This window comes from Aquamicrobium defluvii (genome assembly GCF_004363725.1).
In the GTDB taxonomy this organism is placed as follows: Bacteria; Pseudomonadota; Alphaproteobacteria; order Rhizobiales; family Rhizobiaceae; genus Mesorhizobium; species Mesorhizobium defluvii.
This window is the reverse complement of the sequence record NZ_SNZF01000013.1, coordinates 54,042-110,458: the sequence shown is the minus strand read 5'-3', so window position 1 is coordinate 110,458 and position 56,417 is coordinate 54,042. Positions and strand designations below refer to the sequence as shown.

Sequence of the window (56,417 nt, the reverse complement as noted above, 5' to 3'; positions counted from 1 at the left end):
CGACATCGAGGACGACGAGGACCGGACCTACGCGGTCGATATCCGCAAGGCGTTGGGTGACGATTTCTCGACCCTGCCTCTAGGTGCGGCGGCCGTCGAAGCTGCGGACAAACCGAAAAAGAAAAAGGGTCCCGATCCGGCGGCGAAGGCCGCGGCGGATGCATGGGGCAAGGAAGATGCGGCTGTGGCCGCGAAGCACTGAATCCCAGAGCGAAACCGGGGAGGTGAGGCGGGCAAGGCCGGCCGATCCGATGAACCGGGAGTAGGCCGCACGGGGCGGACCGTGCAGGGGGAACGCCACCTCCTATCAGGCGTGACAGCACGGAGAGACGGCACCTTGTAGGAGCCTGGAATGTTGATCCTCGGATTGGACATCGCGACCAGCACCGGTGCGTGCTGGATGGATACCGCATTGCCGCCATCGCTGTGGCGCTGCCTTGCCGTCGGCGCCGAAGGTGAGTTTGCCGAGGCCAAGACCGGCGACCTCGCCATCTACCTCAACGAGGAGTTCTTCCGGACCCGCCCGGATTTCGTGGCCATCGAGATGCCGCGTCGCGACGTAGCGGCATATCCGAAGCAGGTCTTCGACCCGAAGCTGGGCCGGATGAAGACGATTTACACCGTCAACGCCGACCAGCTTCTGTTGCCGGCCCTCGCGGCCTCGGCCTCTGCTGCTTGCGACCTCGCCGGCATCCCGTGGGGCATGGTGCATCAGAAGACGTGGCGTGCCGCCTACTACGGCAAAGGCTTCAAGCCTTCAGGCGATGACTGGAAGGCTCCAGCCGTCGAGCGCGCCGAGCTTCAGGGCATACGGCTTCCCCGAGAAAAGAAGGCGCAGCGTGATGCGGCCGAAGCCGTCGGCATCGCCAGTGCCTGGATGAAGTGCAGCCAGATACCGGAGCGTCATCACGAGGCGTTCAAGCAGCTTCGGCTCGGCAGCGGGAGGGTCGCGGCATGAAACCTCGACCATCCATTTCCCGACCACGTGGCGTGCATTCTCTCACCGGCGCATTGGCCGTCGGCATTCTCATCGCAGCCTGCGCGTTCGTCTTTTTCATCGTGGCGACGGGAGGTCGACCATGATGGTGATCTTCTATGGCACGGGCGACAAGCTTCGTCGTGACATACTGAACGATGCGTGGATCGGCATCGGTTTTCAGTATGCCGATGCAGTGCAGGATTTCAGCAGCCTGCTTTATCGCGATCCCGACGCACTCGGGATCCTGCATTGCCATTTGCCGGACATGGCCGCCCAGATTGTGCGCGGCATCCGCCTCGGGAACGTACACAACCGCCTTTTGGTGACGCTCCCCGAAATTGCCGACATTGAGACAGCATCCAGGTTTCGCGGCGATATCCTGTTCGCCGGAGCCGACGACGTGCAGCCTTCGACTATGGATGAGCGCGAGGTCGTTGCGCGCCTGAAAGCCTTGGCCCGCCGAGGCGATTACATCGATCACACCCGGGTAGCGCTTCCGGGCGGCGTGTTCGTTGCCACCGCGAACTGCATCAACACCGCCGATGGGCGCAGTGTCCGAATTTCTCCGAAAGAAAGCGCCATCCTAGTTGAGTTGGTTCGCCGCCCGGGAGAGACGCGCTCCAAGCAACAGATCATGGACGCGATCTACGGCGGAGAGCACGAGCCGGAAATAAAGATCATCGACGTCCTTGTCTGCAAGCTTCGGCAAAAAATCCTGAAAGCCACCGGAGGTCTCGACGTCATCCAGACCGTCTGGGGCCAAGGCTACCAGTTCGTTGCCGATGGATTTGTTCCGGAGTTGCAACCGGGCCGTTGGAGGTGCGCAAGATGAGCACCGAACGGCCGATTCGCGACATTCTCGCGGAAATGATGCGTCGCGAGAGGCTGGGGCTTATCCGCCCGCTCTGGCAGGACTGGAGCCGATTTGCCCCCGACGAATGCGAGCATGTCCGCCGCCGCGCTGATCACCTGATCCGGCTTCTGGAAGGCGAGGGCGTCCGTCTGGTGCGTGCGGGTGATCCTGACCATGAGCCTGCACCGACATCTCCGATCATCTATCAGTACGGCATGGTGGGCCGTCCGGTCACCCGCGTCGTTCGCAAGGGGCGCGAAGACCTCTGGGATGTCGTCGCCGTCGATGATGCGGGCGGTAAGGAGACCGTCGAGCAGTCTTTCACGGTCGAGCAAGCCCTGCTGAATGGCGGCCTTGTGCTCACCGGCCATCCCGAGGCGAGGGCAATTCCCGGCCTGGGAACCCAGCTTGCCGCGCTCAATGAAATCTACCGGCTCGATGCCGTGGCGATGGAGCCGGTTCGATGACCGGCCCTCTTGCAGAAATCGGCCCAAGCTGGGCCGCGATGATCGACGGCTTGGCGGATTTTCAAGCTGATCTCCTTCGCCAAACCCATGCTCGGATGGCCGATGCGCTCGACCGCGATGCGCAGCGCGACGTCGAAGGCGCGCGGGACTGGCGCAACCTCCAGCACACAGGTGACAGATATGCGGACTGATCTGCCGTTGCGGGTACTAATCGCCTGCGAAACCTCAGGTGTCGCGCGTCGCGCCTTCTCTGATCTCGGCCACGACGTCTGGTCATGCGACATTCTCCCGGCCGAGGACGGCAGCAACCGCCACATCATCTGCGATGTGCGCGACGGCATCCTGAACGAAGGATGGGATCTGCTCGCGGTCTTGCACCCGCCGTGCACACGTCTCTGCCGATCCGGCCGGAGGTGGATGAGCGGGCCGGGCAACTGGACGCCGCCGAAACGTCTTCCAGACGGCCGCACATGGGAGAGCATGCGCGAAGAGTTCGAGGAGGGCGTCTCTATCTTCACGGCATGCTGGAATGCGCCGATCGAGCGCGTCGCCATTGAAAACCCGGAAATGAACGATCTAGCGCGGGCTCGGATGCCGGCCGATCTTCCCCGGCCGAAGATGGTTCAGCCATTCTGGTTCGGCCACCCCGAATACAAGGCGACAGGTTGGTATCTGCGCGGGCTTCGACCTTTGGTCGCAACCGATATGCTGACCGAGCCGGAGCGCGGCAGCGATGAGTGGAAACGTTGGAGCAAGGTCCATCGCATGACGCCGGGGCCTGAGCGCTCTCGTCTTCGCAGCCGATCCTTTCCCGGAATGATGGCCGCTGCTGCTGAGCAGTGGGGCGGTTTCGCACTCGAAAAGGTGAAGGCTGCGGCATGACTTCTCACGCGTATCTCGACTTCCTCCGCGCCAAGATGAAGGTCGCGCCGGCGACCGGCTTCGACGTCGATGACGCTGACATCAACCCCGACCTAGCGCCCCACTGCCGCGCCATCGTGAAATGGGCGCTACAAGGCGGGCGGCGCGGCATCTTCGCCGCCTTCGGCCTGCACAAGACATCGATCCAGCTAGAATTGATGCGCCTGATCGGCAAGTATGTGGGTGGCCGCCGTCTGATCGTGCTTCCGCTTGGCGTCCGGCATGAGTTCTTCGATGAGGCGAGGGAGAGGTTCCGCGGCGAGTTCGCCATCGAGCTTCGCTTCGTCCGCCGCGATGACGAGGTGACCGACGACGATGTGATCCACATCGCCAACTACGAGAGCGTGCGCGACGGCAAGATCGATCCTCGCCAGTTCGTGGCGGCGTCGCTCGACGAGGCGGCCATCCTGCGCGGATATGGCACCAAGACGTACCAGACGTTCCTACCTCTCTTCGAGGGTGTCCGTTTCAAATTCGTCGCCACCGCCACGCCGTCGCCGAACCGGACCAAGGAACTGATCCACTATGCCGGCTTCCTGCAGGTCATGGACACCGGGCAGGCGCTGACACGGTTCTTCCAGCGCAACAGCGAGAAGGCGAACGAACTCACGCTCTATCCTCACAAGGAAGACGAGTTCTGGCTGTGGGTGAACTCCTGGGCGGTGTTCCTGCAATCACCGGCCGATCTCGGCTTTCCCGATGACGGCTACGTCCTGCCGAAGATGACCGTCAACTGGCATGAGGTGCCGACCGATCATGGCGCGGCCGGCGTGGACCGGGACGGGCAGGGGCTGCTGATCAACGATCCTGGGGCCAGCGTCGTGCATGCCGCGCGCGAGAAGCGCATCAGCCTCGATGCTAGAATCGGCAAGATGGTCGAACTGTTGGCCGAGGCCCCCGACGACCATTGCGTTCTTTGGCACCATCTCGAAGACGAGCGGCGCGCCATCGAGGCCGCCGTGCCGGGTGTCCGGTCGATCTTCGGTTCGCAGGATCTGGAGAAGAACGAGGCGAACGCTGTCGGCTTCAAAAATGGCGAGTTCCAGCATCTGGCTACGAAACCTGAAATGTCGGGCGCGGGCTCGAATTTCCAGAAGCATTGCGCATGGGAAATCTTCGCCGGCATCGACGCCAAATTCCACGACTTCATTCAGGCCATCTACCGCGTCGTGCGCTTCGGGCAGAAGCGGGAATGCCGGATCGACATCATCTATTCCGAAGCTGAGCGGGGCACGCGACGCATCCTCGAAGAGAAATGGGCCGAACACGACCGGATGATGGAGCGGATGACCGAGATCATCCGCAAATACGGTCTCGGCAAGCTGCCGCTGGAATCGGTCCTGAAGCGCTCGATCGGCGTCGAGCGCACGGTGGAGCAGGGCGAGTATTTCTGCATCGCCCACAATGATTGCGTTGATGAGGCGATCCGCACCGAGGCGGGCAGCGTCGGGCTGATCGTCACATCGATCCCCTTCAGCAATCACTACGAGTACACGGCCAGCTACAACGACTTCGGCCATACCGACGACAACGAGCATTTCTGGCGGCAGATGGATTTCCTGACGCCAGAGCTTTTCCGGATCCTGAAGCCCGGTCGCATCTACGCCTGCCACGTCAAGGATCGCATCCTGTTCGGCAATGTCACCGGCGCAGGCCTGCCGACCGTCTCGCCATTCCATGCTGAGGCGATCTTCCACGGCCTGAAACACGGCTTCGACTATTGCGGCATGATCACCGTCGATACCGACGTCGTCACCGAGAACAACGGCAACTACCGGCTCGGCTACACCGAGATGCTGAAGGACGGCAGCAAGATGGGCGTCGGCTCGCCTGAATACGTGCTGCTCTTCCACAAACCACAGACTGACCGAACGAAGGGCTATGCCGACGAGCGCGTTGCCAAGGATCGGGAAGAATACAGCCTGGCGCGCTGGCAACTCGATGCCCATGCACATTGGCGTTCAAGCGGCAACCGGCTCCTGACCCGCGAGGAATGGGCGCAGATACCGCCGCGCTCCGTTCCCAAGGCATTCCGCGCCTACAGCGATGCCACGGTCTACGATCACGAGGAAGTCGTGGCGATTGGCGAGGTCCTGCAATCGAAGGACCGTCTGCCGACCGAATACATGGCGCTGGCACCGGTCTCGCACTCGCCATGGATATGGTCGGACGTGGTGCGCATGCTCACATTGAACGGCAGCCAGTCCAGCCGGAACGTCGAAAAGCATATCTGCCCGCTCCAGTTCGACATCGTCGATCGCCTGATCGACCGATATTCCAACCCCGGCGATGTCGTCTACGACCCGTTCGGCGGGCTGATGACGGTTCCCTACCGCGCGATCGCCAAGGGCCGCTACGGGATGGCCTCGGAACTCAACGAGGTGTCGTTCAAGGATGGTCTCTACTACTGCCGGGAGGCAGAGGCGAAGCGGAACGTGCCAAGCCTATTCGACCTGATGGAAGCGCCTTCTATCGAGCCAAGTATCGATGATCTGACGTCGGAGGCAGTGCGATGAACGAAGCACGCGTCCGCGCCGTCCAGGTCTTCAACGGCTGGGAAGGCCACTTCAAGAAGATGCACAAGGCCGGCTGGTTCCCGGTCGAGGTCAACGGCATCGCGCAGCTGTTCCCCAGCGAAGCCGACGCGAAGGTCGCAGCCTACGAGGCGATGACGAAGCACCACTTCGGAGACGGCATCCTCAGCGATGGCGAGCGCACGAGCGCGACAAGGTCGAAGGCCGAAGAACTCTTCGGCGCGATCTTCAGGCGCGGGCGCAAGATCGAGGTGGTGCGGCGATAATGGTTGCTCCCATTGACATGGTCGGAAAGCGGTTCGGCAATCTTGTGGTTCTGCAGCTGGCGGACGAGCGGCGAGACAACAAGCGTTGCTGGGTATGCCTTTGCGACTGCGGAAACGAGAAGGTGATCATCGGCAAGAACCTGCGTAATGGTCAGGTGAAAGGTTGTGGCTGCCTCGCCGGTCGTCCGGCATCTTTCGGTAGCTTCCATCATGGGCTTTCGCGTTCACCGACGCACACAAGCTGGCGCGGTATGATCGACCGATGCACCAACCCGAAGCACGGCTATTACGAATACTATGGTGCGCGCGGCATCACTGTTTGCGATCGCTGGCGAAACTACGAAAATTTTCTTGCCGACATGGGCGAGCGGCCAGATGGAACGACGCTCGATCGCGTCGATAACGACGGCAATTACGAGCCCGGCAATTGTCGATGGGCAACATGGGATGAGCAGGGCGCGAACAAGCGCAAGCCGAAGGATCGGCGTGCAGCATGAGTTCGGACCAGTTTGCACGCTGTATGGAAGCGGTCGCCTTGGCCGTGCTGCCCGAGTTCTTGGGGGAGCCTAACCGCGCGCTTTCGTCGCCCGGCAGGGAATGGCGATGGGGCAAAAACGGCAGCGTATCTGTCGATTGCGTCAAGGGCGTCTATCAAGATCATGAGGACGGCACCGGTGGCGGCGTGTTGGACCTTCTCCAATCGTATCGCGGGTATACCAAGATCGAAGCCGTCGAATGGCTGCAAGAGCAGGGCCACATTGAACGTCGAGAGCGGCAGAATGAACATGCCAATGGCCAAGACGCTGGATCGCCACAAGGGAAGTTTGCGGGCTTCATGGACACATGGCCCGTCGCCACATTCCAGTATTTCGATGACAAGGGGCGGCTGGCCTATGAGGTCCTGAAATTCGCGAAGACCGCTCCGCGCCGCTACATGCAGCGCCGCAAGCATCCGGCCGGGAAGGGTTGGATATGGGGATTGCAGGGCGGCACCTACGGGCAGGTGAAGTCGGGCGACTGGTTCAAGGCCAAGGAAGGCAAGCATTATCAGGCGGAAGAGACGTTCGATGATGCGGTCCGCTGGCTCTACCACCGCGACGAGGTCCTGAAAGCCAAGGCCGATGGGCGGCCGGTCTATCTCTGCGAGGGCGAAAAGGACGTCGAGACCCTGCGGGCATGGGGATTCACGGCCACCACCAACGCCGGAGGCGCAAAGTATTGGAGCGAGCAGTTCGACGACGACCTCGCCGGCGCCGATGTCGTCATCCTGCCCGACAATGACGATGCCGGCCGGCAGCGCGGGCTGATTCGCGGCGGCGGGCTATCCGGCCGGGCGAAGTCCGTTCGTGTTCTCGACATCTCGCTCCACTGGCCCGATGCGCCGGTCAAGGCGGACATCACCGACTGGAAGGATCAGGCTGGCGGGACCGCTGATGGTTTCAGCGAATTGGTGGAGAAGGCGACCAAATGGACGCCGGTGCGGCCGCGCGAGTTCGGTGCCTACTATCATGACGAGATCGACGGTCCTTCTCTCGCCTATGACTATCTGATCGACGGGCTGCTCACGACGCGCGGGCGATCAGTCATCGGCGGCCCCTCGGGATCGGGCAAGTCGTTCCTGGCCCTGCATGCAGCCTACTGCATCGCCCGCGGGCAGGAGTTCTTCGGTCGGCATGTCGAGCGTGGCGGCGTGATCTATCAGGCTGGTGAGGGCGGGCTCGGAATGAAGAAGCGCCAGAAGGCCTACCGCAAGCATTTTCAGGTGTCGGATGACGAGGATGTTCCGTTGGTCGTTCTGCCGGCGAAGGTCGACCTCTTCGCCCGCGACGGCGACACCGACAGGCTTATTTCGACCATCAAGGCGATCAAGCTGACGATGGAGCATCCATTGCGCGTCGTGTTCATCGATACGCTCGCCACGGCCACCATCGGCGCCGACGAAAACAGCGGCAAGGATATGTCGGTGGTACTCGCCAACATCGCCCGCATCGAAGAGGAGTGCGGCATCCACGTCTGCCTCGTCCACCATATGAACGCCGACGGCAAGAAGCTGCGCGGTCACACCTCAATCCACGCGAATGTCGACACGGTCATTGTGGTGACGGCCGACGAGACGACGAAGATCCGGACCGCGCGCCTCGCCAAGCAGAAGGACGACGAGGACGGCATCAAGATACCGTTCACGCTGGCGTCTGTCGTCGTGGGCACCAATCCGAAGACCGATCGGGAGGTCACGAGCTGTGTCGTGCTCACGGTCTCCGAAAAGGATGCACTCAAGAAGGAGCAGCAGCAGTTTGGCTATTCGGTCCGGCCGAGCGAGGAAGCGCTGCTTATCCCGATGTTCCGGGCCATCAAGCGCTACGGCAAGTTTATCGCTGACGCGAAGGAGGGCCCCGCCGAGGCGGTCGGTAAGCACGTCGTCGACTTCAGTCATTTCCTCGACGTTGCCGTCGAGATGGACGCCAGCGAGAGCGACAAGGCTGCGGCGCGTGTCAAGATCCGAAAGGCGTTCGAGCGCAACACCAACTACCTTATTAAGCACCAGGTGATCGCCTTCAAGCGCGTGAGCGAAAAGACCGGGCTCCTTTGGTGGACCGGAAAGCCAATCCGAGGTTTCCCAGAAACATTCCCGGATAGGACATTCCCGGGACAAACCCGGGACATTTCCGAGACAAATCAGGTCGCGCCCCTGTCGCTGGGCGAGCGCGACCTGCTTGACGAGAGCATCCAGCTATGACCGTCCGTGTCTCGACTATGCCCTTCGGTGACCGCTACTGCGCGGTATTCCATGCGCCCGGCCGGCCGGACGAATTCCTTGTCGACGAAGCCGGCAAGCCGAAGAAATTCGCCACAGCTACCGAAGCCCTGCGGCAGGGACGCAAGGCTCTGTCGCCGGCCAACCAGCCAGCACTTATCCATGTCGATGCCGATCCGTTTGGCATTCGCGCATGGCGCTCCCAGAAAGACGAAGCCCTGCGATCTGAGCGCGAGCGCGTATTCGGAACATCGGGGCCAGCATCGATCGAGCGCGCCGGTCGCACCATCGTTATCGAGCGGAGGCGGCGCCGATGAAGGACGTGCCCTCCCATGTCCAGCGCCTTTGCGATGAGTTCAGCGTCCGGATCGTGCACAAGCACCGATATCCCGGGCCAGGAGAAACCCGCGCAATCGCTACCATCGACAGGATATGGCGACGGTTCGGGGAGGATCATATCCGGCTCGTTTTCACGACGCTGGTCGAAACCGCCAACAACAAGATCCTACTGGATGAGGTTGGCCTGTGGATGGCGTCGGACATGGTGCGCAAATGCCAGCCGATCATCGAGGACCGAGCGGGAGAGTGGCTTGATCTATGGGACGAGATACCGGCTGGTGACCTGCAGTTCGTCGCCCAGGAGCTTCGCGGCCATGTTTCACAACGCGCCGCACTTGGTGGTATGATTTATGAGCGCATCTATCGCCGGTTCGGTCCCTTTGCCGACCAACTCGACCTCTTCGATGATCTGAGGCGGAAATGACCATCGGAACGATTAGCATCAGGACGGTCAAAGACCTGCTCGTCGATGCCGTGCGCCTCGACCGTGAAATGCACGAGCATATCGGGCCTCCTCGTCTGCGCGCACAGCAAATTCCCTACGAACATGATTTTGCTGACAGGGCAGGGTGGGGAAAGGCGATTGGCGACAGGAAATGCCAACTTGCCGCGGATGATGCCGACCCATACGGTCCGAAAGGCCAGTTCAGCCGCGAGTTCTGGGAACAGTTCGATCGCGATCCGACGCCGGCAGAGATGTCGCGCGCCCAGATTGTGCACGGTTGGATCATGCTGGTAGATGATGAGAAGGAACGTCGCGCCCTCATTGGGTGGCTGCATTCCAAGGTTGGGGGCAAAGCTTTTCGGCGTTGGTGCAAGCAGATCGAGGGCATCAGCCAGACCACCGGCTTAAAGCGAAAAAATCGCGCGTTGGAGAAAATATTCCTCTCGGTTCGCGGGAGTGATCGCCTGCATACCTTCAGCGCACTGCCGGAGGGGTTGCTGTCAGGACAGGATTTGGGCGATGTTTTGGCTACCATCGCAACAGGTGCGAACGACATCGAGGGGATCGACAGATGGGCTGCGGCTGACGCAATAGCCAGCATCGAAATCCGCTATGAAAGTGATCGCACGGGGGATCGCTCAGTCGAAGTGTCAGCGTCGGAGTTTACGTGGGCAGCGAAGAGAAATGCTAGACGCCGCCAGCGGGAGGCTGCCAAGCGAAAACAGGCCCAAAACGGGTAGAGCCGCAAATCCTGTCAAGAGAAATTTAGCGGACAAAACCGGGACATTTCCCGGACATTTCCCGGACAAATGGCGCCGGGCCGTCGAATCACGAAAAACCCATGGTACGCATTTCGCGTTCCTCCCCTCGCGTAGACGCCAAGTTCTGATCTGCTGAGCCACCCGGCCGGCGGGCCGAAAGCCCGCCTGGCCAAGGCAGTGCGCGGCATCTCAAGGTAGAGCACTACATCAGCAGGATTCCATCGGTCGCGTCAGAATTTCAGCGAGACAATCGACTGAAGGGTGATCGCAAGGCCTGCAAACGCCGCGCCTCCGGCGTTGAGACGTCCGATTAACTTGATGCGCTTTAGAACATGATCGGGCGCCCCGCTCAAATAGGCAGCAGGAGCTGGGAAGTTCAGAACAGACGCCCAAAACCATAGCCCGGCCGAGATAAAGCCGGATCCCGCCGCCAAAATCTGAAGTGTTGTCATGTCTGTTCTCCCAAACCCAAGGCATGAAGCATTCGCGCAGTCGCTCGCAAAGGGCAAGACTGCAATCGAGGCATATGCGGACGCTGGGTATAAGCCGAACCGCTCCCATGCTTCGCGGCTGGTAGCAAAGGGTAACGTCACCGCCCGCGTCGCCGAGCTTCAGCAGAAGGTCGCCAAAAAGGTCGAGGTGACCGTCGAGAGCCTGGCCGGAGAGCTTGAGGAAGCCCGCGCGCTGGCCCTGACCGAGAGGCAGACATCTGCCGCGGTGCAGGCCACCATGGGCAAGGCCAAGCTGTTTGGGCTCGGCGTTGAAAACCGCCGACTCAGCGGGTCGGTGCAGGTGGTGACGATCACGGCAAAGGATCTGGACGGCCTGACCGAAGATGAACTTGCCATTCTTGAACGTGCCTATCCGATCCTCCAGCGGATTGGCGTTTTCGGCGGCACTGGCGGAGCAGAGGCAGAAGAGGGCGGCTGAGGCCGAACGCGAGCGCATTGCCAAGGATGCCGAGCGCATCCGGGCGCGGTGCCAGACACTTGAAGGCTTCATCAGGGAGGCGTGGTCGGTCGTAGAGCCGTCGAGCACTTTTGTGCACGGCTGGCACATCGATGCGATCTGCGATCACCTCGAAGCGGTGACGAACGGCCAGATCAACCGGCTGTTGATCAACGTGCCGCCCGGCACCATGAAATCGCTGATCACTGGCGTTTTCTGGCCCGCATGGGAATGGGGTCCGAAAGGCCGGCCTGCGCTGCGCATCATCGGATCGTCCTATTCCGAGGACTATGCGACCCGCGACAACCGCCGCATGCGTGATCTGGTCACCTCTGACTGGTATCAGGCGCTGTGGGGCGACACGGTCAAGCTGACGCGCTCGGGTGAGCGGTCGTTTGCCAACACCAGGACCGGGTTTCGGCAGGGTGTGCCGTTCTCGCGGCTCACTGGCGGTCGTGGCGATAGGCTGATTATCGACGATCCGCATTCGGTCGATGGTGCCGAGAGCGAGGCGGATCGCCTCTCGACCGTCCGAACGTTTCGGGAATCGGTCCCGACTCGTCTGAACGATCCGGAGCGGTCTGCCATCATCGTCATTATGCAGCGCCTGCATGAGGGCGATGTGTCAGGCACGATACTGTCGCTCGGGCTCGGCTATGAACACCTGATGCTCCCAATGGAGTATGAGCCGGAGCGCCAGTGCCGAACATCGATCGGCTTTGTCGATCCGCGGAAGGAAGATGGGGAATTGCTCTTTCCCGAGCGCTTCCCGCGCCATGTGGTCGAGCGCGACAAAATACCGCTCGGCTCATACGCCGTTGCCGGCCAGTTCCAGCAGAGGCCGGCGCCCCGATCCGGCGGCATGTTCCAGCGTGGCGATTTCGAAATCGTCGATGCGGTGCCGGCCGGAGCGAAGCGGTGCAGAGCGTGGGACTTCGCGGCATCAAAGCCAAAACCGGGCAAGCAGCCGGATTGGACCGTGGGCCTGAAGATGGCCTACGCCGACGGTATTTTCTACGTCGAGGATATCAGGCGGGACCGATGGTCGCCGTCCGACGTGGAGAAGAACCTGAAGAATGCGGCAACGCAGGACGGATTGGGCGTCAGTATCCGCATGCCGCAGGATCCGGGCGCGGCCGGCAAGGCCGATGCTGCGACCAAGGTAAAGCTGCTGGCTGGCTATTCTGTGAAGGTGCAGCCGGTTTCGGGCGACAAGGCCACGCGAGCCACCCCGGCATCGGCCCAGGCAGAGGCCGGAAACGTAAAGCTGATCCGCGCCCCGTGGAATGAGCCGTTCCTCGATGAACTCTGCTCCTTCCCGAACGGGCAGCATGACGATCAGGTCGATGCCTTCGCTGATGCGCTGAACGAACTAGCCTTGAGCGTGGATGCTGAAGCCGCCGTTGTCGAAACAGGATTCTATTGATGGCTTTCGATCCGACTTCCCGGCATCCGGCGTATGAGGAATACCTGCCGTCATGGCAGCTCATGCGCGATGCCATGGCCGGCGAGGACGATATCAAGAAGGCGGGCGAGAAGTACCTGCCGATGAAGTCGGGCACGAGGGCTATCGAGAACCCGGAACTGCGCGCCGCTGCCTATGAGGCGTATAAGCTTCGTGCCGAGTTCCCAGAATTGCTTGCGCCGACGGTTCGGGGTGCGGTCGGTACCATGCTCGACGATCCGGCGAAGATCGAACTGCCAGCCGGACTGGAGCCGCTACGCGAGATGGCGACGCGCGACGGTCTGACGCTCGATGCCCTCCACCGGCGCATCATCACAGAACAGATGGTGACAGGGCGCTATGGCATATTGCCGGGCGTCACCAAGTCTGGAAGCCCGTATCTCGCCGGATACATCACCGAGGCAATCACGAACTGGGACACGGATGATGAGCAGCGGCCTGACTGGCTGATGCTCAACGAAACACGGCTTGTTCTGGATCGGTCGACTGGCGACTGGTCCACACTCGAGCAATATCGCGAATGCTATGTCGAGAACGGCCGCTACATGGCCCGCGTATGGACAAAGACCGGCGGGACGTGGAAGGTTGATGAGCCGGTCGAGGCGGCAAATCGCAAGCGCCAACCGTTGGACGAACTGCCTTTCATCTTTGTCGGCACAAGCGACCTGACGCCGGATCCTGACGATGTGCCGCTGTATGGCCTCGCCAAGCTTGCCGTGCGGGTTTACAGGCTCGACGCCGATTATACCTTCGCGCTGCACATGACGTCCGAGCCGACGCCCGTGGCGATCGGCTTCGATGATCCGAAGGAGGCCGTAAAGCAAGGGAGGGCGCCGACGACGCTCGGCTCTTCCAAACTCTGGATACTCCCGGCCGGCGGCGACGCGAAGTATCTGGAGTTCTCCGGCCCCGGCCTTGCGGCGCAGGAAAAGGCAATTCAGTCCAGCCTCGATCGTGCCGTCATCTTCGGCGCGAACCTGCTGGCAGACACGCAGCGCACCGCGGAATCGGGCGAAGCGATCAAGCTTCGGCTCGGCAACCAGACGTCGACGCTGAAGACGGTGCTGCTCACGGCATCGGCCGGCTTGGAAAAGGCGCTGAAGAACTTGGCTGTGTGGATGGGCGAGGACCCGAACAAGGTTGTCGTGACGCCGAACGTCGATTTCTTCGACCATACGGTTACGGCACAGGAGATCGATGCCATCGTGCGCGGGTGGCAGGCCGGCGCCTACTCGTGGCGGTCGGCGTTCTCCCGGCTCCAGAAGGGTGGCGTGATCCCCGAGGACCGGACGCCAGAGGAAGAACTGGAAATGATCGATCAGGATGAGTTCGAGCGTGAGGATAAATCGGCCTCGTTGATCCCACCGAACCGACAGCCTGAACAACAGCAGTAATTTCATCGCCCGCCCATCGAGGCGGGTTTTTCATGCCGGCGATGCCGGCTTTCAGCACAGGAGAAAGCCCGATGGGCCTCAAAGCACTGCTCGAAAAGATCGACGATCTGCCCGAGGAAACCCGTTCGCTCTATATGGAGCAGAAGGCGGGCGACAAGACCGTCTACGTCCTCGACATCGAGGATATCGACAACCATCCCAAGGTGCGCGGCGTCATCACCGCGAACAACGAGAACAAGCGTAAGCGCGACGAATACAAGGCGAAGGTCGATGACCTTGAAGCCCGTGTGTCTGCGCTGCCCGAGGACTTCGACGCCGACGAATGGGCGCGGCTCAAGGCTGGGGAGGGCGGTAAACCCGACGAAGCGATCCAGGCGCTCAAGGATCAGCACGCCAAGGCCGTAGAGGCTCTGAAGGCGAAGCATGCAAAGGACCTGGCCGACAAGGATGCCCTGATCGGTGAACGCGACGGTTATATCGATCGCACGCTGATCGACGGCGGGCTGAAGGATGCCCTTCTGGACGTTGGCGTGAATCCCGACCTCCTCGACGGGGCTCTCGCGAGCCTGCGCGGCAATGTGAAGGTCCAGAAGGCCGATGACGGCAGCCGCTCGGCAATTGTGGAAACCGATCTGGGTGACGTGCCTGTGACCGATTTCGTCAAGGAATGGGCCGGGGGCAGGGGTAAGGCTTATCTCGGCAAACCGTCCGGGCCCGGTGGCGAGGGCAATAACGGCGGCGGGCGCGGCGGCATCAAGGTTCCGGCCGGTGACTTCGGCGGTGACCGCGACGCCCGCACCAAGGCCATTGCCAACAAATTCCCGGAACTCTCCGGCAACTAAGGCTCGCGGCGCCTGAAGCTGCGGTCCCGTGTCCTCGAAGAGGCGCGGGCATTGGGCGATGCCCGCTTCCTCAACTCACTGACACGAAAGGAGAGAGCCATGTCGCTTTCGCAGATGCAGGTCTTCAACAAATACTTCATGCCGGCGACGATCGAGACGCTGGCGCAGATGGTCGACAAGTTCAACGGGGCTTCGGGTGGTGCAATCCGCCTGACCACGGAGGGCTTCGAGGGCGATTTCCTTCAGGAATCGTTCTATGCCGCTATCCATTCGGCCCGTCGCCGTGTGGACCGCTATGCATCCAATGCCGCGGCTTCGCCCACGGACCTGACGCAGCTCAAGCACTCCTCGGTCAAGGTGGCCGGCGGCTTCGGCCCGGTTCGTTACGAGCCGTCGCAGATGACATGGCTTAACAAGCCGACCGCCGAGGGCGTCGAGGTCGCATCCCGCAACTTCGCCGAGGCGCTGCTTCAGGACCAGCTGAACACGGCTATCGCCGCGCTTGTGGCCGCGATCAGTAATCAGGGTGCAGCGACCACGGTCGATGTCTCGACCGGCTCCGGCGCCAAGCGGGTCGATTACCTCGCCGTGAACGAGAGCCATGCGAAGTTCGGCGACCATTCCAGCCTGATCGTTGCTCAGGTCATGGATGGTGTTGCCTATCACAACTTCATCGGTCAGAACCTAGCGAACTCGAACACGCTGTTCCAGGCCGGCAACGTCCGCGTTGTCGACATTCTGGGCCGCGTGTCGGTCGTGACCGATGCTCCGGCGCTCTACTCGGCCGCCACGACCTCGCCGGTTGTCGCCGCCAAGCGCCGTGTCCTGTCCCTCGTCGCTGGTGCGGCGACCGTGACCGACAGCCGCGACATCATCTCGAATATTGAGACGAGCAACGGCAAGGAGCGCATCGAGACCACGTTGCAGCTGGATTACAGCTTTGGCCTCGGGCTTAAAGGCTTCACATGGGATGAAGCCAACGGAGGCAAATCCCCCTCGGATGCTGAGCTCGCGACTGGCTCCAACTGGGACCTCGTTGCGTCCTCGGTGAAGCACACCGCAGGAACCTTGGCCGTTGGCCTTGCATAAGGGCTGAAAGCCTTTAGAATCAACGAGCCGCCATTGGTTTGCAGACCTCTGGCGGCTCTAACCATAACCCGAACATTGGAGGTTCGAGGTGGCTAAGGCCAGAAATACAGCGCGTCCATCGCTGACGCAATCTCGTCTCAAGGAAGTTCTCTCATACGATCCAGAGGCCGGCGAGTTTCGTTGGCTGGTATGCACGTCAAATCGCGCACCGGCAGGCTCTCTTGCCGGCAGTGTGAGTAGTGCGCTCGGCTACCGCCTGATCGGCGTCGATGGGGTCAGATACTTCGCCCATAGGCTTGCATGGCTCTATATGACCGGCTCATTCCCGGCCGAGCAAATCGACCATGCCAATGCGGATCGATCCGATAATAGGTGGGCGAACCTTCGGGCTGCTTCCAAGGCCGACAACATGCGCAACATTGGCATGAGGTCCGACAATAGCAGCGGACACACGGGCGTCGGCTGGCATGCGCAGACGGGGAAGTGGCGTGCCTACATCGCGCAGGATGGGCGGACGATCCATCTAGGTCTTTTCGATACGAAGGATGCGGCGCTGGCGGCGCGTAACGAAGCCGCAGCGAAAGCATACGGGGAGTTTCATATCCCCTCATAGTCGTCGGGGATTTATGAAAACTGCACTTTGCCTTGGCGGCGCGGCTGGCGTTCAAGACGAATGGACCGCCGCGCTGGACTTGGCCGATTTTGATTTCATCGTTGCATGCAATGACGTGGGTGCGATCTGGCCGGGCAGGCTGGACGCGTGGGTTACGCTGCACCCCGAACATATCACTCGCTGGCGGGATCAGCGCCGCGCGAACGGCTTTGCAGATGCAGCGCGCTACCTCGTTCACGGAGACTATCCGCCGATATGGGCCGAGTTGGTCGAATTCCGGTTCCCGGGGCAGGGCGACAGCGGATCGTCCGGGCTGTTTACGGCAAAGGCAGCGCTGATCGATCTGGGAGCCGACAGGGTGGTGCTTGCTGGCATTCCTCTGGTTCGCAGTTCGCATTTCTTCGATGCCGTCCAGTGGGAAGCAGCTGGCGGGTATCGCACGGTGTGGGAAGCGCTTCGGTCTGAATACCGCGCCCGCATCAGATCCATGAGCGGCTGGACCGCGCATTTCTTCGGAACCCCGACAACCGATTGGCTGGCGACCGGCTCGACTGATGCCGATGCACCCGGTCCGACATTGGAGCAAACCAGAATGAGCAAGGTCAAACTCGACAAGATCGCCTACGAGCCGCACCCGGTTTCGTTGGAGCGTAAGAAGGAACTGAACGCCAAGGGCTTCAAGATCATCGATGCAAGGTTCAAACCTGCCGATGCAAAGCCGGCTGAGCCGGAAAAGATCGAACTCGGCACCGACAGCGGCGAAGGGCTGAGCGATGATCATCTGCGCTCTGCCATCGAAGCCGCCACCGGCCAGAAGCCGCACCACCTGCTCGGCAGGGCAAAGCTGGTTGAGCAGTTCAACGCGCTGAACGCCGTGGCGGCTGGCGAGGAATGACCAATGGCCGATCACTACGGCGACCTTCCCGGCGCATTGGCCTACCATGAGGCGCGCGGCAACGCCGCTTGGTCAGCTGCTGGCGTCACTGATGCGCAGCGCACTGCCGCCCTTGTCCGCGCAAGCTCTGCTCTGGATGGCATCTATGGTGACCGCTTTGCCGGCCGTAAGACAGGAGGCCGATCGCAGGCATTGGCGTGGCCCAGAACAGGCGCATACGACCACTGCGCAAGCGAAGACATACCGAGCGATGAAATCCCTCAGGAAGTCGTCAACGCGGCCTATGAGATTGCATTGGCGGAATTGCTACAGCCGGGGTCATCATCACCTGCGGTGACGCCGGGGCGGCTGGTCAAGCGGCAGAAGGTCGACACGATCGAGCGCGAGTTCTTCGGCCCGAGTGACGGCGTTCCAGGTGCGGCCGACGCGATGCGCCCGGTTCTGATGGCCGTCGAGGATGCGCTGCGCTGTGTTCTGTCTCGTGCTGGCGGCGCGTCTGTCGATCTCTTGAGGGTGTGATGGCCGGCTTCTATGACGAAATGGCCGACATGGCCCGTGAACTGCTGGCGCCAGAGAGTGCCGGCGGTCTCGGGCAGGGCGTCATCACCGTGGAGCGCATTGAGCAAGAGCCGATGCCCCCGGATTGGCCCACGTGGGAGCCGTGGGAAGGCGTAGAGACGCTCAAGACCTACCTCCTGCGCGGCGCGATCTCTGGTGTCAGCAAGGAACTCGTCGACGGCACCACGATCCTCGCGTCCGATCAGATGCTGATCTGTGCCGACTGGATGGCGCTGATATCGACGCAGACGGGCGAAGATGACCCGGTAGCGTCGAACACCATCGTGCCGTTTGATTTAGCCGTGCCGGACGTCGTCAACGTCGATGGCCTGCCGTTCACCACGCTGCAGCGCGTGCCGGTGCCGGGCGCGGGCGTAAAGGCCGCACACAAGTTCATCATTCGAGGCTGATAGATGCTCAAGCGCCTTTCCGCCCGTGAATTGCTCGAGCAGGTCGCAGCCGACTTCGATCCGCAGGTTCGGCTTGCCTGGATCGAGGCGATTGATCGCATCCGGTCGAACATCGTCCTGAAACGCATCGTCGAGCGACTGGAGCGCGGCGACGTGGCCGGCGTGGTTGCGGATCTCGGGATCGAGGACGGTGTTTTCGCCAAATTCGAGCAGTCGCTCTTGCAGGCATACCATGCCGGCGGCATTGCCACGGTGGACAGCATGCCGTCGCTGCGGGACCCCTCGGGCAACCGCGTTGTGTTTTCGTGGGGCGTGCGCAATCTGCCGGCCGAACAGGCCATGCGCGATCACGCCGCGCGGCTGGTCACGGGCATCGTCACCGAGGCGCGGGAGGGCATTCGCGACGTGCTGGTCGATAACCTCTCGCGCGGGCAATCGCCATATGATGCCGGCAGGCTGATCGCCGGTCGCGTGAACCGCGTCACCGGACGCCGTGAGGGAGGTCTGATAGGTCTGTCTCGTCCGCAGATGGAAACTGTTGCCCGGATCGAGCGCGCCATGCGCGGGGGCGACGTGGCCTATATGCGAGACTATCTGACCTTCGCCAACCGCGATAAGCGGCTGGACAGGACGGTCCTGAAGGCGATCCGCGAGGGCAAGGGGCTTGCTCCGGAGGATTCCGAACGGATTGCCAGGCTCTATTCCAACAAGGCGCTGAAGTACCGGGCGGACACGATTTCCATTCTGGAGACGCATTCGGCGCTGGCCCGGTCGAAGCGCGATGCGTTCCAGCAGCAGATTGATGACGGCAAGCTCGATGCCGATCTCGTCACCAAGAAATGGCGGCGGACGGTCAGCCGGGAGCCACGCCTCGAGCATCTGGCGATGGCGTCCCAGCCCGCCATTCCGTTCAGGGCGAAGTTTGTTCTGCCGGACGGTTTCCAGTGTGACGGGCCGCACGATCCGAACCTGCCGGCGCGGCACACCATCGGCTGCAAATGCTCGGTAGACTACCAGATCGATTTCACCGGCCAGGCCCTGCGCCGATACAGGGAGCGCACGGGTGGCTAACACCTTCGCTGCGACGATCGAGGGTTGGACCCGGCGCGTGAAGGAAGCCGAGGAAGCGGTTTTCCGCGAAGCCGCCCAGGAACTGGTCAAACAGTTGAACGACCAGATCACGGAGATGGTCTACGACACGCCGGAGACGCCGAACTATCGGCGGACGGGGTTCTTGCGCGCCTCACTGATGGCTTCGACCGACGCTATGCCGCAGTTGGTCCGCGACAATCCGGGCGTAGCAGTCAATGCGGACACCGGCGATGTGATCCTCGTCATCGCTGGCGCCGAACTCGGAGACACGATCTATCTCGGCTACACGGCCCGATATGGACTGTTCGTGCATCGTGGAGCCAATGGCCGCTCGCCGCGCCCATGGGTCGATCTTGTCGCCCAGCGCTGGCAGCAGATCGTTGCCGAGAAGGCGGCGATGGTGAAGCAAAGGTTCGGGCTATAGCCATGCCAACCGTCGAAACGAAGATCTCGCAGGCCATACAGGCCCGCGTGGCGAGCCTGCCGTTGCCGTATCCGGTTTTATGGACCGATGACGAGCCTGCCTCGCCACCGACGTCTGGCGGCCAGCCCGCGCCCTATATCGAGGCGCACCACGAGCCGAATAGGACGGTGCGCCTCTTGATCAAGGCAGATGCGCCACACGAGCGGCCGGGCTTGCTCTTGCTCACCCTCTGCTGGCCGATCGCCAAGGTGGGAACAGGATCCGGCAAGACGCACAGGAACGCGGTCCGGGAACAAGCCGGGAAGATCGCGGCTCACTTCCCGGCCGGCCTGTGCATGTCCTTTCAGGGTGTCGGCGTCAACGTCACCAAGGCTCCTGATGTCCTCGGGGCATACCGCGATGATGCATATCTGCGGACGCAAGTTCGCATCAATCTGAGAACATTCGCATAGGAGGCTGCCATGTGCGCAGACTGTGAAGCGCGCCGGAAGATGGCCCGAGAGGCCCTTCTGAACGCGAGATTTAGCGAGGCGCTGGGCCATGTCGCCAAGGGCGCGGCCGAGATCCTTGGCATCAAGGAAAAGACCGGCGTGGAGGAACTGGCGGAACATGCTGCCCCGTCAGTGAAGTCGCGCAAACGGTAACCAGATCGATATTCCGGCGCTGACCGGATTTCCTGGCTCGCTTCAGCGGGCCTTTTTCATGCGCAGGAGCAACCAAAATGAGCGGACTTTATCCGGTCTCGGGATCGAAACTCTACATCGGCAGCCGTGTCACGGCCAAAGGCACGGTCACGCTGCCTGACTTCGCAAGCCAGGTATGGACCGAGGTTGGAGGATGGGCGAACGCTGGCGCCATTGGCGATACCCAGGAAGTTGGCGAGCAGGCGCTCATCAACGAAAAGCGCGTGCGCAAATTCAAGACGACGCTGAACGGCGGCACGATGGAAAACCAGTTCGTGCCGATGGCGCTCGATCCCGGTCAGGTCAAGTTCAAGGAGGCGATCGAGGCTTGCCAGCCGTACGCCTTTAAGATCGAGTGGGGCGCTGACTGCGCGCCTGAATCCGAAGTGACGATCAGCGTTGCAACGCCGGGCGTCGTGACATGGACTGGCCATGGGTTCGTTGCGGGTCAGCCCGTCGTGTTCTCGACCACAGGCGCACTGCCGACCGGTCTGACGGCCGGGACTGTCTATTATGTCGTCTCCTCAGGTCTCACGGCAGATGCCTTCTCGGTGGCGGCGACGCCGGGAGGAACTGCTGTCGATACGACCGCGGCCGGCAATGGGACGCACACGGCCGTCGCGCCTCCGCCCGGGATGACCGACATGTTCTATGGCCTTGCGCTTCCCGGCGCGCGTCAGGGCGGCGCTGCGGCAACCGCCCATCTGCGCAATTGGTCGATCGCAGTCGATTCGAACATCCTCGAAGTCTGATCCGCTTCGGCGGCTAGGGGCTGGCTGGAGGTGGTTCCGCCGGCCGGCCCCGCATGGAACCGGGAACCAAGGCAAAGATCATGGATATCAATGAAATCCTCCTGAGCGAAAAGGCCATCGCCGAAATCGATGATGGCGTATGGGTCGATGATAATCCGGAAGCCCCTGGCTTGCGGTTGAAGGTGCGCGGCTGGTCTTCCGAAAAAGTGCAGTCCCTGAAATCGTTCAAGGAACGCCGGGCCTCGCGCAAAGAGCGCGATGCGTCGGGAAACCTCGTCCATGCTGCTCAAATCCGCATCATTCGCGAAGTGGTTGCGGAGGCGGTTCTACTGGATTGGGAGGGCTTGACCGAAGGCGGCAAGCCAGTGCCGTACAGCAAGGAACTCGCCCGCAAATGGCTCACGTCCCGCACCGGTGACAAGTTCCTTGGCATCGTTTCTGATGCGGCTACGCAGGTTGATAACCGTCTCGAAGATGCGGCCGAGGAACTGGAAAAAAACTGACGGCCTGCCTGAGTTGGGCTCTGGAGAACCCGAACGCTCAGAAAGAGCGGGAGGCTTTCGCCCAGTTCGGGCAGGATATTCCGGATAGCCTTTGGCCGCCCGACTTCATCGCCGGCGCGTGGGCTTGGTTCTCCGCATTCTGGGAGCTTTCGTCTGACCGGCAGGTCGGCATGGGTGTCGGGCCGATCCAGTACAGTTCGATCAGGCTCTATACGTCTGGATGGCCACCAGACGAGACCACGCTGTTCACGCGCTGCATCCGCGCGATGGACCGCGTCTATCTCGATCATGCGAACAGCGACGGAAAGCCGAAGGAATTCTCACGAGAGATGTTCCGGGGGGCGTTTTCAGGGAAGTGATCAGAAGCGTGGCCAGCAAGCAGAACGGCAGGAGAATGGCAAATGGCTGAAGTGGCCACTCTTGGCTTGGAGGTCCACTCTGATCAGGTAAAAAAGGGCGCAGCGGATCTTGATCGTCTCACGGCTGCGGCCAAAAAGGCGGAAGCCGCGGCGGCAGGTGTTGCAGCGGCATCAGACAAAGCCGCCAAGGCGACGGCGAACATCACCACCGCGGCCGGCAAGGCCCGCATGCAGTGGGAAACTTATGATGAGGTCGTTGCCCGGACAGGCACGCGGATCAGGGACGCTGCCAAGGCTTCGGACGCAGCCACCAAGAGCGTTGCCAAACAGGCAGGAGCCGCACAGGAGGCAGCATCGAAGGCCACTGGCTATGGGAATGCAGTGGAGCAGGCGGGGCGCAAGACCGAACGGGCATCTATCGCGTCACAAGGCTTCGCGCTCGCGCTGGGTAAAGTGAAACAGGCGCTGGCCGGTATCGCCCTGAATGCGATTTCGGTCGGCGTAGGCATTCTCCTTGCCGAACTGGCGAAGATGGTAGATTGGGGTGCTGTCGCTGTTACAGCCCTCCATGGCCTGGCTGATGCTATCGAGGCCGTTGCCCCATATGCGGTCGGTGCTGCCGCTGCGCTCGCGCTCATCTATGCCCCGGCAATTCTAGCCGGTTTGGGTGCGCTGGCTGTGACAATATGGGGCGTGGTACAAGCTCTGGGCGCGGCAGCTTTGGCCTTTGTGGCTGCTAACCCGGCCGCCGCATTTGTCATCGGCATCACAGCGGCGATTGCAGCCGCAAACATCTTCAGGGACGAACTCGCGCAGATATTCGGCCGCGATATCGTTGCTGATGCTAACAATGCGGTGAACTGGGTAATCGGCGCGTTCGTCGGAGGCTTCAACGCCATCAAAGCCACCTGGTCAGCTTTGCCCGCTGCCCTTGGCGATCTCGTAATATCCACCGCAAACGCGGTGATCGGCGGTGTTGAAGGCATGATCAACAAGGTTGCCGGTTTGATCGACGGCTTCATCGGTAAGGTCAATTCCGCGATGAAGTCGCTGCCTTTCGGAATGGGCGACGATATCAACATCGCAACAATCGGCGAGTTCTCTCTGGGGCGCCTCGGAAATCCCTACGCTGGAGCATCGAGCGCCGCCGCCGATGCGGCAAAGGGGGCGTTCGGCTCGGCGATGGGGACCGATTATGTAGGCGCCACCTATGACGCCGTGGCGAAAGGCGCTTCCGCTGCCGCTGACAAAGTTCGTGAACTTGCAGGCAGTTTCAGCAATGTTGAAAGCGCGTCGGGACAGGCAGGAAAGGCTGCGGGTGATGCGGCAAAAGGGGCCACGGATCAGTGGAAAGGCTTGAAAGAGACCGTCGATAAGTCGGCTGAGGCGGCAATGAAATTTGCCCGCGATCTCGTAGGTGGTTTTGTTTCCGACCTCCGTTCCGGCTTGGAGCAGGGTAAAGGGTTCTGGCGGTCTTTCGGGGACGCCGCGCTCAACGCCCTCAACAAGATCGTGGACAAACTGCTGAATGACGTCCTTGACGCGCTTTTCCAAGTGAACAGCGCATCTTCGGGAGCAGGTGGCGGCGGAGGTTTCCTCGGCGGCCTGCTTGGCGGGATCGGCAAGATCTTCGGCTTTGCCAAGGGCGGTTACACAGGACCCGGCACGGACTCTCAGCCTGCGGGCATCGTCCATGCCGGGGAATACGTGTTCTCGAAGAAGGCGGTTGACCGGATCGGGGTCGGGCACCTCGACCGCGCCCACAAGGCGGCGAAGGGGTACATGGGCGGCGGCTATGTCCGAGCTTATGCGCCAGCCAACAGCAATCTTCGCGGCTACGATGTCGGTGGATATGTCACCCCGGCTCCCCAGTATCATGGCAATGCTGCCGTGGCGCAGGGTCGCGAGGTAATCGAGATCGTCTTGCGCGATGACAGTGGCCGCATGGCCGACATCGCCGACCAACGCATCCAGTTGGCATCCGGGCCGATGTTGGAGGTATCGGTTAACCAGAGCACCAGCATGAGCCGAAAGGGCCTGCCCGGCGCCAGCGGCTACTACCAGAAGCGCGGGACGATCTGATGAAGCGGAAAATCATCGATCTGCCGCGCTCCTTCGCGCAATTGACCAATGACTGGATCATCAACGTCCGCGGCAAGTCGGCCGGGGAAGGTGTGACCGGCACCGGGCAGGTGGCCTACGGCGCGCAACCCAGATGGGAAACGACCATCGATCTGGCTGCCATAGGGTGCGAAGGGCAGCGGACTTGGAACGCGATCCAGAGCAGCATGCGCGGCAGGATCAATGTGCTGCGCGTGCCCCTCATTGATCTTTGCCCCGTTGATCTGGGCATTCCGGGTCTTGATGAATGGTCGATTAGCCATATCCCGCACAGCGACGACACCCCGTTCTCTGACGGTGCCTACTATGCGCAGGAGCCGACTATCGTCATGCCGTCGCTCCTTGAGGCCGGTGCCGAGGAGATGACCGTGGATACGTCCTCAGTCAATCATGTGCTGGAGCCGGGCATGTGGTTCTCGCACGACGACTGGCCCTATCGGGTCACCGGCATGTGGGAAGGCGAGGGTGGGGCAACGACCTTCGCCTTTGAACCACCCTTGCGTCGTGACATTCCCGAAGGTCACGAGGTCACGCTACAGGCAACCGCTCTCATGGTCTTTGAAACCGATCTGGAAGGCCGGATGCCTCTGGAGCGAGGTCGGCTCATCACTGCTTCCGTGAAACTGCTCGAGTGGACCTCGCGCCCATGACGATGCCGTCCGAGTACGATTTTCGATCCGAGAATGTCGGCATCATCAACCTGATCGAACTGGACACCACTGTCGGCGTGTTCCGGTTTCTGCTGGGCGATGACGGTTGGTTCAAGGATCTGGCAGGCAACGTCTGGGTCGGATCACGGCTGATAAGCTGCTCCGAGGTTGAGTTCTCGATCAACGGATCGGCGCCGGGCATCGAACTGGGGCTGACCTTTATCCAGGATCCTGATCAGCCGGACCTCATTTCGGAAATACGGGCGCTTGGCAACGACGTCATCAAGGATCGGGAAGCTCGGTTTCTGATCCAGTATCTGGAGGCGACGAGCGAGTTCTTCCGTCCCGTCTACCAGCCGCAGCTTCTGACGAAGCGGAAGATGGTGAACCTCGGCTATTCGTTCGAGGGCCCGCAGATCAGGCGGATATCGCTGCAGGTGGAAGGGCCGTTCAACCTACGCGCAAAGCCGGTCGGCGGTCGCTACAATACGGCGGATCATTCGCGCCGGCTGGGATTACCTCCCGGCGTCATCAACCCATCGCTGGAATACATGCCGGTCCACGGCGTGGATGAGCAAAGTCTGTTCGGGCTCTAGGCAAATAACATCATGGACACCCTCTACGCCCATCTTCACCGGTGGATGGCGGAGCCTTTCGTCTGGGGCAAGTCGGACTGCATGCTTGTGCTGGCCGACTACCTCATTGCGCTCGGCTATCCCGATGCTGCCGCCAAATGGCGTGACCAGTATGACAGCGCGCTCTCCTGCCAGAAGGTCAGCGGGTTTCTGAATGATCCGGCTGGGGTGATGGGTGAGGCCGCCGCCTCGATTGGACTGGAGCCGACGAGCGGCCCCGACAGAGGCGATGTCGGTGTGGTGCGCATTCGCGATCAGGACGGCATCAAACTCATGGGCGCGGTCTGCCTCGGCAAAAATTGGGCGCTCAAGGGCGAGTACACCGTGGTCATTTGCAAGCCGCTCGAAATCCTTGCAGCGTGGAAGGTCGACCGTGCGTAAGACGCTCTACGCCGCCTTCCTGCTCGGCACGACGGCACTCTATCCGGCGCCGGCGCATGCCATGCCGCCAGTGGTCGGGTTCATCGGTGGCATTATCACGGCGTTGGGCGCTCCGGCCATTGGCGGTGCAATTGCGGGCGCCTTCGGTGGATTTTCTGCCGGAGCATTTGCGGCTGGCTGGGCGTTCGCGGGCTCGGCATTGGGTGGCTTGCTGCTCAATGCTGCCTTGTCTGTCGGCATTTCGGCTCTTGCGACATTGCTGCGACCGCGGCCTGATGCGCCGCCCAATCCGGGTGCGCGCATGGTCAATATGCGTCAGCCGATCAGCTTTTTCGAACATGCCTATGGGCTGGTCAGGAAAGGCGGCCCGGTCAATTTCTGGCAGGCCAAGGATGGCAAACGCTATTATGACGTGATCCTGGCTGCCCGTCAGATCAACGGGATCAGGCAATGGTTTGCCGATGAGACGGAATTCACTGTCGACGGTAATGGTCTCGCACAGCAGGCGCGGTTCCAATCTGACGGCCGGTCAAGGTTGCGGGTTGCTGCCTTTCTCGGTGCGGCAGGACAACTCGCTCCGGCACTCCTGGCAGACAATTTCCCGCAGTGGACCTCAGCCCATGACATGGCAGGGCTGGCCCATGTCGTTGCCGTAGCGGAAACGGTTAAGGCCGAAGACTTCTCAAAAGTCTATCCCGGTGGTCGTGAGCCGGTCATCGCGCCGGCGATCGAGGGCTATCTTTGCTACGATCCGCGCGACCAGCAGACGAAATGGACCACCAACGCTGCGCTGATCATTGCGGACTGGATCACCTCAAAAGACGGCCTCGACCGGGAAGTCGACTGGGATCAGGTCGCCATTGAGGCGGACGTATCGGACGAGATCATCCTTGATCGCAACGGCAATCCTGTCCGCCGCTGGCAACTCTCCGGCGTCTACTCATCGGCAGATGACCGCGACACGGTGCGCGCCTCGATGGGCGTTGCCTGCGATGCCTTCTTCTACGAGGACACCAACGGGGTTGTCGGTTTCAATGTCGGCCGCTTCATCCAGCCTGATGTCGAAATCACCGACGACGACATCCTGTCGATCCAGTACACGGAAGGGCAGGCAGGGACCGACATCGCCAATGCGTTCTCGGTCGAATACACCGAACCGGAGATAGGTTATCGCGAGGCGGCCAGCGCACCTTATGTGCTCGTTGTCCCCGATGAGCCCTACGAGGAAGACAGCCTGCGGGTTTACTGGAGCCCGAACCATAACCAGTCGATGCGCGTTGCGAAGCGGCTCCTGCTGGTGTCGCGGGCGAAGTACAAGATCAGCGGAACGCTCAAATATCACGGCATCCGGCTGATCGGTAAGCGCTTCTTCCGTCTGCGCCATCGAGAATTCGGCAATCTCGACCAGGTTTTCGAAGTCGACAAGCTGAAGCGCAACGAGGACGGCATCACATGGTCGGTAGAAGCCCACTCGGTGCAAGCTTCCGACTTCGCGTTCAATTCGGCCAACGAAGAACCGGAAAAGCCGAAGCGGACATCGATCGAGATATCATCCGATGTGCCGGCGCCGACGAGTGTAACGGCCGTCAGCCAGCCCTATGCAGGATCTGTCGCGATCCGTGTGGAGTGGGCAGCGCCACCCCGTGACAGCCTGTTGCATCAGGTGCGCTATCGTGTTGCTTCGCCGCCGGGTGAATGGACCACGCTCAACGCTCCGGTCGGTCAAAACCACCAGAACATCCTCGGCTTGCTCGATAATCAGACCTACCATGTCCAGGCCCGGGCAATGACCAATTCCGGCAAGGCATCGGAATGGGGCCCCGAGCCACCGATTGCCGTCACTGCCCGCGTCGATCCGGTGCCGCCGGGCCTGGTTGCTGGCGTCAATGCCGTTGGCGGAGCCGGCGTGGTGGATATCGATTGGACTGCACCGAATAGTCCGAACTATTTCGCCACGCTGATCTATCGCAATACGGTCAACGACCTCGGGTCGGCTGCATTGGTGGTGACCGAGTATGGCGCGCCAAGCGCCGCAGACAGTTGGCAAGACAGCGGCCTTTCGGCTGGCACCTATTATTACTGGCTGGTTGCGGCGAACCAGAGCGGCGTGCCTGCTAGCGCCGTTCCGACCGGCTCCATCATCGTCACCTGACAAATCCGACAACCTGACATTCAGCCCTGCTCGCCGGGGCGCTTTCGCATGGAGAACAGCATGGGGCAGATAGCCGACGCCTTTAAGCAGGCATTCCGGGATTTTGTGACCGATGGCGTCCCGGCCAGCGGGAAGAACAATCCGCGCAAATCCGAAGTGCGTGCAATCGGGCCGGTGGTGGAAGAGGTAATTGGTGAGATCGAGGTGAGCGTCGATGCCAATGTCGACGCCAAGGTCGCATCCGAAAAGCAGGAACGCGAGGCCGCCGACACGGCTCTTGGCGCCCGGATCGATAGCGTCGAGGACATCGCCTATACCAGCGCCGCCGTCTACGAGAGCGTCAATGCGGGCCTTGCCGCCACGACCAACGGCCAGCAGTTTCAGGTCCAGGTCGGCGATGACATCGTGCGATATCAGAACACGAGCGGAACCGCCGTCGAGGTGGCACGATATCCAAGTGCGTCATCCGTCGCCAGCCTTGGTATTCGCCTGGCAGTGTCTGAATCTCATATCGAGAATCTCGATTCCGCAGTTTCTGGGATGTTTACCGACCCTGCGCAGTCAGCTGCCAGCGGCGCAGCGTCTGCTCTTCCTGATGCGCCGTTGGCGTATCGTAAAATCCGTTTGGCCGATGGGACGCGGTTTGTTGTGCCCGTATACATTTCAATCGAAGAAATCGATCTGTTTGTTATCGTCGGGCAATCCAATGCAGAAGGTCGTGGCGATAGTTCCTTGTCGCCGACTGCGCTGGACGGGATCATGATCGTAGGCGGAGCTATCCAGCCCGGTCCTCTTGTCGATCCGGTTGGCGGCGCCCTTACCGGTTCGATGTGGCCGAGCTTCGCCAATGAGTGGTTTTCACAAACCGGGCGCATGTCAGCTTTTGTGGAGGCGGCCACTGGCGGGACCGCGCTAATACCTGACCAATCGGGATCCAACTGGTCGCCGTCCGGTAGCCTTCGCGCCGCAGCGGCAAATGCTGCAAATCAAGCCATATCAGCTATAAATAGTGCCGACGAATATACGCTCGGCACCGTGCGTTTTGTGTGGAGCCAAGGCGAGCAAGAGGCGGAAAGCATCAATGGAACGACAATAACCGGACCGCTTTACAAGACGGCTCTGGAGGGTCTGGCGACGTATTTCAAGGGGCAGGTTCCCGAAATGGTCGAAATGCTTGTCATCCGTACGGGGTCTCGCAATGACTATCAAAGGGCAGAAGACTGGGCGGCCATTCGCGCGGCGCAGGAATCTGCATGCAATGACAGCGACTTGCTTCGCATGGTCTATCGAGGCACGTATGGCTTCAACTATACGGGCCGCCGTTTTATGGTCGATCAGGTGCATTATGGTCAGATTGGACTCAATGAGGCGGGGAGACTATCGGCCAAGGTGGCGGCCAGCTCCGGTCCTGCTCCGGTCCCGATCGCTCCCTCTTTGCTGGCGAGCAATGCATGGATGGATACCGATATCAGTACGAGCAATAGCCGCACGGTCTCGCATACCACCGCTGTGGGTGCCAAAATGCTGGTTGTTGCGGTTGCCGCGGCGAGGACTGTCAATGCCAACACGACAACCCTTAACCCCGTCACCTTTGGTGGTCTGACAATGACCAAAGCTCTTGGGTTCACGTCACCAAGCAGTCTTGCCGCCTCTCGCGCTACGTCGCCGCTCGGTCGATGCGATGTGGGAATCTACTATCTGACGGAAGACCAAGTCCCTGGCGGGCTATCTGGTGTTGCCGGTGAGATCGTCGCATCTACCTCTGCGGCGATCCCCATCTTGTCGTTGTCAGTGTTCGATCTGAATAGCATTGCTTTACCCGACGTCACTATCTCCAACCTTCTTGCCGGCGACGTGTCCCCGACCGACACATTCTCAGTCTCCCTGTTCACAGGCGCGCCGGCGTTTGTTGTCGGCATTTGCTGCTCTGTGGCAGATAGCGGCGCGGCGCTGACGCATACGTTGACTGGGTTGACGGAGATTGCGGATGGAGGTGCGGCGGGGTCTGGCAGATCAGGCCAGGTTGCTTTCGGCTGGGCCAATGTAGCCGAAGTAGCCGGCTCGCCAATATCAGCTGTGCTGAGCGCGCCGGCAACTACAGGCCTGCTGCATGTTGCGGCCTTTCGGGGGTTGATTGAAGGTGAATAGCCATAGATGACGCAGCACAATGTCGGATTCATCCGGACATGATGATGTCAAGGGTCTCTGTCATTTACCCGGGATTGCTGGATTGATCTATATCAGTACTCATCAGTGGCCTGATCGCGCGAGACCAAGTGGAATATCCGCGCCCGTTCAGATGGACGCCATCATAGGTCATGCCCGGCCTGATGGCGCCATCAGCAGCCAATTCGCTGTTAAGATCGACAAACGTGCATCTGCCTTGCTGGCAGGTATTCGAGAGAATCATGTTCACCTTGTCGATCTCGGCATTCCATTTCCGATTATTGGTAAGCAAGGTGGACTGAACCACGATATCGACCTTTAGCGCATCCAGATCATCCAGCAGGGCAAGGTAGTCGATAAGCACATCCTCTGCCTGTCGACCTTTGCTGATGTCGTTCACGCCGACCATGACAAAGGCACGTTCAGCGTCTTCGGGTATGTAGGGCAGGTTTTCGCGGAGCAAACTGACTGTGACACTGCCTAGGCCACGATTGGAGATCGACATTCCCGGAAGAAGCTCTTCCCAAATTCCCCGCTCAGTCAGGGAATCCCCGATCATCACGTTTCTAGCAATAGGCTTCAGCACTTGAAATTGAGACACTCGCTCAAGATATCGAGCGCTTGTAGTGACGCTGGGCGGAAAATATTTAGGAATCTCCCTAGCAGCCAATGCACCACATAAGGCTGAGAAAGCAATGAGCGCAAAATAAGCCGGAAGGCGAAGTTTAGCTGACATGAGAAATTCCCAAACCCAGTGTGATTGCTATCAATAAGTATAGCAGTCAGCAATAAAAATACCGACTTGTACGCCCTGCCGAACCTTGGCGGCATTCTTGTGTAAACACACTATCGAGTTAGAGCCCGTTGATTGGTCAAGGCCTCGGTAATGCGATTGTACAAGGCTCTGGAAATATGCTTCGAGTAAGTGGCAGTGATGTGGTGCCTATCGCGATACATAAGGATGCCGTCGCGGACAGCGTCACACCAATCGTCGGCGCAGAACCAGTCGGTCATGTCCACATAGGCAACATTGAGGGGCAGGTTTGCAAGACCTTCTTCCAGTCCTTTGTCGTCGAGGACGCTTTGCCTGGGTCGGCGGCAGGAATTTTTTTCTATGCTCAGGAGCGGGGCAAAGACGCACGTGGGAACATCGAATCCCATCCATGGTGTATCTCTGATGGCTATGACGGAAACGCCTTCTGCGGCAAGCCGCTCAAAGCTGCGCACATATCCAATAGGGATTCTCTCACCGATGACTGCCGATGTTCCTCGTGCATCTGGAGAACTGAAAATGGGCCGAGTTGCCAACGTGAAAACATAATCAGGGCGCTGCTCGATGAGCATCTCGGTTGCAGTGTTGATCCACTCGGAGCAAGAGGGGTGATAACTCTCCTCGACAAAAATACTTGCATCGCTTGGATCCGCGAAAGCGCAGTTGCTTTTCGTCATTGAGATAACGCGCCAGTTGTGTGTCGCGGCAATTTCGATCAGGGCCGGGAGCCAATGGGCTGAATGTGACCCGCCGACCAAGGCAACGATTCGATTTGGAGTTTGGCTTCCGAATGAGCAAGATTTCACCACTGGATTGGTAGCATTCTGGTGACAGCCTATCTCATAGACGATCGGGTTATCTCGCCGCGCCGTTAGTGGGCCAGGGGTTATGATCGAGCTTCCCTCAACAAATAGTCGCTCAACTCTGGAAGCACCTGTGCTGATCAGGCGTTCCGATGCTAGAAAGAAAATAGACAGTGCGGCTAATATTAGACCCACGGCCGATGATGAAATCCACTGGCCGCGCTCAGGGCGGAGAATGCGCATCGAGATCCAATTTCCTAGCCTGTTTGAACCAAAGGCTAGAACGATTGAAAGAATAATAATAAACACGCCATGGAAGACGGATATATTTCCGCCTGTTAATCGCCAGAAGACCACGTATATCGGCCAGTGCCACAGGTATATCCCGAACGAAACAGATCCGAGAGTTGCTAGCGGTGTCAAACTCAAAAGCTTGCCGGCATTTCGATAGTCGCTCTGTCGGCCAAACAGTAGAATGAGCAGCGCCGAGCCTACTGGCCAAAGAGAAATGTATCCGGGGAAGTCAAAGCGTTCGCCGACCAGATAGCCGCAACTCAGGATTAGAGCAAGTCCGAGCCAAGACATTGAGACGCACAGTCGGCGTTCCGCCGTCCAGGTTATTGATGTCGTGAATATGCCAGCGAGGGCGCCGGCGGCGAACTGCCAGTATCTGGTCGCCAAATCAAAGTATGCCGCAGCAGAATCGGCTGAAGTCCAATATACGGACCAAGCGAGCGAGGTAATCGCTATGACCGTCAGAACAGAAGCAAGAAAATTCTCTGGGCGTGTTTTGTATAAAATCGCCAACTTTTCGGAAATCCTCGCCACAAAATACCAAAGAAAATAGGATTGACCAATTAGTGACACAGCCCAGAAGTGTTGCGTGAAGCTGATTGTCTCGTCGCGAGAGAGGTAATCTTGACCGCTAAAAATAAGCCAATAGTTCTGTAGGTATATCGAGCTAAAAAAAAGCCCGCGCAAAACATTCTGCCATTCTACAGGGGACGAAAACAATAGCGCTGCTAATGTGATTGCGGTTAAAACGATTGCAATCTCAGGAACTGTCCTAATTATAAATCTTGATAGATGATCAATAAGATTGATATAATTTCCTGATGAAGATCTTCTTACGTAGCCGATGCTAAGAAAATAGCCAGATACAACAAAGAACACATCCACGCCACCTGATACGCCCCATTCCGCTATGTGGAATATGGCTACCAGGATTGCTCCGATTGCCCGCAGACCTTGGATGTCATTTCGACGATCGGGAGCCGATGGATGACGATTAAGAGACTTCACGAAATTCCCCGCTTCTGGTGCCCGGCGGCAACCTACGGCGGCTGAAAGTAATCATCAACCTGAAAGGAACTGACATGACGAACGTGCCAAATGGTGCGGGCGACCGCTATTACGTGTATCGCCCCGTCCTCGACCTCATCGGCCTCTCCGAAGGAACCGACAAAGCCCGAGGCTACAACGAGACGCTGGCCTATGGCGCATACACGGGCGGCCCGGTCGATCTGGTCAAGATGACGCTCAAGCAGGTCGATGACTTGCAGGGCAAGATGCTGGCACACCCGAAAAACAAGTGGAACTCGTCGGCTGTCGGGCGCTACCAGATCGTGCGGACCACGCGGCGGAATATCCAGAAGGCGCTCAGCATCCCGTCGAGCTCGAAGTTCGACCGCGACATGCAGGATCGCATGGGCTGCTACCTGCTCGGCCAGCGCGGTATCGACAAGTGGCTGGCGGGGCGGCTCAAGCTGGAAAGCCTGCTGGACAATCTGGCGCGCGAATGGGCCTCGCTCCCGACCTCGAAAGGCAAGGGCTATTACAGCGGCCAGAATGCATCCGTTTCCGTCATGCAGGTCACGGCGGCTCTCTCCGAGGTCAAGCGCCGGCATGAGGCGGGGCAGCCCAAGATTGAGGTGCCCGTCGAGGTCGAAAAGCCAGTGGTCCCCGAGACCGTCGAAACCAAGGTCAAGAAGGAAACCGGCCTGTGGGGCTGGCTCACCACCGGCTTCGGTGGCGTGGGCGCTGCGGTCGCATGGCTCCGCGACAGCCAGGTATCGGACATAGCCGCATTTGGGGGCGTGGCGGTCGTCGGTCTGCTCATACTGACGTTCCTCGGGCCAAGGCTGGCGGCCTCGATCCGAAAGATCAGAGAGGAACTGGCATGATCGCCATCCTCGCATCACCCATCGGCCGTGTGCTGGGCGCTCTCGCGGTCGCAGCCTCTCTCATGGGCCTGTCATGGCTCCACGGCCACCAGCGGGGCGCGGCAAGCGAACGGCAGGCCATCCTTACCCGATCCGTTGAAGTCTTGCGCGAAAGGAACCGCGTCGATGAACAGGCACGCAATATGGATAGCCCCGAGCTTTGCCGCGCTCTTGGCGGCAAGTGGGTGCTCGAAGACAACGACTGTCAGTGAATGCGACGGCTGGCGAAAGCTTACGCCATCGGCAGAGACCCGGCAGACGATCATCGCGCAGGATCGCCCTTTTGCCGAGCAGGTAGCAGCTCACAACACCTTCGGCTCCGGCCGAGGCTGCTGGAAATAAACAGGGACACGAGCATTGCCGACAAATAGCAACATCGAGCGCTCACTCGGCGTCGTCATCGGCAAGCTCGATGGCATTGAGGATCGGCTGGACCGGCAGGATGAAAGCCGGGCTGCGCTGCATAGGCGTGTGGATGAGCTTGTCCTGCGCCAGACTCATCAGGAAGCCGACATCTTGTCGATCAAGAACAAGGTCGATGCCCATGAAAAGGTGACGGCCGAGGTCACGACGCTGCGCACCAAGGCGGAAGGTGCCGGCACAGTGGGCCGATGGCTCATCCGCATCGGGATCGGTATCGTCACCTTCGCGGGATGGCTGGTCGGGGTCTATACGTGGGTAACGGGGCGGCCGCCGCCGTAATAGCCGAGGCTATTCGTCTTCATCCGGCCGCAACTGCGCCTCGATTATCTCACGGGCAGCCTCGTAGATCGGCGTCATTTCCTCATCTGTGGATTGCTGGGTTTCCAGAAGGTAGAGGGCTTGCTCGTAGACCTCCCGGACTTCTTCGTCGGATAAGATGCCTTTCGCACCCAGCATGCCGACAAGAGAGGCAAGGACGGACGCCGATACAAGGTCACTGGCAGCCACGGCGTCAATTCTGGGGTCGCGTTCAAGCATGGTTGCACCGCAGCGTTTAGGTGAGGGGACGCACACCATCTATCCACAAAAAGCGAAAGGTGTGGATGGAAAATCGAAGAACGAAACAGGATGAAACTTTGAACAGCCGGTCTGGCGTTCAGAGTTTTGGCCGATTCATGGTCTGCTAAGTATTTGATTTAATGGCGCGAGTGACGGGGCTCGAACCCGCGACCTCCGGCGTGACAGGCCGGCACTCTAACCGACTGAGCTACACCCGCGCTGTGACGAACACCGTTGATGTGTGCGTCGTTGGCGGGTGGATAAGGGGTTCCCATGCAGGTGTCAAGCGCTGCAATGACGGTTGTGTGAAAAGTTCCGATGTTTTTCTTCAAAGCCCTGTTCCGGCATTCTTTCAGCACAATCCAAACCGCCGAATTGCGCCTTGGGGCTTGCGATTTGGACAGGAACTGCTTAATGGTCCGGCCCGCCGGGGGCGATTAGCTCAGTTGGTAGAGCGCTTCGTTTACACCGAAGATGTCGGCGGTTCGAGTCCGTCATCGCCCACCAGTACCCCCAAGGCTTTGCGCCGCTGTTACGAAGTGGTCTACAGGTTCACCGAACCCAGACCTCCAACGACGCGGCCAGCCTGCGCGGGTAATCGGGCGAATAGCGAGCATATGCCTTGAAGGTGATGCGGCTGTTTTCATGCCCAAGGAACTGCGCAATCTCTTCCATGGAGCGCCCATCCGTCGTGGTCGCGATCAAGTGTTAACGCCATGATCTTGTGTTTGGGGCGGCAGGCACGTCGCCTGCCGCCGTCAATTGTTTGGGCTTATTTCTGAAGGCAGATGCAAGCCTTGCGCTTGCACTTGGGGCAAACGCCATCTGGACCCCTGGTTGCTTCTACACACTGAAAGCTCATCGTCGCTCCCCCTCCTTTGGTTGCGGGAAAAATGAACCAACTAGCGGCAGGGTTGTCGAGCCAGGTTTTCAGATAGCCCTTGGCATGAAGCCAGTCAGCGCGGCGGCTAATCCAGCATCCGCAACGCAGCGGAAGAATGCTCCGGAGATTCTAATTCTGTATGTCCCTTATGGGCGCCATGGTTTCATTCGGGGAGCATTTGTCGCACTTCGTCATGGCGGCAGGGAAATCACGTTGCGTGGCAGCGTCTGCGGAAAAACGGCCTGAACCGCCTACAGATATTGCTGGATGGCCTTGCCGGCCTTCAGGAAGCGAAGCGGGTTGAGCGCCGTGCCGTTATGGCGGACTTCGTAGTGGAGATGAGGCCCGGTCGAGCGGCCGGTGTTTCCGGTGCGCCCGACGATGTCGCCCGTTTCGACTTTCTGGCCGACCGAGACGACGATGCGGCTCAGATGCGCATAGCGGGTGGAGAAGCCCCGTCCATGGTCTATTTCCACCATGCGCCCGTAACCGCCGTTCCAGCCTGCCTTCACCACCTTGCCCGGGGCCGTGGCCTTTGCATCCATGCCGACGGGAGCGCGGAAATCCATGCCTGAGTGGAATGCGGCCGAGCCGATCAGCGGATCGCGGCGTACTCCGAATGTGCTGGTCACCGCATGGCCGGGGGCGGGATTGGCAATCGGCAGCCGGCGCGCCTCCTGCTTGACATGGCTGAGCGCTTGCAGCGCCTCATCCAGCTCCCTGAGCCTGGCATCGAAGACGGTGGCGGTGTCCATCGGAATGAGAGGGCCGCCGACGTCGGTCCTGGCCGCGCCTTCTTGCGCGAAATCCATGTCGACGGGCAGCCCCGCGGCTTCGAGCGCGTTGGAGATCGCGTCCGCGCTTTCCGAAGCGGCATCGGCCAGTTGCGTAATATGCGCAAGCTGGTCGTCCTCGATGGCCTTGAGCGATCGGTTGATGGTCGCGAAGATCTTGTCGGCCCGGTCGGCCTCGGACGGTTCGGCACCCGCATAGGCCATGACGGCCGGAGCGGGTGTGTCTCCCGTGCGGGTCGTCCAGTTCGCGAAGGGCGAAGTGTCCGCGGCGGCTGCCTGCACAGGCTTTTCGATACGCTCGATCGATCCGGTGATTTCCGGAGTGCCGTTCTGCCGTTGGGCCGGCAGGGGCGCGGTCAGTGGCAGATTGCCGCCGATCTCGCGTCCCGCGCGGTCGAGAACGGGACCGAGCCGGCCGTGGCGATCGGTGAGCCGGCTCTGGCGTTCGATCAGTTCGGTAACCCTGGTTTCCATGAGCTGCTGATCGAGCAGTTGCCGGCTGGTGATGCGGTCCACCTGCGCGCGCAGCGCCGAAATGCGATCCTCATAGGCCTGCTGGATGCGCGCCTGGCGTGCCGTCGAGGCGCTGATGATGTTGTCGCGCAGCACGAGATAGGAGGTTGCCCCCAGATAGCCGAGGGAGAGCGCCATGACGGCGGAGCCGACGAGCGCGGCCATCCAGGGGCGAATGGTGAAGTGCCGGATCTCGTCGCCACGCGCGATGATGACGGTATGAGGTTCCCTGCGCTTGCCGAATACCGCTGACTGGACTGCTGTCACGATACGCCCCGTTAACCATGCCGTCCTTCGATTTATGCGGTGTTAGGGTTAACAAAGCTTTGTGCCGCAGAGATATCGGGAAAGATGAACGTGAAAAACCCGCTGCCGGGAGGAAGGCAGCGGGCAGGGTTGGGCTAAAGGGGCAGGGAGGCGGTCAGGTCATCCGAATATCCACCACAGGATGATGATCGGGATCGGAACGCCGACGGCCCATAGCAGAATGCTGCGCATATATTCCTCCCTGGCTGGTTGCGGTCCCAACGCGCGCAGGGGAGGAAAGGTTCCGCTCAAAGTGAGCGGACCGCTTCCAGAACCGCTTCTGCATGGCCCTTGACGCGCACCTTGCGCCAGATCTGCACGATGCGGCCGTCGCGGCCGATGAGGAAGGTTGTGCGCTCGACGCCCATGTAGCTGCGCCCGTACATCTGCTTTTCCACCCATACGCCGTAAGCCTCGATGGCCTTGCGCTCCTCGTCGGCTGCAAGCGCGACTGTCAGCTCGTGCTTTTCCCTGAACTTGTCGTGCTTCTTGGCGCTATCCGGAGAGATGCCGATTACGGTGGCGCCGGCCTTTGCGAACTCGGGTTTCAGGCGCGAAAAATCGATGGCCTCGGCGGTGCATCCCGCCGTGTCGTCCTTCGGGTAGAAATAGACCACCACGGGCTGGCCGGCGAAATCCGAAAGCCGCACCGTGCCGCCGCCATCGCCGGGCAATTCAAACTGGGGAGCCTTGTCTCCGATATTGAGCCCGATTTCGCTGGTAGCGGTCATAGCAATGCCCTTGTTTGAGGTTACGCGTGGAGTTCCACCGATATATGGTTCTATCGGGATTCGCTCCGGAGCGCGTCCCTGAGACGCATGAGGCGCCTGAAGTGCGGCAAGCGACGGGGGAGCTGCCAGCCGCATGCCATTGGCACGGCATTGGGATTTGGTGTGGGTCAGGAACTTCCACAGCACGAGAAGATCAGGTTTCGGCGTTCTGAGATCACCGATCTGAGTGCCCTGCCTTCCGCCGGCTGCACTCCGCCTCTCGGGCGGGCTGTTTTCAGGCGCAGATTCAGGTGGCTGAAGCGTGCCGCTCTGGCGCTGGCCCTGATTGCGGCTCTGTTTGTTGCCGGTGTCTATGCCATCGGCGCTTCGGGGGTGGGCAAGGATCGCCTTCAGCGGGAGGCGGAAAGCGCCATCCGCCGGCTTGCCGAAACCGATGTGAAGGTAAGCAGCGGATCGACCGGCATCACGCTTGATGGATCGAGTTTCCTTGCCTTGCAGGTGAGCGATCTGAGTTTGACCACGGCCGATGGCAACAGGATGCTTGAGGCCGGCACCGTGCGTTTCGGCATGCGGGCGCTGCCGCTTGTCGGCGGCGAGGTGCGGCTGACCAGCGCAAAGCTCTCGGATGCGCGTATAGATCTGGCTGGCCTCTCGTCTGGCAGGCACGACTGGGTGGCTCCCCTGCGTGACAGCCAGGGGCTGATCGATCCCGACAAGGTGATCGCGGCGGTTTTCGATTCCGTTCGCGAAGCTCTCGATGCCGTCAAGATGGAGTCTGTGCGTGACATAAGGCTGGTCAATGTCGAACTTGCCTTGCCGGCGGATGTCGGCATCCGTTCCGTGAAGATCGCCGATGCGGTTGTGCGGCAGGCAGGTTCCGACCGTATGGAACTGTCCACCACCGCAACCGTCGACGGGCGTGCCATCAGCCTTGCCGGTATCGCAGCGCGCGATCCCCTGACGCGGCGCATTGTCGATCTTGATGCAACCATCGAGGTTGCCGGCCCGCAACTGGAAACTTTCTGGCCGGGGGGAGGCCACGAGCCCGGCGCCGGCACCCTGCATCTTAAGGGAAGCGAAGGCGTGGGGGAGACCGCATCGGAACTGCGGGCTTCTCTGGACCTCAAAGGGACGGCGCTCGATTTCGGTCTCCGAGGCTTGCTGGCCGCCGATATCGCCATGCAGGCAACGCTGGAGAGAGGTTCAAACAAGATCGATATAGGGCGTCTTCTGGTGAAGACGGGTCGCTCGAATTTCACCTTTCAGGGATCGGTCGGGCCTCGTCCGCCCGAGGTTTCGCCGGAAGAGGGGCCCGCCTACCGCTATGACTTCGTCAGTGACGGATCGACGCTGGCTCCGGACGATTCGTCGGAGCCGGCTTTGCGGTTTCTCAGCCGCATCGCCGGCGTCTACGATGTGGACAGCCGCAAGCTGATCGCCGACACCATCGCGGTGCGTTCCGGTGCGGGCGGCGAGGCTGTGGGGATGGCAACGCTGCAATTCGCCGGAGATGAGACGCCGGGGCTGTTTCTGGCGCTCAACGTCCACGACATGCCCGTCTCCCACGTCAAGCAGCTATGGCCATGGATGGCTGCCGGCAGTGCCCGGCAATGGGTTCTGAAGAATCTGTTCGGTGGGCGGGTTCCGCAGGCCAGCCTTCGCTACGATGTCCAGCCGGGGCGTCTGGGCAGCGGCGTGCCGCTGACCGCGAAGGAAGTATCGGGCCGGTTCGATGTCGAGGGCGCGCGCTTCGACACGGCTGGCCATATCCCTCCTGTGCGCGATGCCGTCGGTCGGGTGGAGTTCGATGGAACGCAGGTGCGCATCTCGCTGGAGTCCGGCACCGTCTACATGCCCAGCGGCCGCATCGCGGCGGCGAGCAAGGGAACGCTGACGGTGGATGATGCAAATCAACGCCCCGTCATCGGCAAGCTCGACATCAATGTCGAGGGCGATGCGGATGCCATAGTGGAACTGGCATCCTATGAGCCGATCAACGCCATGCGCTATGTCGGCCTCAAACCGGAAGAGTTTTCCGGTCGGGTGACTGGCAATGTGAAGGCTGACATTCCCCTCCAAGCAGGTATCGACACGAGCACGCTGAACTGGCTGGTCGCTCTGGACTACAAGGGTCTGGCGCTGAAGAAGGATTTCGACGGCCAGAACGTGACCGATGCCAACGGCTCCATAACCGTCGATCCCGGCAAGGCCACGATCGTTGCAACCGCAAGGCTCAATGACATTCCCGCCGAAGTCAGCCTTGTTGAGCCGTTGAAGGCGTCGGACGTCGCGCGCAGCCGAAAGGTTACGCTGATCCTTGACGACAAGCTGCGCGACAAGCTGATGCCTGGCCTTTCCGGCATGCTGGAAGGCACGATAAAGGTGGCGCTGGAAAATCGGGCCGATGGCGCGCGCTCCGTCAACACCGACCTCACTGCCGCGAAGCTGAGCCTGCCATGGGTGGGCTGGAGCAAGGGCCAGGGGGTTCCGGCGCAGGCCGCTTTCATGATGAAGACCGGAGGCGACACGACCCGGCTTTCCGGTTTCAGCCTCGACGGCAAGAGCTTCTCCGCCAGGGGCGATGTCGTGCTTTCAGGCGGGGCCCTGTCTTCTGCAACCTTCGATAAGGTACGGCTCAACCGGGATGACGACGTTGCCGTCTCGGTTCGCCGCACGGGTTCGGGCTACAAGGTCGACGTATCGGGAGCATCGCTCGACGTGCGCCCCGTCATCAAGCAATTTACCTCCGGTCCCGGCGGGTCGGGCAAGGCACGCGACAAGGCGGATACGGTTTCGCTGACGGCCGACATCGGCAGGCTGACCGGCTTCCACAACGAAATGCTGGCGGGCCTCAAGCTCAGCTACAGCGGGGCGGGCTCGCGGATAGGCAGCCTGAAGGCCAGCGCGACGACAAGCAGCGGTGCAGCCGTTACGGCCGAGGGCGGCACGAGCGGCAGCCAGCGAACCCTGTCCATGCGCTCGGCCGATGCCGGTTCAATTCTCCGTTTTCTCGATATCTATCGAAATGTCAGGGGCGGCGGCCTGGCGATCGCCCTGCAAGGCGCTGGTGACGGCCCCCTGAAGGGCAGGATCGATGCACGCGATTTCCTCGTCGTGAACGAGCCGAAGCTGGCGTCGATCGTCTCGACAACACCCGCCGGCGACAGCCGCAGCCTCAATCAGGCGGTGCGCGGCAACATCGATACGTCGAGCGTCCGCTTCGAGCGTGGCTCCACCGAAGTGGAGAAAGGGGCGAGCTATGTGAAGCTTGCCAACGGCGTTCTGCGCGGGCCGCTGATCGGCACCACTTTCCAGGGCATTCTCTACGACCAGAACGACAATATGGACATGACCGGCACCTTCATGCCGGCCTATGGCCTGAACCGCATTTTCGGCGAACTGCCGCTGGTCGGCGCGATCCTCGGCAATGGCCGTGACCGCGGTCTGATCGGCGTGACCTACCGCCTGCGCGGAAACGTGAAGAAGCCGGAACTGGAGATCAACCCTCTGTCGGTGATCGCGCCCGGCATCTTCCGCTCGATCTTCGAATACAGGTAATGCAAGGTGGACGCTGCCCCGCCCCGGCAAGGAGGGGCAAGGCCGCCTTACGCCCTCATGAGCCGCATTTGCGGCTGGCCGTTGCCGCGCAGGGCGGACGAAAATCCGCGCGCATCGACGGTGGCGGTGACCCGTGTCCGGTGCGCGGCGAACATGAGGTCTGGCGTGACGTTTTAAAGCATGTCGCCCGAAAGTGGGAACCGGTTTCGGGGCAACGACATGCGTAAAAACAAGAACTTAAAGCGCAGGGAGCGAATCTGAAAGATCGCGACACGCTTTAAGGAAAAGCGGAAGCGCTACAGGGAAACGGGATATGTCCGTCCGGTCAGGCCGGACGAACCAGAATGTGTTTTTTCTTGCCGAGAGAAAGCTTTGCGACGTTTTCCGGATTCAGATCCTGAGTGGTCACGACACGCTTGTCATCTGCAACCGGCTGGTCGTTGAGACGCACGGCGCCGCCCTGAATATGCCGGCGGGCCTCGCCGTTCGACGTTGCCAGCCCCGCGGCCACCAGCAGCGACAGAATGCCCATGCCGGTCTCCAGCGAAGCGCTCTCAACCTCGACAGTCGGCAGCGTCTGCGCAAGAGCGCCTTCCTCGAAGGTCTTGCGGGCCGTTTCCGCCGCCTCTTCAGCCGCTTTCCGGCCATGCAGAAGTGCGGTGATCTCGGTAGCGAGCACCTTCTTCGCCTCGTTGATCTCGGCGCCGCCCAGAGCCGCGAGCTTTGCCACCTCATCGAGCGACATCGTGGTGTAGAGCTTCAGGAAGCGCTCGACGTCGGCGTCCTCGGTATTGCGCCAGTATTGCCAGAAGTCATAGGGGCTGAGCATATCCGGGTTGAGCCAGATCGCGCCGCCCAGCGACTTGCCCATCTTGGCGCCCGAGGCGGTGGTCAGCAGCGGCGTGGTAAGCGCGTAAAGCTGCGGCGTTCCCATGCGGTGGCCGAGATCGATGCCGTTGACGATGTTGCCCCACTGGTCCGAGCCGCCCATCTGGAGGCGCACGCCGTAGCGCCTGTTCAGCTCGACGAAGTCGTAAGCCTGAAGGATCATGTAGTTGAATTCGAGGAAGGACAGCGACTGGTCGCGGTCGAGCCTGAGCTTCACCGAATCGAACGACAGCATGCGGTTGACCGAGAAGTGACGGCCGACATCGCGCAGGAATTCGAGATAGTTCAGGGGCAGCAGCCAGTCGGCATTGTTCACCATCAAGGCATCGCGCGGGCCGTCGCCGAAGGTGAGGTAGTTGGAGAACACCTTTTTGATGCCGTCCATGTTGTCCTGGATGGTCTGCGGCGTCATCAGCTTGCGCGCCTCGTCCTTGAACGAAGGGTCGCCCACCATGCCGGTGCCGCCGCCCATCAGGGCGACGGGCCGGTGGCCGGTCTTCTGCATCCAGTGCAGCATCATGATCTGGATCAGCCCGCCCGCATGAAGGCTGGGCGCTGTCGGGTCGAAGCCGATATATGCCGTCACCGTCTCCGTCGCGAAAAGCTGGTCGAGGCCGGTTTCGTCCGAAATCTGGTGGATGAAACCGCGCTCGCTCATGATGCGCAGGAAGTCGGATTTGAAGGCAGTCATTTTTCTTTTCCCGAAAGCACCGGCAGACAGGCGCCGGCGTGGCAAGTGTGACCGCGCGCGTTTAGCATCTGCGGGCGGGGAATCACAAGGACGGCAAGCCAAATGGCGACAATCTGCGCAATCGGGCTGATGAGCGGCACTTCCATGGACGGCATCGACCTTGCCATGCTGCGCACGGATGGCGTCGATATCGTCGAGCGGGGACCGGGCCTGTTCGTGCCTTATGAAACCGCGTTTCGCGACCGTATCGCGGCGGGGCTGAAGGTGGCGCGGCAGATCGGCGAGCGCGCCGAACGTCCCGGCGATCTTGCCGCGCTTGAAGGCGAGATCACCCGCCGGCATGCCGGGGCAGTGGAGCTTTTTCTTTCCGGACAGGCCGGGGCGTGGGGTGAACCGGAACTGATCGGGTTCCATGGCCAGACGGTGCTGCACCGGCCGCAGCAGGGGCTGACTGTGCAGCTTGGCGACGGGCAATTGCTGGCAAATCTCACCGGCCTGCCGGTGGTGTTCGACATGCGGGCCGAGGATATGCGCCATGGCGGGCAGGGTGCGCCGCTGGTACCCGCTTATCACGCGGCGCTGGCGCGCTCGCTGCCCTCACATCTTGCGGGCAAATTCCCGATCGTTTTCGTCAATATCGGTGGCATTTCGAACATTACGTATGTGCCGGGGGAAGGCGATCCGGTCGCCTTCGATACGGGACCGGGCAATGGGCTGATCGATCAGTGGGTGGCGCGGAAGGCGGGCGTTGCCTTCGATGCCGGGGGTACGATAGCGGCGGAGGGCAAGGTGGTGGACGAAGTGGTCGCCCTCTATCTCGGCAAGCCATTTTTCGCCGAGCCCGGCCCGAAATCGCTGGACCGCGGCGATTTTACGCTTGTTGAGGCGCAAGGTCTGGATCTGGCCGATGGTGCGCGAACGCTGGCGGCGGTGTCGGCGGCCGCGATCCTGAAGTCGGTGGGGCATTTGCCGGAAAAGCCGCGACTGTGGATCGTCTGCGGCGGCGGCCGCAAGAACCCCCACATCATGCGCGACCTGAAGGCGGGCGCGAAAGCCATGGATACGGAAGTGATTTCCGCCGAAGAAGCCGGCATGGATGGAGATGCCACCGAGGCGGAAGCATGGGCCTATCTGGCGGTGCGCTCGCAAAAGAAGCTGCCGCTCACCTTCCCGACCACGACGGGGTGCGAAAAGCCGGTGAGCGGCGGGGTTCTGGTCAGGCCGTTACCTTAGGCGCTTGGGGCGCGGGTCGGCCAGTTCGCCGGCGAGGCGGCGGTCCAGATAGTCGGCGCATTCCTCGATCAGCAGGTCGGCTTCGCTGGAGAAGAAGTGATTGGCGCCCGGCAGCGTCTTCTGGGTGATGGTGATGCCCTTTTGCGTGTGAAGCTTGTCGACCAGCCCCTGGACATCCTTCGGCGGGGCCACCTTGTCGGCATCGCCATGGATGATGAGGCCGGACGACGGACAGGGCGCAAGGAACGAGAAGTCGTAGGTGTTGGGCTGCGGGGCAATGGACATGAACCCCTCGATCTCCGGCCGGCGCATCAGCAACTGCATTCCGATCCACGCGCCGAAGGAATAGCCGGCCACCCAGCAGCTTTTCGAATCGGGATGCAGGGACTGCACCCAGTCGAGCGCGGCGGCGGCGTCCGACAGCTCGCCGATTCCATGGTCGAATGCGCCCTGGCTGCGGCCGATGCCGCGAAAATTGAAGCGAAGCGTGGTGAAGCCACGCTTCTGGAACATGTAGAAGAGGTCGTAGACGATCTTGTTGTTCATCGTCCCGCCGAACTGCGGATGCGGATGAAGCACGATCGCGATAGGCGCGTTCTTCTCCCTGGAAGGCTGATAGCGACCTTCCAGCCGACCGGCCGGACCCGTGAAAATGACCTCTGGCATCAATAACTCCGACTACAGACTGACTGGCTGTCCAGGAACAATTCTTGAACGCTTCTCACAAGATTCGACCTTGACGTGAGGCCAGGGCCTTCTTAGAAGCTAGATTAGAATTGTTCAAAACTGAGTGGTTGGCCCACCCACGCCGCTGATGCGTAGATAGGACGGCTGGCCTCACGATTTCAAGGAAATAACGCCGCAGCTTGGCGTCAGGCTTAATGCAGGGAGAAACGGACAGGAAAATGGCAGCCGTTCGCGCCTATCTCGACTACAACGCCAGCGCGCCGCTTCTCGGGCAGGCGCGCGAGGCTGTGGTCGCGGCGCTGGATGGCGCCAATCCCTCGTCCGTGCATGGCGAGGGCCGCGCGGCGCGGCGCATCGTCGAGGAGGCGCGCCGGCGGGTGGCCGCTCTGGCGAATGCCAATCCCCAGCACGTCGTCTTCACCTCCGGAGCGACCGAAGCCGCCATGACCCTGCTCACGCCGGACTGGCGGATGGGCAAGGCGGCCCTGCGCTTCGGTCGCCTTTATGTCTGCACTGCGGATCATCCCTGCCTGCTCGGCGGCGGGCGCTTTCCTGCCCATCAGGTCACGCGGATCGGCGTCGATGGCGATGGCCTGCTCAGGCTCGACGAACTGATTGCCTCGCTTGCCGCCCATGACAGGGAGCAGGGGCTGGCGCTTGTCGCCGTGCACGCCGCCAACAATGAAACGGGCGTGGTGCAGCCGCTTGAAGAGATCGCCTCTGTCGTGAGGGCGGCCGGCGGGGTTCTTGTGCTGGACGCCGTTCAGGCGGCAGGGCGCATTCCGCTCGACATGTCAAAGCCTTGCGCGGATTACCTGATTCTTTCCGCACACAAGATCGGCGGCCCCAAGGGCGTCGGCGCGATCATTGCCGCGGCAGACCTCATGATGCCGAAGCCGCTGGTTGCCGGCGGCGGGCAGGAGAAGGGCCATCGCGGCGGAACCGAAAATCTTGCCGGCATTGCGGGGTTCGGTGCCGCCGCGGCGGCAGTGCTGGAAGGGCTCGGGTCCGTCGACAGGGTTCGCAACATGCGCGACCGTTTCGAGGCGGCGCTCGTGGAACTGGTGCCGGATGCCGTCATCTTCGGGCATGCCGCGCCGCGTCTGGCCAATACGAGCTTCTTCGCCATTCCCGGCCTCAAGGCCGAGACGGCCCAGATCGCCTTCGACCTTGCCGGCGTGGCGCTGTCAGCCGGCTCCGCCTGTTCGTCGGGCAAGGTTGGTCCCAGCCATGTCCTGGCGGCGATGGGAGTTGACGAAATACAGGGTGCGTTGCGCGTGTCGATCGGGCAGGAGACGAGCGTGCAGGACCTTGAACTGTTCCGTTCGGCACTGGCGGGCATCGCGTCCCGCCGTGCCGGTGGAAGCAGGGCCGCCTGAGGGCGGCCGCACGGGCCTTGGCCCGGTCAAGCTGTGCGTCATGGCCGGGTGTAAATCCGGTCGGGATGCACTATATGGAACTCACGCGGCCCGGAAGGGCGGTGCCATAGTTTGAAAACTGTCGGGCCTTGCCCCCGATAAGGATGGAGAACGCCTATGCCTGCAGTGCAGGAGACGATCGATCAGGTTCGCGAGATCGACGTCGATCAGTACAAATACGGATTCGAGACGGAAATTGAGACCGATAAGGCGCCCAAGGGCCTTAACGAGGACATCATCCGTTTTATCTCGGAAAAGAAGCAGGAGCCCGACTGGATGCTTCAGTGGCGGCTGGAGGCATATCGGCGCTGGCTGACCATGGAAGAGCCGACCTGGGCGCGCGTTTCCTACCCGAAGATCGACTTCCAGGACATCTACTACTACGCCGCGCCGAAGAACCAGTCGGGTCCGAGATCCCTCGACGAGGTCGATCCTGAGCTGCTGCGCACCTATGAGAAGCTCGGCATTCCGCTGCGCGAGCAGGAAATCCTCGCCGGCGTGCAGAAGCCTGCCGCTGACAATGACGAGGCGAGCGACAATGTCTACGCTTCCGGCCGCGTGGCGGTGGATGCGGTGTTCGATTCGGTGTCCGTCGTCACCACCTTCAAGGCGGAGCTGGCCAAGGCCGGCGTCATCTTCTGCTCGATCTCGGAAGCGATCCGCGAGCATCCGGATCTGGTACGCAAATATCTCGCTTCCGTGGTGCCGGTGTCCGACAATTATTATGCGACGCTCAACAGCGCCGTCTTCACCGACGGTTCGTTCGTGTACGTGCCCAAGGGCGTGCGCTGCCCGATGGAGCTGTCGACCTATTTCCGCATCAACGAGAAGAACACCGGCCAGTTCGAGCGCACGCTGATCATCGCCGAGGAAGGGGCATACGTCTCCTATCTGGAAGGCTGTACCGCTCCCCAGCGCGACGAGAACCAGCTTCACGCCGCCGTGGTCGAACTGATCGCGCTCGACGATGCCGAGATCAAGTACTCCACCGTCCAGAACTGGTATCCAGGCGATGTCGAGGGCAAGGGCGGCATTTACAACTTCGTCACCAAGCGCGGCGATTGCCGTGGCGCGCGCTCGAAAATCTCGTGGACGCAGGTGGAAACCGGTTCTGCCATCACATGGAAATATCCGTCCTGCATCCTGCGCGGCGACGACAGCCAGGGCGAGTTCTACTCGATTGCCGTTTCCAACGGCTATCAGCAGATCGACAGCGGCACCAAGATGATCCATCTCGGCAAGAACACGAAGAGCCGCATCATCTCCAAGGGCATCGCCGCCGGTTTCTCGCAGAACACCTATCGCGGCCAGGTCTCGGCCCATCGCAAGGCCACCAATGCGCGCAACTTCACCAACTGCGATTCGCTGCTGATCGGCGACCAGTGCGGCGCGCACACAGTGCCTTACATGGAAGCCAAGAACGCCACCGCCCAGTTCGAGCACGAGGCCACCACGTCGAAGATTTCCGAGGACCAGAAGTTCTACGTCATGCAGCGCGGCATTCCCGAAGAGGAAGCCATCGCGCTCATCGTCAACGGCTTCGTCAAGGACGTCATTCAGGAGCTGCCGATGGAGTTCGCCGTCGAGGCGCAGAAGCTCATCGGCATCTCGCTCGAAGGTTCGGTCGGCTGACCGTCGAAGACATATAGACTGGAAGCACGCAAAGCGGTTTCGGAGACCGCAACGGGCTTTGGAAGAAATTCAGGAAGAACAAATGCTTGAGATCAAGAACCTGCATGCCCGCATCGCCGAGGATGGCACCGAGATCATCCGCGGGCTGAACCTGACCGTGAAGGCCGGCGAGGTCGCCGCCATCATGGGCCCGAACGGCTCCGGCAAGTCCACCCTGTCCTACATCCTCGCCGGGCGCGAGGATTACGAGGTGACCGAGGGCGACATCCTCTACAACGGCGAATCCATCCTCGGGATGGATCCGGCCGAGCGCGCCGCTTCCGGCATCTTCCTCGCCTTCCAGTACCCGATGGAGATACCGGGCGTCGCCACCATGGAGTTCCTGAAGGTGGCGCTGAACGAGCAGCGCAAGGCGCGCGGCGAGGAGCCGCTGAAGATTTCGGAGTTCATCGCCCGCGTGAAGGATGCCGCCGGCTCCCTCAATATGGACATGGGCATGCTGAAGCGTCCGCTCAATGTCGGCTTCTCCGGCGGTGAGAAGAAGCGCGCCGAAATCCTTCAGATGAAGCTTTTGCAGCCGAAGCTGTGTGTGCTGGACGAGACCGATTCCGGCCTCGACATCGATGCGCTGAAGATCGTGGCCGAGGGCGTGAACTCGCTGCGTTCGTCTGACCGCGCCTTCCTCGTCATTACCCACTACCAGCGCCTGCTCGAACACATCGTGCCCGACACCGTCCATGTCCTCTACAAGGGACAGGTGATCAAGTCCGGCGACAAGTCGCTGGCGCTCGAACTCGAAGCCAACGGCTATGCCGGCGTGATCGGTGAAGCCGCCTGAGGCGGCGCAAGGTGAGGTGAATGCAATGAACGTACATGCAACCCCGCAGCTTACGCCAGCCGAGACGGCCCTGATCGAGGCATTCGGCGAGCGGCTGGGCGCGCTGCCGGGCGACAGCGAAGTGATGGCGCGGCGCGACAGCGCCATCGAGGCGATCAAGGCGGGCCTTCCGACCCGTCGCGTGGAAACCTGGCACTATACCGACCTGCGCCGCCTTTTGAGCAAGGTGCCGGAGTTCGATGCGACGTCATCGGCAAAGGCGCTCGACCCGCTCCTGGAGGGTTCGGGCGTGGTCACGCTGGTCAATGGCGCCGTTTCCGGCACGCCGGTGCTCGGCAACGGCGTTTCCTTCGCGCCGCTTGCAGAACGGCTGGCGGATGGCTCCTTTGCCGCTTCGCTGGAGACCTATGGCAGGGACGACGCCATCGGTGCCATAAACGCCGCTTTCGTGGCCGACGGCATTGCGCTTGACATTGCCGAAGGCACCGAACTGGAAAAGGCGGTGGAACTGCAGAATCTGCAAGCCGGCGGCCAGAGCCATGTGAGAATGGTGGTCAATGTCGGTTCCGGCTCCCGCGCCGTGATTGTGGAACGCCAGTCGGGCGAGGGTGCCGGGCTTGCCAGCTCGGTCAGCCAGCTTCAGGTTGGCGACGGCGCCGAGGTGACGTGGCTTATCGTGCAGGAGCAGCCTGAAACCGCGCAGCATCTGGCGCAGTTCAAGGCTGTGATCGGCAAGGACGCGAAGCTGACGCTGTTCGTCATGAACGCGGGCGGCAAGCTGGTGCGTCAGGAAGTGCTGGTCAGGGTTGCCGGCGAAGGCTCGGACTTCCAGTTGCGCGGCGTCAACCTGCTTGCGGGTGACAGCCACACCGACGTCACCATGGTGCTCGATCATGCCGTTCCGCACACCGGGTCGGTCGAAGTGGTACGCAATGTGGTGACCGGAAAAGCCCATGGCGTGTTCCAGGGCCGCATCAACGTGCATCAGTATGCGCAGAAGACCGACGCGCGCATGGCCTGCAATACGCTGCTGCTGTCCGACGACGGCGAGTTCTCGACCAAGCCGGAACTGGAAATCTTTGCCGACGACGTGGCCTGCGGCCATGGCGCGACGGTGACCGAGATCCATGGCGACCATCTGTTCTACCTGATGTCGCGCGGCGTTACCGAAAAGACGGCGCGGGGCCTTCTGGTGAAGGCGTTCGTGGCCGAGGTGATCGAGGAACTGGAAGACGAGCAGATCGTCGAGGCCCTCGAAGCCAGGCTTGACGCGTGGTTTGCAACGCACGGATGAACGCCGGCTTTTAACCGACGCCCCGGGCATCGCCGGGGCGTTCGCAATGCGGTTCAGAGAAGAGATTATGGACCAGAAGATCGAAGCCGCACCCTACGATGTCGAGGCCATCCGCCGCGACTTCCCGATCCTTGCCCGGCAGGTGCATGGCAAACCGCTGGTCTATCTCGACAACGGCGCTTCGGCGCAAAAGCCGCAGGTGGTGCTCGACACCATCCAGCATGCCTATGCGCAGGAATATGCCAACGTACACCGCGGCCTGCACTTTCTTTCAAATGCGGCCACGGACGCCTATGAAAAGGCGCGCGAGAGCGTGCGCCGCTTCCTCAACGCGCCGTCGACCGACAACATCGTCTTCACCTCCAACTCGACCGCCGCCATCAACACCGTGGCCTACGGCTTCGGCATGCCGAACATCGGCGAGGGCGACGAGATCGTGCTGTCGATCCTCGAGCATCACTCCAACATTGTGCCGTGGCATTTCATCCGCGAGCGTCAGGGCGCGAAGCTGGTGTGGGTGCCGGTCGACGATCTGGGTGCCCTGCATCTGGAAGATTTCGAGAAGAGCCTGACCGAGCGAACGAAGCTGGTCGCCATCACCCACATGTCCAACGCGCTCGGCACGGTCACGCCGATCAGGGAAATCTGCCGCATCGCCCATGCGCGCGGCATTCCGGTTCTGGTCGATGGCAGCCAGAGCGCCGTCCACATGCCCATCGACGTGCAGGATCTCGGTTGCGATTTCTTCGTCTTCACCGGCCACAAGGTCTACGGTCCCTCCGGCATCGGCGTCCTCTACGGCAGGAAAGAGCGGCTGGAAGCGATGCGCCCCTTCATGGGCGGCGGCGAGATGATCGAGGAGGTGACCGAGGATATGGTCACCTACAACGCTCCGCCGCATCGCTTCGAGGCCGGAACGCCGCCCATCGTGCAGGCGATCGGGCTGGGCGCTGCACTGGATTACATGGACAGCATCGGCCGCGACCGCATCGCGGCCCACGAAGCGGACCTGACCGCCTATGCCCATGAACGGCTGCGGGGCGTCAATTCGCTGCGCTTTTTCGGTGAAGCACCGGGCAAGGGCGCCATCGTCTCCTTCGAGCTTGAGGGTATCCATGCGCATGATGTCTCGATGGTCATCGATCGTCAGGGTGTCGCCGTGCGCGCCGGCACCCATTGCGCCCAGCCGCTGTTGAAACGCTTCGGCGTCACCTCCACATGCAGGGCATCCTTCGGCATGTACAACACCAGGGCCGAGGTCGATGTCTTGGCAGAGGCGCTGGAAAAGGCACGGAAATTCTTCGGATGATGGACATGGACGATACGACCGCCAATGCCGGAACCGCCGGACAGCAGGCAACGGTCTCGACCATTTCGGACGACGAGCTGGCGCGGTTGACCGACGACATCATTTCGGCGCTGAAAACCGTCTACGACCCGGAAATTCCCGCCGACATCTATGAACTCGGTCTCGTCTACCGTATCGACATCGAGGACGACCGCACCGTCAGGATCGACATGACCCTGACGGCTCCCGGCTGCCCGGTGGCCGGCGAAATGCCGGGCTGGGTGCAGAATGCGGTCGGCGCGGTGGAAGGCGTTTCCGGCGTCGAGGTGAATATGACCTTCGATCCGCCATGGACGCCGGACCGCATGTCGGAGGAGGCGCAGATCGCCGTCGGCTGGTATTGAGCGCGGGCGGACACCCTTGCGGCGGCTTGCGAATTCCCCCATCCTGAAGGGGGAGAATAAGGAAGATCATTCCGGCAGGCCTTTGACCTGCATGGCATGGAGAAGACTGGAATGGCACGTTTTTCCGTCATGACGCTGACCGACAGGGCAGCCGGGCGTGTGCGCGAGATCGTCGCGATGCGCGAAGGCGCGCACGGCATCCGGCTTGGCGTAAAGAAGGGCGGCTGTGCCGGCATGGAGTACACCATCGATCTGGTGACCGAGCCGGACCCGAAGGACGATCATGTCGAGCATGAAGGCGCGCACGTCTATGTCGCGCCGGAAGCCGCGCTTTTCCTGCTAGGCACCGAGATGGACTTCGAAGTCACGACCTTGCGTACCGGCTTCGTGTTCCGCAACCCGAACCAGTCTTCCGCCTGCGGCTGCGGCGAATCCGTGGAACTGAAGCCCGCCGATCTCAAGGCGCTGGCCGAGGCGCGCGCGGCAGCCGAAGCCTGACCTGCCCGCCATGGATGACGAGCGCATCGGGGAACTCTTCGAAGGTCTCGGCGCTGTCACCATACGCCGCCTGTTCGGCGGTAAGGGCATCTATCATCATGGTGTGATCATCGCCATCGTTCTGCGGGGTGAATTGATGCTCAAGGCGGATGCCGAAAGCGCGCCGGACTTCGCTGCTGCCGGTTCGAGGCAATGGACCTATAGTGGAAAGGGCAGGGAAGTGGCGATGCCCTACTGGTCGGTCCCCGAGGCTGCGTTCGACGATCCCGACGATATGACGATGTGGGCACGCCAAGCCTATGAGGCGGGATTGCGGGCCGCGCGGGAACGGGGACCGGCGCTCTGAGCTGCCTTTCCCGCGAATGCTGGAAGGTCGCGATTCGTCACCCTGCCGGATACGGTGTTGGCATTCATATCCCGTAACGGCGGGCATGAAATGAAAACAAAATAAGAACATATGAGATTTAGTAAATAAAAACATATAGTTAATGCCTCTTGCCAAATTGGAACAAAAGAGGTACAAAAATATGAGCGGTCAACGATTGTCCGTCTATCATTGACGACCAAAGGGTGCTGTATCATGGCTCAGAATTCATTACGGCTTGTAGAGGACAATTCGGTGGACAAATCAAAGGCTCTGGACGCGGCCCTGTCGCAGATCGAGCGCGCTTTCGGCAAGGGCTCGATCATGCGCCTGGGGGCAAACGAGCAGGTGGTGGAGATAGAGACAGTCTCGACCGGCTCGCTCGGCCTCGATATTGCGCTGGGCGTTGGCGGCCTGCCGCGCGGACGTATCATCGAGGTTTACGGTCCCGAAAGCTCGGGCAAGACGACGCTGGCTCTTCATACGGTGGCGGAAGCCCAGAAGAAGGGTGGCATCTGCGCCTTCGTCGATGCCGAACATGCGCTCGATCCGGTTTACGCCCGCAAGCTGGGTGTCGATCTCGAGAACCTCCTGATCTCGCAACCCGACACCGGCGAGCAGGCGCTGGAGATTTGCGACACGCTGGTCCGTTCAGGTGCGGTCGACGTTCTGGTGGTGGACTCGGTCGCCGCGCTTACGCCGCGCGCCGAAATCGAAGGGGAGATGGGTGATTCCCTGCCCGGTCTCCAGGCTCGCCTGATGAGCCAGGCGCTGCGCAAGCTGACGGCCTCGATCTCGCGTTCCAACACCATGGTCATCTTCATCAACCAGATACGCATGAAGATCGGCGTCATGTTCGGGTCTCCCGAGACGACCACCGGCGGCAACGCGCTCAAATTCTATGCTTCCGTGCGTCTCGATATCCGCCGCATCGGGTCCGTCAAGGATCGCGACGAGGTGGTCGGCAACCAGACCCGCGTCAAGGTGGTCAAGAACAAGCTGGCCCCACCCTTCAAGGTGATCGAGTTCGACATCATGTATGGCGAAGGCGTATCCAAGACCGGTGAGCTCATCGACCTTGGCGTCAAGGCCGGCGTGGTCGAGAAGTCCGGCGCATGGTTCTCCTACAATTCGCAGCGTCTCGGTCAGGGACGCGAGAATGCCAAGCAGTTCCTGCGCGACAATCCCGATACGGCCCGCGAGATCGAAATGACCCTGCGTCAGAACGCCGGTCTGATCGCGGAAAAATTCCTGGAGAACGGCGGCTTCGAGGCGGAAGCGGGCGAAGGCTGACCAGCGGGATCCGGTTCCACGATCGGATACGGTTTTCAAGTTGGAAACGCCGGTCTTTTCAGGCCGGCGTTTCCGATTTCGGCACGGGCAAGTGTTCCGGCCGGATATGTTGAAGCGCCTGCCTTTGCCGGCGTGGCCCTTTCAGGGCCGCGCGTCATTCGGGATTCTGGACAGGGTGCGGGCCGACCGCTAAAAGGCTGTGTTTTCTGCACTGGCGCCGTTGGCGTTTCCTGAACAAAGGCATCTTTCATGAGTGGTGTGAACGAGATCAGGTCGACCTTCCTCGACTACTTCCGCAAGGAAGGGCACGAGGTCGTCGCCTCCAGTCCGCTGGTGCCGCGCAACGATCCGACCCTGATGTTCACCAATGCCGGTATGGTGCAGTTCAAGAACGTGTTTACCGGGCTGGAGACGCGCTCCTACAACCGCGCAACCACCTCCCAGAAATGCGTTCGTGCCGGCGGAAAGCACAACGATCTCGACAATGTCGGCTACACCGCACGCCATCACACCTTCTTCGAGATGCTGGGCAATTTCTCCTTCGGCGACTATTTCAAGGAGCGCGCCATTGAGCTTGCCTGGAACCTGATCACCCGGGAGTTCGGGCTTGCGAAGGACAGGCTTCTGGTCACCGTCTATCACACCGACGACGTTGCTGCCGACCTGTGGAAGCGGATTGCCGGCCTGCCGGACGAGAAGATCATCCGCATTCCGACCAGCGACAATTTCTGGGCGATGGGCGATACCGGTCCCTGCGGTCCCTGTTCGGAAATCTTCTACGACCATGGCGATCATATCCCCGGTGGCCCTCCCGGCAGTCCGGATGAGGATGGCGACCGCTTCATCGAGATCTGGAACCTCGTCTTCATGCAGTATGAGCAGGTCACGAAGGAGGAGCGCATCGAACTCCCGCGCCCCTCCATCGATACCGGCATGGGGCTGGAGCGCGTCGCGGCGGTTCTGCAGGGCGTGCATGACAACTACGACATCGATCTCTTCAAGGCGCTGATCCGCGCTTCCGAGGAAGCGACCGGCGTGCCGGCGCTCGGGGCGAACCGCGCCAGCCACCGCGTCATCGCCGACCATCTGCGCGCCTCCTCATTCCTCATCGCCGATGGAGTTCTCCCTTCCAATGAAGGACGCGGCTATGTGCTGCGTCGCATCATGCGCCGCGCCATGCGCCATGCCCAGCTTCTGGGCGCGAAAGAGCCGTTGATGTGGCGGCTGGTTCCGGCACTGGTGCGCGAGATGGGGCAGGCCTATCCCGAACTGGTGCGCGCCCAGAGCCTGATTTCGGAGACGCTGAAGCTGGAGGAGACCCGTTTCCGCAAGACGCTGGCGCGCGGGCTGACCCTGCTCAACGAAGCGACCGAAGGTCTCGGCAGCGGCAGCAGGCTCGATGGCGAGACCGCCTTCAGGCTTTACGACACCTACGGTTTCCCGCTCGACCTTACGCAGGATGCCTTGCGCCAGCGCGACATTGCCGTCGACCTTGAAGGCTTCAACGCTGCGATGGAGCGCCAGAAGGCCGAGGCCCGCGCCAACTGGGCGGGATCGGGCGAAGCGGCGACCGAGACGATCTGGTTCGGCATGCGGGAGAAAATGGGCGCCACCGAGTTCCTCGGCTACGATACGGAACAGGCCGAAGGCATCGTTCAGGCGCTCGTGCAGGACGGCAAGGAGGTGGAAAGCGCCTCAGCCGGCCAGAAAGTGGCGGTCGTCGTCAACCAGACACCTTTTTACGGCGAATCCGGCGGCCAGATGGGCGACACCGGCATCATCTCCGGCGAAAGCTTCTCCATCGAGGTCGAGGATACCCAGAAGAAGGGCGAGGGCGTTGTCGTCCATCTCGGCAAGGTCGTGAAGGGAACGGT

At 61.1% G+C, this 56,417-nt stretch carries 60 protein-coding genes and 2 tRNA genes (2 of these 62 cut by a window edge); 51 read left to right on the top strand and 11 right to left on the bottom strand.

Going from position 1 to position 56,417, the window contains the following annotated elements:
• The 13 genes from DES43_RS11855 to DES43_RS11795 all read left to right on the top strand — a co-directional run.
• A protein-coding gene (locus DES43_RS11855) for a hypothetical protein (protein ID WP_133675382.1) crosses the window boundary here: on the top strand, positions 1-202 show its 3' portion. The gene continues 248 nt to the left of window position 1, outside the view; the window shows 202 of its 450 coding nt (coding positions 249-450); its start codon lies beyond the left edge, outside the window; its stop codon occupies positions 200-202.
• A 150-nt stretch (positions 203-352) separates the two neighbouring features.
• Positions 353-958, top strand: coding sequence for a hypothetical protein (locus DES43_RS11850; RefSeq protein ID WP_133675380.1), 606 nt, complete (start codon positions 353-355; stop codon positions 956-958).
• 121 nt (positions 959-1,079) lie between these two features.
• The gene (locus DES43_RS11845; protein WP_133675378.1) at positions 1,080-1,811 is read left to right on the top strand and encodes a winged helix-turn-helix transcriptional regulator; all 732 of its coding nucleotides are present in this window, start codon (positions 1,080-1,082) and stop codon (positions 1,809-1,811) included.
• The gene (locus DES43_RS11840) at positions 1,808-2,299 is read left to right on the top strand and encodes a hypothetical protein (RefSeq protein WP_133675376.1); all 492 of its coding nucleotides are present in this window, start codon (positions 1,808-1,810) and stop codon (positions 2,297-2,299) included. The genes DES43_RS11845 and DES43_RS11840 overlap by 4 nt, the downstream gene beginning before the upstream one ends.
• On the top strand, positions 2,296-2,490 hold the full coding sequence (locus tag DES43_RS11835; RefSeq protein ID WP_133675374.1) for a hypothetical protein: 195 nt from the start codon (positions 2,296-2,298) through the stop codon (positions 2,488-2,490). The genes DES43_RS11840 and DES43_RS11835 overlap by 4 nt, the downstream gene beginning before the upstream one ends.
• On the top strand, positions 2,480-3,181 hold the full coding sequence (locus DES43_RS11830) for a hypothetical protein (protein ID WP_133675372.1): 702 nt from the start codon (positions 2,480-2,482) through the stop codon (positions 3,179-3,181). Before DES43_RS11835 ends, DES43_RS11830 begins: the two co-directional genes overlap by 11 nt.
• Positions 3,178-5,736, top strand: a complete 2,559-nt coding sequence (locus DES43_RS11825; protein ID WP_133675370.1) for a DNA methyltransferase — start codon at positions 3,178-3,180, stop codon at positions 5,734-5,736. The genes DES43_RS11830 and DES43_RS11825 overlap by 4 nt, the downstream gene beginning before the upstream one ends.
• Entirely contained in the window at positions 5,733-6,020 is a 288-nt protein-coding gene (locus tag DES43_RS11820) for a hypothetical protein (protein ID WP_133675368.1), read from the top strand. Before DES43_RS11825 ends, DES43_RS11820 begins: the two co-directional genes overlap by 4 nt.
• Positions 6,020-6,517: a hypothetical protein gene (locus DES43_RS11815; RefSeq protein WP_133675366.1), complete on the top strand. Its 498-nt coding sequence runs from the start codon at positions 6,020-6,022 to the stop codon at positions 6,515-6,517. The genes DES43_RS11820 and DES43_RS11815 overlap by 1 nt, the downstream gene beginning before the upstream one ends.
• A 44-nt stretch (positions 6,518-6,561) precedes the next feature.
• On the top strand, positions 6,562-8,757 hold the full coding sequence (locus DES43_RS11810; RefSeq protein ID WP_245514570.1) for an AAA family ATPase: 2,196 nt from the start codon (positions 6,562-6,564) through the stop codon (positions 8,755-8,757).
• Positions 8,754-9,092 carry a hypothetical protein gene (locus DES43_RS11805; protein ID WP_133675362.1) on the top strand — a complete coding sequence of 113 codons (339 nt, stop codon included), beginning with the start codon at positions 8,754-8,756 and terminating at the stop codon, positions 9,090-9,092. The genes DES43_RS11810 and DES43_RS11805 overlap by 4 nt, the downstream gene beginning before the upstream one ends.
• A complete protein-coding gene (locus tag DES43_RS11800; protein WP_245514566.1) occupies positions 9,089-9,538 on the top strand; it encodes a hypothetical protein in 450 nt (149 codons plus the stop codon). The genes DES43_RS11805 and DES43_RS11800 overlap by 4 nt, the downstream gene beginning before the upstream one ends.
• Positions 9,535-10,299, top strand: a complete 765-nt coding sequence (locus tag DES43_RS11795; RefSeq protein WP_133675361.1) for a hypothetical protein — start codon at positions 9,535-9,537, stop codon at positions 10,297-10,299. Before DES43_RS11800 ends, DES43_RS11795 begins: the two co-directional genes overlap by 4 nt.
• A gap of 251 nt (positions 10,300-10,550) precedes the next feature.
• Here the strand turns inward: DES43_RS11795 and DES43_RS11790 are convergent, their stop codons facing one another.
• The gene (locus tag DES43_RS11790; protein ID WP_133675360.1) at positions 10,551-10,772 is read right to left on the bottom strand and encodes a hypothetical protein; all 222 of its coding nucleotides are present in this window, start codon (positions 10,770-10,772) and stop codon (positions 10,551-10,553) included.
• Between DES43_RS11790 and DES43_RS11785 the strand changes: the two genes are divergently transcribed.
• The 22 genes from DES43_RS11785 to DES43_RS11680 all read left to right on the top strand — a co-directional run bounded on the left by DES43_RS11785 (position 10,771) and on the right by DES43_RS11680 (position 30,434).
• Complete coding sequence (locus tag DES43_RS11785; protein ID WP_133675358.1) at positions 10,771-11,250, top strand: terminase small subunit; 480 nt, start codon at positions 10,771-10,773, stop codon at positions 11,248-11,250. The genes DES43_RS11790 and DES43_RS11785 overlap by 2 nt on opposite strands.
• On the top strand, positions 11,156-12,694 hold the full coding sequence (gene terL / locus DES43_RS11780; protein WP_208110838.1) for a phage terminase large subunit: 1,539 nt from the start codon (positions 11,156-11,158) through the stop codon (positions 12,692-12,694). Before DES43_RS11785 ends, terL begins: the two co-directional genes overlap by 95 nt.
• A 74-nt stretch (positions 12,695-12,768) precedes the next feature.
• Complete coding sequence (locus DES43_RS11775) at positions 12,769-14,127, top strand: DUF4055 domain-containing protein (RefSeq protein ID WP_166647739.1); 1,359 nt, start codon at positions 12,769-12,771, stop codon at positions 14,125-14,127.
• 71 nt (positions 14,128-14,198) lie between these two features.
• On the top strand, positions 14,199-14,969 hold the full coding sequence (locus DES43_RS11770; RefSeq protein ID WP_133675354.1) for a hypothetical protein: 771 nt from the start codon (positions 14,199-14,201) through the stop codon (positions 14,967-14,969).
• A gap of 99 nt (positions 14,970-15,068) precedes the next feature.
• Entirely contained in the window at positions 15,069-16,058 is a 990-nt protein-coding gene (locus DES43_RS11765; RefSeq protein WP_133675352.1) for a major capsid protein, read from the top strand.
• A gap of 88 nt (positions 16,059-16,146) precedes the next feature.
• A complete protein-coding gene (locus DES43_RS11760; protein WP_208110837.1) occupies positions 16,147-16,671 on the top strand; it encodes an HNH endonuclease signature motif containing protein in 525 nt (174 codons plus the stop codon).
• The gene (locus tag DES43_RS11755; protein ID WP_133675350.1) at positions 16,604-17,566 is read left to right on the top strand and encodes a hypothetical protein; all 963 of its coding nucleotides are present in this window, start codon (positions 16,604-16,606) and stop codon (positions 17,564-17,566) included. Before DES43_RS11760 ends, DES43_RS11755 begins: the two co-directional genes overlap by 68 nt.
• Positions 17,567-17,569: 3 nt before the next feature.
• Entirely contained in the window at positions 17,570-18,085 is a 516-nt protein-coding gene (locus DES43_RS11750; RefSeq protein ID WP_133675348.1) for a DnaT-like ssDNA-binding protein, read from the top strand.
• Entirely contained in the window at positions 18,085-18,534 is a 450-nt protein-coding gene (locus DES43_RS11745; protein ID WP_133675346.1) for a hypothetical protein, read from the top strand. Before DES43_RS11750 ends, DES43_RS11745 begins: the two co-directional genes overlap by 1 nt.
• Before the next feature lie 3 nt (positions 18,535-18,537).
• Positions 18,538-19,605: a head morphogenesis protein gene (locus DES43_RS11740; RefSeq protein ID WP_133675344.1), complete on the top strand. Its 1,068-nt coding sequence runs from the start codon at positions 18,538-18,540 to the stop codon at positions 19,603-19,605.
• Positions 19,598-20,050, top strand: a complete 453-nt coding sequence (locus DES43_RS11735; protein ID WP_133675342.1) for an HK97 gp10 family phage protein — start codon at positions 19,598-19,600, stop codon at positions 20,048-20,050. Before DES43_RS11740 ends, DES43_RS11735 begins: the two co-directional genes overlap by 8 nt.
• A gap of 2 nt (positions 20,051-20,052) precedes the next feature.
• Positions 20,053-20,502 (top strand): phage tail terminator-like protein, encoded by a 450-nt coding sequence (locus DES43_RS11730; RefSeq protein ID WP_166647738.1) that lies wholly within the window; start codon positions 20,053-20,055, stop codon positions 20,500-20,502.
• Positions 20,503-20,511: 9 nt separating this feature from the next.
• Complete coding sequence (locus DES43_RS11725) at positions 20,512-20,694, top strand: hypothetical protein (protein WP_133675338.1); 183 nt, start codon at positions 20,512-20,514, stop codon at positions 20,692-20,694.
• A gap of 77 nt (positions 20,695-20,771) precedes the next feature.
• On the top strand, positions 20,772-21,485 hold the full coding sequence (locus tag DES43_RS11720) for a hypothetical protein (RefSeq protein WP_133675336.1): 714 nt from the start codon (positions 20,772-20,774) through the stop codon (positions 21,483-21,485).
• 80 nt (positions 21,486-21,565) lie between these two features.
• Positions 21,566-21,988: a hypothetical protein gene (locus DES43_RS11715; RefSeq protein WP_133675334.1), complete on the top strand. Its 423-nt coding sequence runs from the start codon at positions 21,566-21,568 to the stop codon at positions 21,986-21,988.
• The gene (locus DES43_RS23365; RefSeq protein WP_425359068.1) at positions 21,985-22,347 is read left to right on the top strand and encodes a phage tail assembly chaperone; all 363 of its coding nucleotides are present in this window, start codon (positions 21,985-21,987) and stop codon (positions 22,345-22,347) included. The genes DES43_RS11715 and DES43_RS23365 overlap by 4 nt, the downstream gene beginning before the upstream one ends.
• A 42-nt stretch (positions 22,348-22,389) precedes the next feature.
• Positions 22,390-24,429 carry a phage tail tape measure protein gene (locus DES43_RS11705; protein WP_133675330.1) on the top strand — a complete coding sequence of 680 codons (2,040 nt, stop codon included), beginning with the start codon at positions 22,390-22,392 and terminating at the stop codon, positions 24,427-24,429.
• Positions 24,429-25,118: a hypothetical protein gene (locus tag DES43_RS11700; RefSeq protein WP_133675328.1), complete on the top strand. Its 690-nt coding sequence runs from the start codon at positions 24,429-24,431 to the stop codon at positions 25,116-25,118. The genes DES43_RS11705 and DES43_RS11700 overlap by 1 nt, the downstream gene beginning before the upstream one ends.
• Entirely contained in the window at positions 25,115-25,714 is a 600-nt protein-coding gene (locus DES43_RS11695) for a hypothetical protein (protein ID WP_133675326.1), read from the top strand. Before DES43_RS11700 ends, DES43_RS11695 begins: the two co-directional genes overlap by 4 nt.
• A gap of 12 nt (positions 25,715-25,726) precedes the next feature.
• On the top strand, positions 25,727-26,134 hold the full coding sequence (locus DES43_RS11690; protein ID WP_133675324.1) for a DUF6950 family protein: 408 nt from the start codon (positions 25,727-25,729) through the stop codon (positions 26,132-26,134).
• The gene (locus DES43_RS11685; protein ID WP_133675322.1) at positions 26,127-28,286 is read left to right on the top strand and encodes a phage tail protein; all 2,160 of its coding nucleotides are present in this window, start codon (positions 26,127-26,129) and stop codon (positions 28,284-28,286) included. The genes DES43_RS11690 and DES43_RS11685 overlap by 8 nt, the downstream gene beginning before the upstream one ends.
• Positions 28,287-28,346: 60 nt before the next feature.
• Positions 28,347-30,434: a sialate O-acetylesterase gene (locus DES43_RS11680; protein WP_166647737.1), complete on the top strand. Its 2,088-nt coding sequence runs from the start codon at positions 28,347-28,349 to the stop codon at positions 30,432-30,434.
• Between the two features lie 64 nt (positions 30,435-30,498).
• Here DES43_RS11680 and DES43_RS11675 read toward each other — a convergent pair whose 3' ends face one another.
• Complete coding sequence (locus tag DES43_RS11675) at positions 30,499-31,188, bottom strand: GDSL-type esterase/lipase family protein (protein WP_133675318.1); 690 nt, start codon at positions 31,186-31,188, stop codon at positions 30,499-30,501.
• A gap of 110 nt (positions 31,189-31,298) precedes the next feature.
• A complete protein-coding gene (locus DES43_RS11670; protein ID WP_133675316.1) occupies positions 31,299-33,329 on the bottom strand; it encodes an acyltransferase family protein in 2,031 nt (676 codons plus the stop codon).
• A 74-nt stretch (positions 33,330-33,403) separates the two neighbouring features.
• Here DES43_RS11670 and DES43_RS11665 point away from each other — a divergent pair, with 74 nt between their 5' ends.
• From DES43_RS11665 to DES43_RS11655, 3 genes are all read left to right on the top strand, one after another.
• Entirely contained in the window at positions 33,404-34,210 is an 807-nt protein-coding gene (locus DES43_RS11665) for a lysozyme family protein (RefSeq protein ID WP_133675314.1), read from the top strand.
• Positions 34,207-34,461 (top strand): hypothetical protein, encoded by a 255-nt coding sequence (locus tag DES43_RS11660; protein WP_133675312.1) that lies wholly within the window; start codon positions 34,207-34,209, stop codon positions 34,459-34,461. Before DES43_RS11665 ends, DES43_RS11660 begins: the two co-directional genes overlap by 4 nt.
• 145 nt (positions 34,462-34,606) lie before the next feature.
• Positions 34,607-34,951 carry a DUF1515 family protein gene (locus DES43_RS11655; protein WP_133675311.1) on the top strand — a complete coding sequence of 115 codons (345 nt, stop codon included), beginning with the start codon at positions 34,607-34,609 and terminating at the stop codon, positions 34,949-34,951.
• Positions 34,952-34,960: 9 nt separating this feature from the next.
• On the opposite strand, the gene DES43_RS11650 is transcribed toward DES43_RS11655, so the two are convergent.
• Both DES43_RS11650 and DES43_RS11645 read right to left on the bottom strand, forming a co-directional pair.
• Positions 34,961-35,209 carry a hypothetical protein gene (locus DES43_RS11650; protein WP_133675310.1) on the bottom strand — a complete coding sequence of 83 codons (249 nt, stop codon included), beginning with the start codon at positions 35,207-35,209 and terminating at the stop codon, positions 34,961-34,963.
• 162 nt (positions 35,210-35,371) lie between these two features.
• A tRNA-Asp gene (locus DES43_RS11645) sits at positions 35,372-35,448 on the bottom strand.
• A gap of 213 nt (positions 35,449-35,661) precedes the next feature.
• Here DES43_RS11645 and DES43_RS11640 point away from each other — a divergent pair.
• Positions 35,662-35,737: transfer RNA gene (locus DES43_RS11640), tRNA-Val, on the top strand.
• 45 nt (positions 35,738-35,782) lie between these two features.
• Here DES43_RS11640 and DES43_RS22390 read toward each other — a convergent pair.
• The 3 genes from DES43_RS22390 to bcp all read right to left on the bottom strand — a co-directional run bounded on the left by DES43_RS22390 (position 35,783) and on the right by bcp (position 38,457).
• Positions 35,783-35,935 (bottom strand): hypothetical protein, encoded by a 153-nt coding sequence (locus DES43_RS22390; RefSeq protein WP_156953472.1) that lies wholly within the window; start codon positions 35,933-35,935, stop codon positions 35,783-35,785.
• 429 nt (positions 35,936-36,364) lie between these two features.
• Entirely contained in the window at positions 36,365-37,690 is a 1,326-nt protein-coding gene (locus DES43_RS11635) for a M23 family metallopeptidase (RefSeq protein WP_035025573.1), read from the bottom strand.
• A gap of 284 nt (positions 37,691-37,974) precedes the next feature.
• Positions 37,975-38,457 (bottom strand): thioredoxin-dependent thiol peroxidase, encoded by a 483-nt coding sequence (bcp, locus tag DES43_RS11630; RefSeq protein ID WP_035025572.1) that lies wholly within the window; start codon positions 38,455-38,457, stop codon positions 37,975-37,977.
• 162 nt (positions 38,458-38,619) lie between these two features.
• Between bcp and DES43_RS11625 the strand changes: the two genes are divergently transcribed.
• Complete coding sequence (locus DES43_RS11625; protein WP_035025704.1) at positions 38,620-42,015, top strand: YhdP family protein; 3,396 nt, start codon at positions 38,620-38,622, stop codon at positions 42,013-42,015.
• Positions 42,016-42,062: 47 nt separating this feature from the next.
• On the opposite strand, the gene DES43_RS23360 is transcribed toward DES43_RS11625, so the two are convergent.
• Both DES43_RS23360 and tyrS read right to left on the bottom strand, forming a co-directional pair.
• A complete protein-coding gene (locus tag DES43_RS23360; RefSeq protein ID WP_425352075.1) occupies positions 42,063-42,170 on the bottom strand; it encodes a glyoxalase superfamily protein in 108 nt (35 codons plus the stop codon).
• 170 nt (positions 42,171-42,340) lie between these two features.
• The gene (gene tyrS, locus DES43_RS11620) at positions 42,341-43,594 is read right to left on the bottom strand and encodes a tyrosine--tRNA ligase (RefSeq protein WP_035025569.1); all 1,254 of its coding nucleotides are present in this window, start codon (positions 43,592-43,594) and stop codon (positions 42,341-42,343) included.
• A 102-nt stretch (positions 43,595-43,696) separates the two neighbouring features.
• Here tyrS and DES43_RS11615 point away from each other — a divergent pair, with 102 nt between their 5' ends.
• A complete protein-coding gene (locus tag DES43_RS11615; protein WP_035025568.1) occupies positions 43,697-44,827 on the top strand; it encodes an anhydro-N-acetylmuramic acid kinase in 1,131 nt (376 codons plus the stop codon).
• Here the strand turns inward: DES43_RS11615 and DES43_RS11610 are convergent.
• Complete coding sequence (locus DES43_RS11610) at positions 44,819-45,493, bottom strand: alpha/beta hydrolase (RefSeq protein ID WP_035025565.1); 675 nt, start codon at positions 45,491-45,493, stop codon at positions 44,819-44,821. The two genes, DES43_RS11615 and DES43_RS11610, sit on opposite strands and share 9 nt — an antisense overlap.
• A gap of 239 nt (positions 45,494-45,732) precedes the next feature.
• Here DES43_RS11610 and DES43_RS11605 point away from each other — a divergent pair, with 239 nt between their 5' ends.
• From DES43_RS11605 to alaS, 10 genes are all read left to right on the top strand, one after another.
• Positions 45,733-46,893, top strand: coding sequence for a cysteine desulfurase family protein (locus tag DES43_RS11605; RefSeq protein ID WP_035025702.1), 1,161 nt, complete (start codon positions 45,733-45,735; stop codon positions 46,891-46,893).
• Positions 46,894-47,049: 156 nt separating this feature from the next.
• Positions 47,050-48,564: a Fe-S cluster assembly protein SufB gene (gene sufB, locus DES43_RS11600; protein ID WP_035025562.1), complete on the top strand. Its 1,515-nt coding sequence runs from the start codon at positions 47,050-47,052 to the stop codon at positions 48,562-48,564.
• Positions 48,565-48,646: 82 nt separating this feature from the next.
• Positions 48,647-49,402 carry a Fe-S cluster assembly ATPase SufC gene (gene sufC / locus DES43_RS11595; RefSeq protein WP_035025560.1) on the top strand — a complete coding sequence of 252 codons (756 nt, stop codon included), beginning with the start codon at positions 48,647-48,649 and terminating at the stop codon, positions 49,400-49,402.
• Between the two features lie 25 nt (positions 49,403-49,427).
• Entirely contained in the window at positions 49,428-50,696 is a 1,269-nt protein-coding gene (sufD, locus tag DES43_RS11590) for a Fe-S cluster assembly protein SufD (RefSeq protein WP_035025557.1), read from the top strand.
• Between the two features lie 67 nt (positions 50,697-50,763).
• Positions 50,764-52,005 (top strand): cysteine desulfurase, encoded by a 1,242-nt coding sequence (locus DES43_RS11585; RefSeq protein ID WP_035025556.1) that lies wholly within the window; start codon positions 50,764-50,766, stop codon positions 52,003-52,005.
• 5 nt (positions 52,006-52,010) lie between these two features.
• Entirely contained in the window at positions 52,011-52,388 is a 378-nt protein-coding gene (locus DES43_RS11580; RefSeq protein ID WP_035025700.1) for an SUF system Fe-S cluster assembly protein, read from the top strand.
• A 111-nt stretch (positions 52,389-52,499) separates the two neighbouring features.
• Positions 52,500-52,886: a Fe-S cluster assembly scaffold SufA gene (gene sufA, locus DES43_RS11575; RefSeq protein WP_035025554.1), complete on the top strand. Its 387-nt coding sequence runs from the start codon at positions 52,500-52,502 to the stop codon at positions 52,884-52,886.
• Positions 52,887-52,896: 10 nt separating this feature from the next.
• Positions 52,897-53,232, top strand: a complete 336-nt coding sequence (locus DES43_RS11570; RefSeq protein ID WP_035025553.1) for a TfoX/Sxy family protein — start codon at positions 52,897-52,899, stop codon at positions 53,230-53,232.
• A 234-nt stretch (positions 53,233-53,466) separates the two neighbouring features.
• Entirely contained in the window at positions 53,467-54,543 is a 1,077-nt protein-coding gene (gene recA / locus DES43_RS11565; protein ID WP_035025551.1) for a recombinase RecA, read from the top strand.
• Between the two features lie 249 nt (positions 54,544-54,792).
• A protein-coding gene (alaS, locus tag DES43_RS11560) for an alanine--tRNA ligase (protein WP_035025548.1) crosses the window boundary here: on the top strand, positions 54,793-56,417 show its 5' portion. Its footprint extends 1,036 nt past the window's final position; 1,625 of the gene's 2,661 nt are visible here — the first part of the coding sequence; the start codon lies at positions 54,793-54,795; the stop codon falls past the right edge of the window.

Bases quoted from the DNA above. Each gene is read 5' to 3' on its own strand.
- DES43_RS11850 (WP_133675380.1), top strand. From the start codon at position 353: ATGTTGATCCTCGGATTGGACATCGCGACCAGCACCGGTGCGTGCTGG.
- DES43_RS11845 (WP_133675378.1), top strand. From the start codon at position 1,080: ATGATGGTGATCTTCTATGGCACGGGCGACAAGCTTCGTCGTGACATA.
- DES43_RS11840 (WP_133675376.1), top strand. From the start codon at position 1,808: ATGAGCACCGAACGGCCGATTCGCGACATTCTCGCGGAAATGATGCGT.
- DES43_RS11835 (WP_133675374.1), top strand. From the start codon at position 2,296: ATGACCGGCCCTCTTGCAGAAATCGGCCCAAGCTGGGCCGCGATGATC.
- DES43_RS11830 (WP_133675372.1), top strand. From the start codon at position 2,480: ATGCGGACTGATCTGCCGTTGCGGGTACTAATCGCCTGCGAAACCTCA.
- DES43_RS11825 (WP_133675370.1), top strand. From the start codon at position 3,178: ATGACTTCTCACGCGTATCTCGACTTCCTCCGCGCCAAGATGAAGGTC.
- DES43_RS11820 (WP_133675368.1), top strand. From the start codon at position 5,733: ATGAACGAAGCACGCGTCCGCGCCGTCCAGGTCTTCAACGGCTGGGAA.
- DES43_RS11815 (WP_133675366.1), top strand. From the start codon at position 6,020: ATGGTTGCTCCCATTGACATGGTCGGAAAGCGGTTCGGCAATCTTGTG.
- DES43_RS11805 (WP_133675362.1), top strand. From the start codon at position 8,754: ATGACCGTCCGTGTCTCGACTATGCCCTTCGGTGACCGCTACTGCGCG.
- DES43_RS11800 (WP_245514566.1), top strand. From the start codon at position 9,089: ATGAAGGACGTGCCCTCCCATGTCCAGCGCCTTTGCGATGAGTTCAGC.
- DES43_RS11795 (WP_133675361.1), top strand. From the start codon at position 9,535: ATGACCATCGGAACGATTAGCATCAGGACGGTCAAAGACCTGCTCGTC.
- DES43_RS11785 (WP_133675358.1), top strand. From the start codon at position 10,771: ATGTCTGTTCTCCCAAACCCAAGGCATGAAGCATTCGCGCAGTCGCTC.
- DES43_RS11790 (WP_133675360.1), bottom strand. From the start codon at position 10,772: ATGACAACACTTCAGATTTTGGCGGCGGGATCCGGCTTTATCTCGGCC.
- terL (WP_208110838.1), top strand. From the start codon at position 11,156: ATGAACTTGCCATTCTTGAACGTGCCTATCCGATCCTCCAGCGGATTG.
- DES43_RS11775 (WP_166647739.1), top strand. From the start codon at position 12,769: ATGGCCGGCGAGGACGATATCAAGAAGGCGGGCGAGAAGTACCTGCCG.
- DES43_RS11770 (WP_133675354.1), top strand. From the start codon at position 14,199: ATGGGCCTCAAAGCACTGCTCGAAAAGATCGACGATCTGCCCGAGGAA.
- DES43_RS11765 (WP_133675352.1), top strand. From the start codon at position 15,069: ATGTCGCTTTCGCAGATGCAGGTCTTCAACAAATACTTCATGCCGGCG.
- DES43_RS11755 (WP_133675350.1), top strand. From the start codon at position 16,604: ATGCGGCGCTGGCGGCGCGTAACGAAGCCGCAGCGAAAGCATACGGGG.
- DES43_RS11750 (WP_133675348.1), top strand. From the start codon at position 17,570: ATGGCCGATCACTACGGCGACCTTCCCGGCGCATTGGCCTACCATGAG.
- DES43_RS11745 (WP_133675346.1), top strand. From the start codon at position 18,085: ATGGCCGGCTTCTATGACGAAATGGCCGACATGGCCCGTGAACTGCTG.
- DES43_RS11740 (WP_133675344.1), top strand. From the start codon at position 18,538: ATGCTCAAGCGCCTTTCCGCCCGTGAATTGCTCGAGCAGGTCGCAGCC.
- DES43_RS11730 (WP_166647738.1), top strand. From the start codon at position 20,053: ATGCCAACCGTCGAAACGAAGATCTCGCAGGCCATACAGGCCCGCGTG.
- DES43_RS11725 (WP_133675338.1), top strand. From the start codon at position 20,512: ATGTGCGCAGACTGTGAAGCGCGCCGGAAGATGGCCCGAGAGGCCCTT.
- DES43_RS11720 (WP_133675336.1), top strand. From the start codon at position 20,772: ATGAGCGGACTTTATCCGGTCTCGGGATCGAAACTCTACATCGGCAGC.
- DES43_RS11715 (WP_133675334.1), top strand. From the start codon at position 21,566: ATGGATATCAATGAAATCCTCCTGAGCGAAAAGGCCATCGCCGAAATC.
- DES43_RS11705 (WP_133675330.1), top strand. From the start codon at position 22,390: ATGGCTGAAGTGGCCACTCTTGGCTTGGAGGTCCACTCTGATCAGGTA.
- DES43_RS11700 (WP_133675328.1), top strand. From the start codon at position 24,429: ATGAAGCGGAAAATCATCGATCTGCCGCGCTCCTTCGCGCAATTGACC.
- DES43_RS11695 (WP_133675326.1), top strand. From the start codon at position 25,115: ATGACGATGCCGTCCGAGTACGATTTTCGATCCGAGAATGTCGGCATC.
- DES43_RS11690 (WP_133675324.1), top strand. From the start codon at position 25,727: ATGGACACCCTCTACGCCCATCTTCACCGGTGGATGGCGGAGCCTTTC.
- DES43_RS11680 (WP_166647737.1), top strand. From the start codon at position 28,347: ATGGGGCAGATAGCCGACGCCTTTAAGCAGGCATTCCGGGATTTTGTG.
- DES43_RS11675 (WP_133675318.1), bottom strand. From the start codon at position 31,188: ATGTCAGCTAAACTTCGCCTTCCGGCTTATTTTGCGCTCATTGCTTTC.
- DES43_RS11665 (WP_133675314.1), top strand. From the start codon at position 33,404: ATGACGAACGTGCCAAATGGTGCGGGCGACCGCTATTACGTGTATCGC.
- DES43_RS11660 (WP_133675312.1), top strand. From the start codon at position 34,207: ATGATCGCCATCCTCGCATCACCCATCGGCCGTGTGCTGGGCGCTCTC.
- DES43_RS11650 (WP_133675310.1), bottom strand. From the start codon at position 35,209: ATGCTTGAACGCGACCCCAGAATTGACGCCGTGGCTGCCAGTGACCTT.
- bcp (WP_035025572.1), bottom strand. From the start codon at position 38,457: ATGACCGCTACCAGCGAAATCGGGCTCAATATCGGAGACAAGGCTCCC.
- DES43_RS23360 (WP_425352075.1), bottom strand. From the start codon at position 42,170: ATGTTCGCCGCGCACCGGACACGGGTCACCGCCACCGTCGATGCGCGC.
- tyrS (WP_035025569.1), bottom strand. From the start codon at position 43,594: ATGACTGCCTTCAAATCCGACTTCCTGCGCATCATGAGCGAGCGCGGT.
- DES43_RS11615 (WP_035025568.1), top strand. From the start codon at position 43,697: ATGGCGACAATCTGCGCAATCGGGCTGATGAGCGGCACTTCCATGGAC.
- DES43_RS11610 (WP_035025565.1), bottom strand. From the start codon at position 45,493: ATGCCAGAGGTCATTTTCACGGGTCCGGCCGGTCGGCTGGAAGGTCGC.
- DES43_RS11605 (WP_035025702.1), top strand. From the start codon at position 45,733: ATGGCAGCCGTTCGCGCCTATCTCGACTACAACGCCAGCGCGCCGCTT.
- sufB (WP_035025562.1), top strand. From the start codon at position 47,050: ATGCCTGCAGTGCAGGAGACGATCGATCAGGTTCGCGAGATCGACGTC.
- sufC (WP_035025560.1), top strand. From the start codon at position 48,647: ATGCTTGAGATCAAGAACCTGCATGCCCGCATCGCCGAGGATGGCACC.
- sufD (WP_035025557.1), top strand. From the start codon at position 49,428: ATGAACGTACATGCAACCCCGCAGCTTACGCCAGCCGAGACGGCCCTG.
- DES43_RS11585 (WP_035025556.1), top strand. From the start codon at position 50,764: ATGGACCAGAAGATCGAAGCCGCACCCTACGATGTCGAGGCCATCCGC.
- DES43_RS11580 (WP_035025700.1), top strand. From the start codon at position 52,011: ATGGACGATACGACCGCCAATGCCGGAACCGCCGGACAGCAGGCAACG.
- sufA (WP_035025554.1), top strand. From the start codon at position 52,500: ATGGCACGTTTTTCCGTCATGACGCTGACCGACAGGGCAGCCGGGCGT.
- DES43_RS11570 (WP_035025553.1), top strand. From the start codon at position 52,897: ATGGATGACGAGCGCATCGGGGAACTCTTCGAAGGTCTCGGCGCTGTC.
- recA (WP_035025551.1), top strand. From the start codon at position 53,467: ATGGCTCAGAATTCATTACGGCTTGTAGAGGACAATTCGGTGGACAAA.